Below are 50,433 nucleotides of genomic sequence, written 5' to 3'. Positions count from 1 at the left end.
AATAATTAAAAATGCCTGCCATATAATGCTTTTGTTTAAATTTATGTTTTGCACAATACCGATACTGATTGCTATTTACAGGTTTAAGTAAATCTTCTTTACTCCACGGAGAAGCTGCTTTGGCGATCAAAAAACTACGTGAAACCGGATAATCAGCCCACTCATGCCAGGGTTTTGTAGGTCCCACATAGTGTATAAACACGGTGTCATCATTGACTGGATTATCAACTTTGTCTTTTAATTCATAGTTAATACTATATCGGGTATTATATTTCTCCGAAATAAACTTCACTTTACCATTCAATAATACATTCAGTACATCTTGATCAAGGTGGGTGATTTTACTTACCCAATCTGGGTCACGCAACATTTCAATAGCTTTTGACGAAATGTTATTTAGATTCCACTCATCAATATTTATCAGTAAAAAACCAGCATTGAAATATCCAGAAGCTAACTGTGGTGTAGTTAATACCGAGGCTCGATTTTGCCACCATTCAATATCTCTTTCAGCTACAACTGCGGCAATTTCATTAGTAGAAAATTGATAATCTAAGAGTTCTTTAATACTACCCTTGCAAGCAATATCTGCATCAAGATATAGTATTTTTTCATGTTTATGATAGAAATAATCTGCAATTATAAATCGAAAATATGTTGCGTAAGTCCAGTTTTTCGTGCTTGGTAATGACTTCAGCTTATCACAATTGATAACATAAATATTAATTCTTGAATTATATTGTTTTGCTAAATCAGAAAAATATAATTTGTCTTTATCACTGATATAATCTGTGAAAACATGAAATTCACAAGAGATTTCTCTATTGTTTAATAGAATAGATGCGATGGCTACACCACATCCAAAAAGAAAATTTCTGTCAATACCAAATGCTATATCAAGAGTATTTTTAGATCTTATATTTTGATAATGAAAATTATACTCAAAAAGGATGATGTCACTATCATTGAGTTGAGACATATTTATTCTGTATCCAAAATTTTGGCAAAAATAAGTTACGGGTTACAACGATTTTCGAATCGTTCTTTCCCTGATTTTTGTGGCTTTTGCTTCTGCTTGCGACAGCAGTCCTTGTTCCTGCTTGAGAATGTCTTTAAGCGGGGCGGCAAAATACACCTTCATAAAGCGCCAGATATCCCGCTGAGTCAGGCCAATATTCATTGAAGAAAAATAAAGCCCTATAAGATCTTTATCGCGCCAACGACGTGGAACGCGCGTGCGAAGCTGCGCCCGGTGTAGGTCAATTACCGAAATTTTTAACTCCTCTTCCTTACCGGAAAAAGGCAAGTGCAGCAGGAAATGACAGATATAACAGTCACGATGGTTAATGCCCGCAGCATGCATATCGCGCACCATCGTCGCGACACGCTTAATAAGCATACGCTTTACGCGAACATCTGGTGGGTTGGTCACCCAGTCAGCACAGTAATCTTCCAGACTGATGGTTGGTGTCAGATCTTCGGTAATAATAAACGAGGTTCTGGTCAGCGGATTCATGCCTTTTTCGCCGAATGCCACCCCATACATAGTATCAACGCCGACATCCCGCAGTCGATGAATCGCATTCCATTCGCGGTCTGCGCCTAATACTGGCATCCGCAATGAGAGTAAATTTTTGATTATCTCTTTCAGGGTCGTGCCGCGATGCCATTTGAGAAAATAGCTTTTTCCCGCCATTTCAAAGCGCAGAGTACGGCGAGTTTCCAGTTCACGAAATACCTCACCCTGCAAGGTTTTAACTTCCTCAAAAGGATCTTTGCCGCGCCATAACGTGGCAAACGGCTCTTTAAGTTCAACCATCCAGACCACCCGTTATGATATCCGCCGCTTTCTCTGGCAGACTGTATAAATCTTGTGTATCAGCATAATGTCGCGCATTTTCCGCCCAAGCCTGGCGCAATGAAGATTGCGTTAACGCTTTGCGTAAAATCTCATTCAATGTTTCCTGGCGGAATGGCTCAGCAATAGCCTCGCCGCAATTAGCGTCGACAATATAATGCGCATAGCCACAAACGGCAGTTGTTAGTACCGGTAATCCTGCAGTAATCGCTTCCAGCAGCACAATTCCCGCCGCTTCCTGGTAGGCAGGATGCAGTAATAAATCCGCCGCCGCCATTAATTCCGAGACATCGTTGCGCCCCGAGAAGAAGTGAACATTACTGCGCACGCCGCGTTTTTCTGCCAGTGCCTCAAATTTTCGCGGTTTATCCTGCCCAACAACATATAGCAATGTGTTGTGGCGCAGCGAATCCGGTAACGAAGCAAGTGCTTCAATGGAACGATCGACACCTTTACGCGTGAAGTCTGAACCGACCTGCAACAATAAATATTGTTGTTCGGTTATTCCATTCTTCTTACGGAAGATTTCACGGCTATTGGCTGGCTGCTGGCTATATTTACGATCAGGATAAATCCCCGGTGGCAGAATATGAAAACGCTCCGCTTCAGTCTGATAATGTTTCTGGAAATCGGCGATTTGCTTATCTGTCAGCATCAGCAGCTGTGTCGGCTTGCCCTGTTCGAAGGTTGCCCGCTCAAAGGCGGCATAATGGCGATAACGTGACGTCAGGCGATAGAAAAAGCCTTTTTCCTGCGCTACTTTCTCGGCATAACAAACATCAGCGGCATAATAAACGTCCAGCCCCGGCATTTTGTTGAATCCAACGACTTTATCGACGGGATGTTCGCGTAAATGTTTTTGCACCCAGGCAAAATACTCCGCATTGCGCCCGTGATTGGTATGCGATTTAATCGGCACTTTGATCAGTTCAAATACATCAGGGCATTCGCCTTCCCACGACTGGGTATAAACCCGAACATGATGACCTCGGGCGGCGACTGTCTGAGCAATACGCATAAAATCGCGCTGCAAACCGCCAAAGGGAAAATATTTATATAAACAAAAAGCAACGATCATAACGACGTACCTGTCGTGGAGGAGGGCAGTAATTTATCGACAGCAGCAATGACATCTGCCGCCGGAATAACCGAAAGATACATCTCATTTCGGTCACGCTGATCGCGCGTTGGCATTTCCCGGTAATCTCCCGCCCAGAATTGAATCATGTTATTTGACCAGGGACGCCAGAAAATATGATCTGTTGCGCCAAACAGCGATATCAGCGGCGTATTAACTGCAGCGGCAATATGCGCCGGTGCGGAATCAACGCCAATAAACAGCTGCGCATGATCGATTAACGCACCAAGTTCCGGGAAGGTCACCTTTCCAGCCAGCGCCGTTACTGGTGGCGTCTGGCATCCCTGCGCAATTTCATTGACGCAGGCCAGATCGTCTTTATCTGGGCCGGACGTCAGAACGACTTCATAACCACGAGCATGTAAGGCATCAATCACAGCGGAAAACTTGGCGTTGTCCCAGCATTTGAAGATTTGCCGCGCCGTAGGTTGGATAACCACATAATTTTGTCCAACACCAGCGTGATCAAGTTCGCGACGCATACGTTTCCAGCTTGCAGGCGGGTAACTCATGGTTGTCTGCTTCACCAACGAATCAAGTCCCAATGGTGTCAGCACGGATAAGTTACTTTCCACCACATTTCCACCCTGCAACGGCACCAAATGGGTGAAACTTTTACGCCAAAAAGCAGACTGCCGATGATGATAATCCTGGGAAATTTTCACACGAGCATTTAATAAGCGAACCAGTATAGCAACCATCCATTGATCGGTAAGATTGACGATAAGGTCATACTTATTGGCACGTAATACCTTGATGAGATGAAAAAAGTTGGCAATTTTTTCTGAGGCTTTTGCTTTTTTATTTTTTATGCCGTAGAGCGCGTTAATCTCTGGATTTTCAGACAGGATCGGGATGGTGTCCTGATAAAGCAGCACATCGATTTTTGCGTCAGGGTAATTTTTTTTCAGAGAACTAATGACGGGAGTAGTTAATAACATATCCCCATGAAAACGCATCTTAATGAGCAAAATTCTTCGAAATGGCTTATCCACAAGTAACTCTTTTTGTTGAGATTATCCGATTAAGGTGAAGCAGAAAAAGCACGCTACCGCCCCAGGCTCAACAGCTACCTGAATACTGATACCGTACTGATATTGACGCGCTAGTGTATCACTTCTTTCGCGGCAATCCGACCCGAATGATTTTTAAGCACATTGTTGATTTTCAATAAAGAAATCAATCAAATAAAATCATTAGCAACCATATTCTTTCACTGTTGCTCTGCGATTCCTTCTTGCACGTACAGCAGAAATCAATGAATCGCATAAAAATACAAAAAAAGTATAGATGTTCAGCAAGAATTGGCGGGTAAATTGCTATTTAAGTCAAAAACGGGAAAAGTAATGGTAAAGCCACAGCTAAATACATAGAATCCCCAGCACATCCATAAGTCAGCTATTTACTATGCTCGAATTGCTTTACACCGCCCTTCTCTACCTTATTCAGCCGCTGATCTGGATACGGCTCTGGGTGCGCGGACGTAAGGCTCCGGCCTATCGAAAACGCTGGGGTGAACGTTACGGTTTTTACCGCCATCCGCTAAAACCAGGCGGCATTATGCTGCACTCCGTCTCCGTCGGTGAAACTCTGGCGGCGATCCCGTTGGTGCGCGCGCTGCGTCATCGTTATCCTGATTTACCGATTACCGTTACAACCATGACGCCAACCGGTTCGGAGCGCGTACAATCGGCTTTCGGGAAGGATGTTCAGCACGTTTATCTGCCGTATGACCTGCCCGATGCGCTCAACCGTTTCCTGAATAAAGTCGACCCCAAACTGGTGTTGATTATGGAAACCGAACTATGGCCTAACCTGATTGCGGCGCTACATAAGCGTAAAATTCCGCTGGTGATCGCTAACGCGCGACTCTCTGCCCGCTCAGCCGCAGGTTATGCCAAACTGGGTAAATTCGTCCGCCGCTTGCTGCGTCGTATTACGCTGATTGCTGCGCAAAATGAAGAAGATGGTGCACGTTTTGTGGCGCTGGGCGCAAAAAATAACCAGGTAACCGTTACCGGTAGCCTGAAATTCGATATTTCTGTAACTCCGCAGTTGGCTGCTAAAGCCGTGACGCTACGCCGCCAATGGGCACCACACCGCCCGGTATGGATTGCCACCAGCACTCACGAAGGTGAAGAGAGCGTGGTCATTGCCGCACATCAGGCATTGTTACAGCAATTCCCGAATTTATTGCTCATCCTGGTACCCCGTCATCCAGAACGCTTCCCGGATGCGATTAACCTTGTCCGCCAGGCTGGACTAAGCTATATCACACGCTCTTCAGGGGAAGTCCCCTCCACCAGCACGCAGGTTGTGGTTGGCGATACGATGGGCGAGTTGATGTTACTGTACGGCATTGCCGATCTCGCCTTTGTTGGCGGTTCACTGGTTGAACGTGGTGGGCATAATCCGCTGGAAGCTGCCGCACACGCTATTCCGGTATTGATGGGGCCGCATACTTTCAACTTTAAAGACATTTGCGCGCGGCTGGAGCAGGCAAGCGGGCTTATTACCGTTACCGATGCCACTACGCTTGCAAAAGAGGTTTCCTCTTTACTCACCGACGCCGTTTACCGTAGTTTCTATGGCCGTCATGCCGTTGAAGTACTGTATCAAAACCAGGGCGCGCTACAGCGTCTGCTTCAACTGCTGGAACCTTACCTGCCACCGAAAACGCATTGAGGTTGTTATGCAAAAACGGGCGATTTATCCGGGTACTTTCGATCCCATTACCAATGGTCATATCGATATCGTGACGCGCGCCACGCAGATGTTCGATCACGTTATTCTGGCGATTGCCGCCAGCCCCAGTAAAAAACCGATGTTTACCCTGGAAGAGCGTGTGGCACTGGCACAGCAGGCAACCGCGCATCTGGGGAACGTGGAAGTGGTCGGGTTTAGTGATTTGATGGCGAACTTCGCCCGTAATCAACACGCTACGGTGCTGATTCGTGGCCTGCGTGCGGTGGCGGATTTTGAATATGAAATGCAGCTGGCGCATATGAATCGCCACTTAATGCCGGAACTGGAAAGTGTGTTTCTGATGCCGTCGAAAGAGTGGTCGTTTATCTCTTCATCGTTGGTGAAAGAGGTGGCGCGCCATCAGGGCGATGTCACCCATTTCCTGCCGGAGAATGTCCATCAGGCGCTGATGGCAAAATTAGCGTAGCGTTTATGCCGGATGGTATGCCATCCGGCTCGCATGAATTACTTCTGGCACTGCCGACAATAAAACGTTGCCCGCTGCGCATGTTTAGTCGCCACAATCGGCGTACCGCACACCCGACACGGCTCACCTTTTCGCCCGTAAACCTGCAATTCCTGCGCGAAATAGCCCGGTTTACCATCACTTTGCAGAAAATCTTTCAGCGTTGTACCACCCTGCTCAATCGAACGCAGCAACACCGCTTTAATCACCCGAGCTAACAATTCACACTCTGCCAGCGACAGTGATGACGCCAGCCGATCCGGATGGATCCCCGCCGCAAACAGTGATTCGCTGGCATAGATATTCCCTACCCCTACCACCAGCTTGTTATCCATCAGCCACGGTTTAATCGCCGTTTTTTTCTTCGCGCACTTCTGATGCAGATACTCACCATTGAAATCGTCGCTAAGCGGCTCCGGTCCAAGATGGGCCAGCACATTATGCCCTTCCAGCTCTTTGGTCCACAGCCAGGCACCAAAGCGGCGCGGATCGGTGTAGCGCAGCACTTTACCGTTGCTCATCACCAAATCCACATGGTCATGCTTTTCAGGGGGAAGTTCTTCTGGAAGGATGCGCAGGCTGCCAGACATCCCCAAATGAATGATAATCCAGCCCTCAGGCAGCTCCAGCAGCAGATATTTAGCCCGCCGCTGCACGCTAAGCACTGGTTGATCGCTTAATCGGTAGATCTCTTCTGAAACCGGCCAGCGCAAGCGTCCGTTGCGCACCACCGCATGAAGAATGGTTGCACCAACGAGATGCGGTTCTATGCCGCGACGGCTGGTTTCAACTTCGGGTAATTCAGGCATAGCATCTCCAGGAATGAACAGATGCAATCAATATGGGGGCAAGCAGATAACAAAAAACCCCGCCGGAGCGAGGTTTTTCGTTACATCAAAGCGAGAATTATTTGATTTTCGCTTCTTTGTAGATCACGTGCTGACGAACAACTGGATCGAATTTTTTCAGTTCCAGTTTTTCCGGCTTAGTACGTTTGTTCTTCGTAGTGGTATAGAAGTGACCAGTACCAGCAGAAGAAACCAGCTTGATTTTCTCACGAATACCTTTAGCCATGATTTATTTCCTCTAAGTACTTAGTACTTTTCGCCACGGGCACGCAGTTCAGCCAGAACTGTATCGATGCCTTTTTTATCGATTACACGCATACCTTTAGCAGATACGCGCAGGGTGACAAAACGCTTCTCGCTCTCAACCCAGAAACGGTGAGAGTGCAGGTTCGGCAGGAAACGGCGTTTAGTCGCGTTCAGTGCGTGGGAACGGTTGTTACCGGTCACCGGACGCTTGCCAGTAACTTGGCAGACTCGGGACATGTCTATTCTCCAAAAATCAAATTAGCTCGAGCTTCGTATGGGGTATTGGCGCCTCGTCAGGCTTTACAGCCCGGTCATCGCAGTTCTATGTGAACTCTCGATTGCCAGGCCCAAATGCCAAACCCGAGATTCTCAAAGGTGGCGTAGTATACGCTGACTCAGCGATGTGCTCAAGTCCCGAACAGACAAAGATCCCGAAGGATCGCGCATAGCGGGTTAAATCCAGCCGCGTTCGGCAAAAGAAACATACTCTCCACGCCCAATCACGATATGGTCGAGCACGCGTAAATCCATGAACTGACAACTCTTTATTATCCGTTCAGTAATGAGTTTATCCGCTTTACTGGGTTCAGCACAACCCGAAGGGTGATTATGTGCAAGGATCAGCGCCGAGGCGTTTATTTTTATCGCTTCGCGGATAATTTCCCGAGGATGGACTTCAACATGGTTTAGCGTGCCGGAAAAAAGACGGCTATGCGTTATAACCCGGTGTTGTGAGTCGAGAAAGATCACCATAAAGATCTCCCGCTCCTCACCCGTGAGCTGGCTTTGTAAAAATTCCCGCGTCATCTCCGGGCTGAGTAAAGGGCTTTCTTCACGCATCCGCACGTTGTAGTAACGTCGCGCCAGTTCAGCAATCCCCTTTAACTGGGCAAATTTCGCTACGCCAATTCCATGAACACCACTAAATTGTTCATATTCAGAGGTTAACAAGCCATAAAGAGAGCCGAAATTCTCCAGCATCTCTTTTGCCAGGGTTAATACATCTTTACCGCGCGTTCCGGTACGCAGAAATAGCGCCAGCAGCTCGACATCCGTTAAGGCGCTAATACCAAACTTCAGCATTTTTTCGCGCGGCATCAACAGCTGTGCATTGTTTTTCACCTTCACCTCCTTTGTGGTGCTCGCATCCTGTCATAGCCGTTCCGTTAAATCGACGGCCAGTTTTCAATCCTGGAAAGAGCCTCGCAAAGTGAATCTCAGGTGAAGGCACGACAACAAAAGTATTGTGATAAAATCGCCAACTTCTGGTGTCACCCAACAGGAAAAATCATCATGAGCCTGGCCGGTAAAAAAATCGTTCTCGGCATTAGCGGCGGTATTGCTGCCTATAAAACCCCTGAACTGGTGCGTCGTTTGCGCGATCGCGGGGCCGACGTCCGCGTAGCCATGACCGAAGCGGCAAAAGCCTTTATCACCCCACTTAGCTTGCAGGCGGTTTCTGGTTATCCCGTTTCCGACAGTCTGCTTGACCCGGCAGCCGAAGCCGCTATGGGCCATATTGAGCTGGGTAAATGGGCTGATTTAGTGATTCTCGCCCCTGCCACGGCAGATTTGATTGCCCGTGTTGCTGCCGGAATGGCGAATGACCTGGTATCGACGATTTGTCTGGCTACACCTGCGCCTGTAGCCGTGCTCCCCGCCATGAACCAGCAGATGTACCGTGCCGCTGCCACGCAGCATAATTTAGAGGTGCTTGCTTCCCGTGGTTTGCTCATCTGGGGGCCAGACAGTGGCAGTCAGGCTTGTGGTGATATCGGTCCTGGACGAATGCTCGATCCGTTAACCATTGTGGATATGGCGGTGGCGCATTTTTCGCCCGTCAACGACCTGAAACATCTGAACATTATGATTACCGCCGGTCCGACGCGTGAACCGCTCGATCCGGTGCGTTATATCTCTAATCACAGCTCCGGCAAGATGGGTTTTGCTATCGCCGCCGCTGCTGCCCGTCGTGGCGCGAACGTCACGCTGGTATCAGGTCCAGTTTCACTACCGACGCCACCGTTTGTTAAACGTGTTGATGTGATGACCGCGCTGGAAATGGAAGCCGCCGTGAATGCTTCTGTACAGCAGCAAAATATTTTTATCGGTTGCGCCGCCGTGGCGGATTATCGCGCAGCTACCGTGGCCCCAGAAAAAATCAAAAAGCAGGCCACGCAGGGTGATGAATTAACAATAAAAATGGTTAAAAACCCCGATATCGTCGCAGGCGTTGCCGCACTAAAAGACCATCGACCCTACGTCGTTGGATTTGCCGCCGAAACAAATAATGTGGAAGAATACGCCCGGCAAAAACGTATCCGTAAAAACCTTGATCTGATCTGCGCGAACGATGTTTCCCAGCCAACTCAAGGATTTAACAGCGACAACAACGCATTACACCTTTTCTGGCAGGACGGAGATAAAGTCTTACCGCTTGAGCGCAAAGAGCTCCTTGGCCAATTATTACTCGACGAGATCGTGACCCGTTATGATGAAAAAAATCGACGTTAAGATTCTGGACCCGCGCGTTGGGAAGGAATTTCCGCTCCCGACTTATGCCACCTCTGGCTCTGCCGGACTTGACCTGCGTGCCTGTCTCGACGACGCCGTAGAACTGGCTCCGGGTGACACTACGCTGGTTCCGACCGGGCTGGCGATTCATATTGCCGATCCTTCACTGGCGGCAATGATGCTGCCGCGCTCCGGATTGGGACATAAGCACGGTATCGTGCTTGGTAACCTGGTAGGATTGATCGATTCCGACTATCAGGGCCAGTTGATGATTTCCGTGTGGAACCGTGGTCAGGACAGCTTCACCATTCAACCTGGCGAACGCATCGCCCAGATGATTTTTGTTCCGGTAGTACAGGCTGAATTTAATCTGGTGGAAGATTTCGACGCCACCGACCGCGGTGAAGGCGGCTTTGGTCACTCTGGTCGTCAGTAACACATACGCATCCGAATAACGTCATAACATAGCCGCAAACATTTCGTTTGCGGTCATAGCGTGGGTGCCGCCTGGCAAGTGCTTATTTTCAGGGGTATTTTGTAACATGGCAGAAAAACAAACTGCGAAAAGGAACCGTCGCGAGGAAATACTTCAGTCTCTGGCGCTGATGCTGGAATCCAGCGATGGAAGCCAACGTATCACGACGGCAAAACTGGCCGCCTCTGTCGGCGTTTCCGAAGCGGCACTGTATCGCCACTTCCCCAGTAAGACCCGCATGTTCGATAGCCTGATTGAGTTTATCGAAGATAGCCTGATTACTCGCATCAACCTGATTCTGAAAGATGAGAAAGACACCACAGCGCGCCTGCGTCTGATTGTGTTGCTGCTTCTCGGTTTTGGTGAGCGTAATCCTGGCCTGACCCGCATCCTCACTGGTCATGCGCTAATGTTTGAACAGGATCGCCTGCAAGGGCGCATCAACCAGCTGTTCGAGCGTATTGAAGCGCAGCTGCGCCAGGTATTGCGTGAAAAGAGAATGCGTGAGGGTGAAGGTTACACCACCGATGAAACCCTGCTGGCAAGCCAGATCCTGGCCTTCTGTGAAGGTATGCTGTCACGTTTTGTCCGCAGCGAATTTAAATACCGCCCGACGGATGATTTTGACGCCCGCTGGCCGCTAATTGCCGCGCAGTTGCAGTAATATGACGCCGGATGACTTTTCATCCGGCGAGTTTCTTTAAACGCCAAACTCTTCACGATAGGCCTTAACCGCCGCCAGATGTTCCGACATTTCCGGCTTCTCTTCCAGATAGGCAATCAGATCTTTCAGGGTGATGATAGAGATCACTTTGCAGTTGTAATCACGCTCAACTTCCTGAATCGCCGAAATCTCGCCGCGCCCGCGTTCCTGACGATCGAGCGAAATCAACACGCCAGCAAGCGTCGCGCCATTGGCCTGAATAATCTCCATCGACTCGCGAATCGCCGTTCCGGCGGTGATCACATCATCTACCAGCATTACGCGTCCTTGTAACGCGCTACCAACCAGATTGCCGCCTTCACCGTGGTCTTTTGCTTCTTTGCGGTTAAAGCAGTACGGCAGGTCCAGGTCGTGATGCTCCGCCAGTGCCACAGCGGTTGTGGTGGCAATCGGGATCCCTTTGTAAGCAGGGCCAAACAGCAGATCGAACTCAATGCCGGAATCCACCAACGCTTCAGCGTAAAAACGGCCTAACTGTGCCAGATCGCGCCCGGTATTAAACAGCCCGGCGTTGAAGAAATAGGGGCTTTTGCGCCCGGATTTCAGCGTAAACTCGCCAAACTTTAACACCTGCTTGCTAAGCGCAAATTCAATAAACTGGCGCTGATATGGTTTCATGCCTTCGCTCCTCATCTTACTTTTCTACAGACAAAAAAAAGGCGACTCATCAGTCGCCTTAAAAATCAGTTTGCCAGCGCCGCCTTCTGCGTCGCTACAATGGATTCGATTCCCCCTCGGGCCAGCGCCAACAAGGTGAGTAGCTCTTCATGGGTGAACGGCTCGCCTTCTGCCGTCCCCTGCACTTCAATGATGCGCCCGTCTTCGGTCATCACTACGTTCATGTCGGTCTCTGCGGCTGAGTCTTCAACGTATTCCAGATCGCAAATTGCTTCACCGTTTACAATACCGACAGAAACTGCGGCTACCATCCCTTTCATCGGGTTGGTTTTCAGCTTGCCGTTTTCCACCAGCTTCTGTAGCGCATCTGCCAGCGCCACGCAGGCACCCGTAATCGACGCGGTACGAGTGCCACCATCAGCCTGAAGCACGTCGCAGTCCAGCGTAATGGTGAACTCACCCAGCGCTTTCAAATCTACTGCCGCGCGAAGAGCACGGGCGATCAGACGCTGGATTTCCATTGTGCGTCCACCCTGCTTACCTTTCGCCGCTTCACGAGCGTTACGGGTGTGGGTAGAACGTGGCAGCATGCCGTACTCTGCGGTGATCCAGCCCTGGCCCTGACCTTTCAGGAAGCGCGGCACGCCTTCTTCAATAGAGGCGGTACACAATACTTTGGTATCGCCAAATTCGACCAGCACCGAGCCTTCTGCATGTTTTGTATAGTTACGAGTCAGGGTAACGGGACGCACCTGATTATTGCTACGGCCTGCTGGACGCATATTGAAATCTCCGGCTTGAAACAAATGTGGCTGCGCATTATACGGACTTCCGGCGGTTATTCCTATCCTGACAAGGCATCGATGGCTATAATCCTTCCACCTCTCCTTTTATAAACAGGAACGTCTATGATCCGCAGTATGACCGCCTACGCCCGGCGTGAAATCAAGGGTGAATGGGGGAGCGCAACCTGGGAAATGCGCTCGGTAAACCAGCGTTATCTGGAAACTTACTTTCGTCTGCCGGAGCAGTTCCGTAGCCTTGAACCTGTCGTTCGCGAGCGTATTCGTTCTCGCCTGACGCGCGGTAAAGTGGAATGTACCCTGCGCTATGAGCCAGATGTTAGCGCACAAGGTGAGCTGATCCTCAATGAAAAACTGGCTAAACAGCTGGTAACTGCCGCGAACTGGGTAAAAATGCAGAGTGACGAAGGGGAAATCAACCCGGTTGATATTCTACGCTGGCCGGGCGTGATGGCAGCCCAGGAGCAGGATCTCGACGCGATTGCCGCTGAAATTCTCGCGGCGTTGGATGGTACGCTGGACGACTTTATCGTCGCGCGCGAAACCGAAGGTCAGGCACTGAAAGCATTGATCGAGCAGCGTCTGGAAGGCGTCACCGCCGAAGTGGTCAAAGTCCGCGCCCATATGCCGGAAATTCTGCAATGGCAGCGTGAGCGTCTGGTCGCGAAGCTGGAAGATGCTCAGGTTCAGTTGGAAAACAACCGTCTGGAGCAGGAGTTGGTTCTGCTGGCACAACGAATTGACGTTGCCGAAGAGCTGGACCGCCTCGAAGCGCATGTTAAAGAGACGTACAACATTCTGAAGAAAAAAGAAGCGGTTGGTCGTCGTCTGGACTTTATGATGCAGGAGTTCAACCGTGAGTCGAACACTCTTGCGTCGAAATCTATCAATGCCGAAGTGACAAACTCCGCCATCGAGCTGAAAGTGTTGATTGAGCAGATGCGCGAGCAGATTCAGAATATCGAGTAAGCTATCAGCAACATTTAGGACGACGCATAAATCACACCAAGCCCGCAACCCAGCGGGCTTTTTTGTTATCATGGGCTATCATAAAGACGCAACAAAGCGCATGATTATGGTGTACACAAAGGTGTACCCAATGAGGTTTGGGTACATTGCTTTGGGTACACCCCCTATTCAAAGTTTGGATATTCGCAAAATGCCAAAACTAACAGACATGCAGATCCGCGCATGGATTAAGAGCGGAGAGCGATTCGAGGGGCGGGCAGACGGTAACGGTTTATACCTACGTTACCGTGAAGCCGACAAAACCCCCACATGGAGATTCCGCTATAAACTCGCAGGGAAGTCCCGCGCCATGCTAATTGGTTCGTATAGCGAGCTATCACTATCAAAGGCCAGAGAGACAGCCAAAGAGCTATCGGCTCGCGTTGCGCTGGGCTATGACGTTGCAGGAGAGAAGCAGAAGCGCAAAACCGAAGCACTGGCGAAGATGGAAGCAGAGAAGAACGCTATGCGCGTTTCAGAGCTTGCCGCTGAATACTTTGAGCGTCAGATCCTCCCGCGCTGGAAGCACCCCGATATACTCCGCCGCCGTATCGACAAAGATATAAACCCCTGCATTGGCAGCATGAAGGTAGAGGACGTGAAACCGCGCCATATCGATGACATGCTGAAAGGTATTGTTGACCGTGGAGCGTCGACCATAGCAACGGACGTGCTGAGATGGACGCGCCGCATATTCGACTACGGAATCAAACGGCACGCGCTAGAGATTAACCCCTGTTCAGCCTTTGAGGTGGCAGACGCCGGAGGGAAAGAAGTTGCCCGTGACCGCTGGTTAACCCGCGATGAGTTAATCCAGCTATTCAAAGCCATGCGCACGGCTAAGGGATTCAGTCGCCAGAACGAAATCACGTTCAAATTACTGTTAGCGTTATGCGTCCGCAAAATGGAATTATGCGCCGCACGATGGGAAGAGTTTGATTTAGATGGTGCGGTATGGCATTTGCCGGAAGAACGCAGCAAAAACGGAGACCCTATTGATATACCTCTACCTTCCCCAGCCGTCGAATGGCTGAGAGAGCTTAAAACGTTCTCATGCAACAGCGCATGGGTACTGCCAGCCAGAAAGATGCAAAACCGCATGATCCCCCATATTCAGGAAAGCACCCTGCCCGTAGCACTGGCTAAGGTTCGCGCCGAAATACCGGATGTGCCTAATTTCACGATTCACGACTTCCGACGCACGGCCCGCACCCATTTAGCAGCGCTGGGCGTTGATCCGGTAGTGGCGGAACGATGCCTCAATCATCGCATTAAGGGCGTAGAGGGGATTTATAACCGTCACCAATACTTTGACGAGCGACGGGCTGCGTTAACACAGTGGGCGGGCTTGCTGGTGGCTCTGGAGAAGGGCGAAGATTACAACGTGACGCCTCTCAGAAGGGCGAACTAACTGAATAGATTGAGTCTAGCCCGACGGGGCGAAAAGCGGGAAGCCTTACCGCCTGGCTCAATCACAAAATAAGGCGCAGCGTAAAAGGTGGCGTTATGAAACGGGCTAAATACGGCGATGTGATGGAATGGTTTTCACTGGACAGGTACGACTACGTGTTGGATCTAAGTGTCAACCATGTGGTAAGCGAGATGTTCATGATGAGTTATCACTCTGATAGTCTTGAGTTACGAAAAGATGAGGTTTTCTCAATTATTCCATTCCCCCTTATAACGGATGTTACCCTCTGGGATGAGGATTTGCCGGAGGGTAGTCTATCCTTTGATGACAGAGGAATTATGCCTCTACCTTTTTCGATGATTTGCGCTTTTGTTAACAGCTGCCTGAGTGATGGGCGTATGACGATAACGGATAATGGCAGAATTGAAGCAAGAGCAGACATAGAAAATTGCGATATATACAACCAGTCGATGCTATATGATACCGATGATCCAAGGTCAGAAGGTAAAACGGGGATATTTGTCGATATCGGGCTTGATTTGATGGACGATGACGAAATGATAGCTGGATTTAAAACATTGCTAAAAAGGTGGAGGGTTCAGACCGGTATACCTGAAAGTGCCGTCAAAGAAAAAAAGAGGTTCGGGGCGTCAACAATTGCCAAGATCCATCATTACCGGATAATCCCATATCTTGATATATCAAGATGGGCGAGGATTAACGGCATTATGGTGTCCAATGAGCTTTATGCGCGTCTACTGTTCCCTGAGCCACTACCTGACGGAACGGTTAAGGGTGGCGCTCACATCCGTGACACTGTGAAACCATTTGCAGAGTCTGTGAGAGATGTGCTTAGTCGAGTGGAATTAAAAAAATACTACGCAGATAACCCCCACATAAAAAACATGAGGTTTTCAGATTTTCTGAAATTGATAGATTTTCAATAATCTGAATCTATTCGGATTTTTAATATTTTGATTCTGTATAGATAAACACTGGTTTTTTATTCAGTATTCCCGTAACGATGCAGAAAGGAGTTACGGGACATATGACAGAACACCAATCACCACTTCCCACAAGCGGCTATATTCGCCGCTTCCGCCTGGCTCAAGCGCTGGGCGTCCATGTAGCAACCATTGATCGTTGGGTTCGAGATAAGCGACTGCCGCGCCCGGTAAAGCTGGGCGAGAAGATTACCGCCTTTGATGCGGTAGAGATTAACAACTGGCTGGCAGAACGTCGGGGAAAGGTGGCTTGATGAAAAAGAAAAACCGCCCATTACAGGCGGCTAACTCAGATATTCGCACGTCTGATATTACGCCGACCACCAGCCCGGTACAAGTACCTAGGCGTACCCCAAAGAAACACCGCGCCCGCGTCTATATGCTGCGTACTGGTATAGAGGGATGGACAGAAAACGATATTCTGCGTTATTGCCGCCTTTCGTCTGGAAGGAACTACGCCAGCGAGTTAGAGCGCAGGCTTGATATTCAGCTTGAGCGTATAGACGAAAAGAACCCCGACGGGATAGGGTCACATTTACGCTATCGCTTTACCGGGCGCGGTGACGTTCTAAAAGTTATTCGGCTTGTGAACCATAACGCCGACGCTGGCGGCTATCAGGGACTTTCTCAGCCTGAAATTGCCGACATTCTCAATCTATACCCGGACAATCTCACCGCCGCCTAACGGAGACTGAAAATGAACATCGAAAAAAGCAGATTAATTTCTGAGGCCGCCCCTCATCTGAACGCCTATCAGGGCACAATTAACGGTAATGAATTTGCCACAATTGTCCCGGTTATTCCTGGTCATATCGGTGGGCGTGAAACCAATATTGTTAGCGCCAAAGCGTTACACAAAGCGTTGGGCGTGGGAAAAGACTTCTCTACATGGATCACTGATCGCATCTCTGAATATGACTTCACCATTGGGCACGATTACTCAGTCCATAAAACAATTTCCCCAAATCTGGGGAAAAGCCCGAATGGCGTGGCTTACAGCAAGATTAAACAGTCTGGCAGACCCGGCAAAGACTATCTGTTAAGTGTCGGAATGGCGAAAGAACTGGCGATGGTCGAACGCACCGAACAGGGCCGCGCTATCCGCCGTTATTTCATCCAGTGCGAGGAAGAATTACAGCGTAGCGTGCCTGAAATCGCCGCCCGCTATCGTCGCCAGCTAAAAGCCCGTATCAGTGCCGCAAACAATTTTAAGCCAATGTGCGATGCGCTGAATATGGCCCGTGCCGAGCTGGGTAAAACGACGCAGCAGCGCCACTACAGCAACGAGAGCAACATGATCGCCCGTATCGTGCTGGGTGGCATGACGGCGAAGCAGTGGGCGCAGGCAAATGGCATTACTGGCGAACCACGGGACAGCATGAACGCAGCACAGCTTGAACACCTCGCCTATCTCGAAAGCACCAATATCACGTTAATTGATATGGGCATGGAATATGAGCAGCGCAAAGGAGAACTCACCCGCCTGTCGCAACGCTGGCTCGCTAAGCGTCTGGAGGTAAACCATGCGTAACCATAATCCGATGCCGGGAAGCCGTTACAAGGACAGTCACGGGGCTGTAGTGACCGTACAGCGCGTCGAGCATAACCGAGTGACCTTTTACCGCGAGGGCTATCAGTCGCCATGTGTTCAGCCTTTGGAGAGATTCGTTAATGAGTTCGTGGAGGTGCGCCGTGATACTGAATGAACCTGCCGCCCAGAAAGAAGCCTTTAATCTGGCTGGCATGTTGTCAAAAGTTGACATCTGCAACCTTACAAAACCTGATATTGATACCGCAGCGCCCGGAGTTCCGTTACCAGTACGCGAGGCGCTTACCCTCAACAAAAAGATGGTGAGCCGTGCACAGGGAAAACTCTTAAAGGGTTACGGTTTTATCTGGTATGACCACCTAGCAGAGAAAAGCTGTTATAGTCCAAGCGTTGCTGCAAAATCAGCAACCGGGATTGAGACCCCGAACACACTAAGGGCGACACAGACGCCGAAAGCGTCTTTTTTTGTGTCCGATCACCACGCACATCAAATCAGCGGCCTTGCCCGTACTGTATCTATGGTGGCGTCAGTGGGGCTATCTTCGGATAGGCCGGTTTCCTTTGTGTCCGGTAGTCTCAACCCCGCTGACGTCACCGCCAATCATGACATTGAGACGTCAGGCGGTGACTCCTTAAACACAAAGGAGGCTGCCATAATGGCTACTACCCCTACCCAAAAACCGCAATTTATCTGGATTATCGCAGCAGTTCGCCGCGATATGCCGACAATTACCGCCAAAATTCACCATATCGCCGCAGAGACTGAGCAGGAAGCCCGCCGCATTCTGGCGCGGGATCACGTTTGCTTTTTTGCCGGACGTATTCGCACAGGGGGCGCACATGCTTAATTACTTCCGTGTTGCAGGATGCGCCACCGCCCAGAGCGGCGAATTAGTCGAGTTCGTTTATATCGTTGACGCCCGCAGCGCGATCAGCGCCAAAGCTGAGGCGCTAAATCAGGCCAGAAATGAACGCCTTTCCCACATCCAGATTACCCGCGTTCGTGAGGTGGCGGCATGAGCATGTATGACGATTTAGTGTCCTGCAAATTTGATGGTTGTACACCTGATGATCTGAACGGAATTGAGAGCCGCGCCAGTGATGCCGTGGATGATTTAATGCTGGGCGTAAGTGCCATTGGTAGCCTCATGTTCTGGGCGGCTGGTAGCGATGGCTACCCGGAGGAAAGCGCTAAGGCTGATATGTACAGATTAGGCGCAATGCTGGGACATATCGGAGAAGTTGCGCGGGCGCTGAACGATAGCGCTGCAAACGCCGCATTCTTGCGCTCAATCAGTGAAAAAGAAGCCAAAGGGAGGGCGGGCAAATGAACATAAATACCATCTATCGCCACCCGGCAGATCTGGAAGCCGAATCGATGCTATCTCGTAAAGAAGCATGCCCGGATGATTTTACGCTGGCAGACCGAACAGCAGAACGCATGACCCGCGCCCGCAATGGGCTGGCTCACGTTATGACCGATTTATTACCACTCCTCGAAGTTGAGCAAGCAGCCATCGCGTATTGCTGGCTGAGTAAAGTCCTGATGATTGTCGATATAGCCAGAATTGATGCGGAGGGCAGCGCATGAGCAACGCACCGACCATTAAATCGGGAAATGCCGACTTATTACACGCCGAAGCCACACCGCACGGCGTCAATATCATGACCCGCAATGATGCCGGGGGATATGAGCAGGTTGCTCTTATCAGCTACGAGAGCGCCGTGAACGGCCTTGACGCCGGAGAGTACGACGATAAGCCAGATATCGGATACGCCATTCATTTTGCCGTTGCTGATGGCGGGGCGCGTGGCTGGTTCGACTTCACCGCGCAGCATAACGTCACTATGTGGCGCTGGCTGATTGCTGCGACGTTCATTTCTGAGATGAAGCGCGAAAACGGCACAACCACGGTAACTGAGTCTGACGGCACTTCATCGCAGGTGGCGATTTACTCCAATGGCACGGCGGGGATTGTGGTTTACCCGTTCGCGGAACGTCTGGCGATGGCTAACAACATGGAGGGCGCAATGGTTGAGCGCTACGGCATTGAGCAGGGAACAGCGAACGCCATTGTTTTTTATCAGGCCATGATCGACACGGAGCGCGGCGAGTTGACCCCGTTCGGGCGTGAAACGCTTGCTGAACTTCACAACAGCTTTATAGCTGAACTGGATGAAAACGGCTGGCCTGAAATGCCGCTGGCGCACTGAGGGGGTGACATGATTACTAAAAATTTCCGACTGAATGCGCTGGCGAATAAGTATGCATCGGCACTGTATAACCACATTACCTCCACCAGCGGCGGGGACTATTTCATGGTTGATGCGGACGGCCTCGCCGTCCGTGTGGAAATCGTCAATGGAGTAAAAGGCGTTCGCAGCCTGATCGATAGCTACACACTGGCAGCCATGAAAGTATCCTACCCGCAGTGGGAAACCGTGGGGGTCGAGCTTCTTGAGCGTTGCGTCACTAAGGACGGATTGACTGACGTCGGGCGCGAGATATGGCAAAGCATGGTTAAAGACATGGGCGCGACCGTGGCAGGGGGCAACCATGCGTAATATCGACCTTATCCGCGAAGTGACCAGTGCCGCCGCCGGGCGCTGGCCTTATGTGCTGGCTGGATTGTCTATCGACGTGCCTGATTCATCGCGCCGCCATTCTCCATGCCCTGCATGTGGTGGAAAAGACCGTTTCAGATTCGACGACAACGGGCGCGGTAGCTTTATCTGCAACCAGTGTGGCGCTGGTGACGGGCTGGATTTAATCAAGCGGGTTAACAACTGCGACACTACGGAGGCGGCACAGCTTGCCGCTGACGTGCTGGGTATTGATTACCGGGCAGCGGAAACCGACCCGGTGGCAGCGAGCCATAGAAGAGAGCAACTGGAAGCTGACCGCCAGCAGCGTGAGCAGGAGCGCCAGAAACAGGCAGCAGAGGATGCAGAGCAGCGAAGGGCTACGTTTGCCCGTCTGTATGCCGGAATGCGCCAGAGTGCCACACAGGGAGAATCTGATTACCTGCAATCAAAAGGGCTGACCGGGTTTAAATATCCGGTAATGCCGGATGGTTCGTTATTGCTGGAGCTGGTGGACGAATCCGGCGCAGTGGCAGCAGCGCAAACCATTACACCGCAGGGAGAGAAGCGACTCCTGACAGGTTCAGCAAAGCGCGGGGCATATCACGCCGTTAACGCACCGGAACAGCCGCAGGCGGTGATTATTGCCGAGGGGCTGGCAACCACTTTATCAGTCCACCTGATGCGCCCGGACGCGCTTACAGTGGCGGCAATTGACGCCGGGAACCTGATCCACGTTGCCGGAGTAATGCGCCGGAAACACCCGCAGTCGCAAATTATCATTGCCGCAGATAACGACCACCAGCAGGACGACCAGGCGAACACGGGCAAAGATGCCGCAGAGAAAGCCGCCTTATCCGTGGCTGGCTGGGTGGCGCTGCCGCCGACAGACTACAAAGCCGACTGGGACGACTACCGCCAGCAAAACGGGCTGGAAGTCGCTACGGCTGCGTTTAACGATTCGATGTACCAGATTCAAGGGGAAGCCGTGAAACCGCGATTGCAAGCCATTGAGGGCGGTAAAACTGACCATCCAGAGAAAGATCCACTAAAACCCCACATTGAGAGCCGCAAAGATGGCGTTTTCTGGGTAACGCCGAAGGTGGACAAGGAAAGCGGGGAGATCGTCAACGCTGAAAGCTGGTTATGTTCCCCGTTGGAGGTTATCGGCACGGGACGCGACGACAAAGATCAGTATCTTATTATCTCATGGCTGGCATTCGGTGCAGGCATACCGACAACAGCGGCTATCCCGCTGGCTGATATTGGCGAGCGTGAAGGCTGGCGCACCCTGAAAGCTGGTGGGGTTAACGTCACGACCAAAAGCAGTTTACGGGCGATCCTTGCCGACTGGCTACAGCGGAGCGGCTCGCGTGAATTGTGGCGCGTTGCTCATGCTACAGGCTGGCAGTGCGGGGCATACATCATGCCGGACGGGGAAATCATCGGCACACCTGAGCGGCCTGTTTTGTTCAGCGGGCGCAGTTCAGCCGCTGCCGGGTATACCGTAGCAGGAACGCCGGAAAGCTGGCGCAACAGTGTCGCGCGGCTGGCATACGGCAACTACGCGATGATGACAGGCATTGCCGCAGCACTGGCAGCGCCATTAATCGGGGTGGCAGAGCGTGACGGATTCGGGATTCATTTTTATGAGCAATCGAGCGCCGGGAAAACAACCACGCAGAACGTGGCTAGCAGTCTATACGGGAACCCTGATGCCTTGCGCCTGACGTGGTACGGGACGGCGCTGGGGCTGATAAACGAGGCCGCCGCCCACAATGACGGACTGATGCCGCTGGATGAAGTCGGACAGGGCGCAGACCCGATAAGCGTTTCTCAGTCTGCCTATGCCCTGTTTAACGGCGTGGGGAAATTGCAGGGCGCGAAAGAAGGCGGAAACCGGGATCTAAAACGCTGGCGTACCGTGGCAATCAGCACCGGGGAAATGGATTTAGAAACGTTCATTGCCACCGCAGGACGCAAGACAAAAGCGGGGCAACTGGTGCGCCTGCTGAATATCCCGTTAAGTAAGGCGGTGCGCTTTCATGAGCACCAGACAGGGAAAGACCATGCAGACGCATTAAAATCCGCGTGGCAGAGCAATCACGGCGCTGCCGGGCGGGAGTGGATCAGATGGCTTGCAGGCCACCAGCAGCAGGCCATTGATACCGTTCGTGACTGTGAAGCTCGCTGGCGCAGTCTTATTCCTGCCGACTATGGGGAACAGGTTCACCGTGTAGGGGCAAGGTTCGCCATTCTGGAGGCTGCTTTACTGCTGGGTGGCGTGGTTACTGGCTGGGATGATCAAACGTGCCGTGATGCGATACAGCACAGCTACAATGCGTGGTTGCGTGAGTTCGGCACGGGGAACAAAGAGCACCAGCAGATTATTGAGCAGACGGAGGCGTTTTTGAATGCCTATGGGCTGAGTCGATTCGCGCCGCTGGGTTATGACCCGCGCGATTTACCCATCCGTGATTTAGCCGGGTACAGGAAGAAGGGGAACCACGACGGCGACCCGATAATTTTCTACACCTTCCCGGCAGCGTTTGAGCAGGAGATTGCAAAGGGCTTCAATACCAAACAGTTTGCCGAAGTTCTAAAGAATGCAGGAATGCTTACACCACCAACGAGCGGGCGAGGCTATCAGGGGCGAGTAAGGGAGGATGGGCGACAGATTCGCGTCTATGTACTCAATTTCATGGCGGAGGAAAGCAGCCAGCCAGAAAAATAATATTTCTTCACATGCGTAGTTTTAGTGTTGTCTCGGTTGTCTTTGTTGTCTCAATTTGTAATTGAGATTGATTTATAAGGATTTTATTTTAATTTCTGAGACAACACCGAGACAACATTTAGCCATTTTGAGACAACAGGGCGAAAGTGTGTTTTTAGTCTGGCAGGCAGTGAGACAACATTTATGCCGGGTGAGACAACACGAAATTGCAAATGTTGTCTCAGCAAAACCCAGACGTGGCGCGGCCTGTAGAGCCGTGAGACAACAAAGACAACAGAGACAACACTATTTTTGCTTACTATGAAAAAAAATCGGCAGGTGTCCCACATTAAGAAATCGTCATTAGCAAAACTAATAATCCAGTGAGGGGAAAATGACAGCACAAATTTCAGCATACGGGCGGCTGGTGGCAGATCCCCAGACCCGCACCACAACGAACGGTAACAACATGGCTATGGCGCGGCTGGCGGTGTCGCTCCCCTGTAATGCGGCAGAGGCGGGAGAGTCAACCTTCTGGCTGGGCGTTATTGCTTTTGGGAAGCAGGCCGATGCGCTGGCGAAGCACCAGAAAGGCGACCTTGTTAGCGTGGCGGGCAATATGCAGGTTAACCAGTGGACAGGGCAGGACGGTGGCATACAGACCGGGTATCAGGTGATTGCAGACAGTGTGATCAGCGCCAGAACGGTACGCCCCGGCGGGAAGGCAGGACAGCAGGGACAGGCAACGGACGCGCTGAGACGTGTGCAGCAGCCATCCCGTGATGAATACGACCAACGCCCACCATTCGACGATGAAACGCCATTCTGAGAGGGAAGATATGAGTACGCACCCCATCATTATTGAGTTCGGCAGCTATCGCTGGCCCAGACATCTTGCAATACATGAAGCAGGTCATGCGATAGCCGCATGGTTTTTCGGCATACAGGAGGTAGAAATTGCGTTATCGGGTAATAACCGAGTGGCAAAAACCTACCTTAGCGGCGATGTTGATGAATGTGGAGCTGTCGCGGTATGGCACGCCAACTATCCACGGAATGTGGCTGAGGTTAAGTCTTACACCCTCTCGAATGATGACACCAGGTTACGTCTGATAGACCAGGTATGCCGGGCTATGGTTATCTCTCTGGCTGGTATCGTCGCGCAATCACGCTATACGGGGGATGATATTAACGCACTGATGGAAACGTCCGGGAAAGCAGACATGAAAAATGTTCGTGATTTATCAGAGGTATACCGGGTGGCTGGTGGGGAGGATGCTAATTTTTGCTAAGGTTTTAGTACGCAACTCAGGTACGCAATCTCACCAGATACGAAACCGATTCGCAGTTGCGTACCAGCCTGTAAGGCGCATTATCGCTGGGTTTCTACAGTCGAACGCAGTACGCAAAGTGGAAAATCCTCCGAATACGAAACCCGAGCATTGCGCAGTAAATTGCGAATTGCGCAGTTAACAAAATATCTCCGCAAAACGAAACGGATATCAATGCGCAAACCATCCTCACCCCCCGCGCAGTTACTGGCTTTATTGATGTGAAATTGCAAAATTGGTGCGCAATTTACAGTAAAATACGTATATTATTTCGTATTCAATTTGCGCACCGTTCGCAGTTAATGCGCAGTAATTCGCAGGAGGCCAGCCAGTGAGAGACAGAACGCGCAGCTATACCACCGACCTGCCCCGTATAGGGTTGCCATTCCTTGCGAACATGCGTAGCAGGCTGGCGGATGCTGAACCGGGTACGCAGCTTTATACCCAGACCGAAAGCGGAACGTTGTATGCCTTCCGGCAAGCCGACAGCTACGCCATGACAATCAACGGCGTGACGCGGGCTATTCGCACCACAACCACGAAGGCCGGGTATGGCGTCCGGGAATGGTACGCTTGCCCCCACTGTATGAAGCGAGTTGCAAAGCTGTATATCGGCAAGAAAGACATTGGCTGCCGGGCGTGCTGGAAACTTCACTATAAAAGCCAGAGTGCCGACATACTGGACAGGATGCGCATGAAGATACGCCAGCAGCGATGCGCGATATGGGGCAGCAATGACCTTGCCAATAATCTGTTTAATGACATTCGCATGTTCCCAAAACCAAAGGGGATGCGCTGGGCTACGTTTGACAGGAAGCGGGCAGAGTTATCAGCCATGGAGATGGCTTACTGGCAGGCATTCAGCCCGGTAGTGGACAGAATCACGGGCGTTATTGAGCGTAAAGCAGGAAAAGCAGCCAGAGGCATTGGCCTGACTCTATAAAAGCAAAACGCCCGCACGGGGCGTCAGAGAACGGGATAGACTTCTGCGACAATTTGCATTCGCCGCCAATATAGCAAGCCGTCCACATCAAGCAATAAACTATCACCGGGAGGGGGAGGCCAAATCTCTGCAATCCTGAGCCTTAAGGACTGCCCGCCCCATCGTTTTTTCATACCCGCGAAAAATGAAATTTAATCCGGGCGTGTTTCATCCTTCCAGAGGGTATGACGTATGACACCACGCGAAATAGCCTTATTGACCATCGCCAAACTTGAGCATGGAGGCCACCAGCTTACACAGGCAGATCAACGGGAGATAGAACGCTCAGTTAATGCCGATATAGCCCGGCGCGACAGGTTCCGCGAAATGATGCGAGCACCTGCCTACCAGTGGAAGAAGCCAGCGCCGCGCAGGTAGATACGGGATTATTCCGCATGTAACTTATGCGTATTAAGCAAATTTCCTTTATTCACCTTTACAGAATTGTGAGTACGTCAGTATCGTTATCCTTCCGATTCGCATTTATTCAGGATTTGCATGTACCAGCTAAAGATAACCATCCGAGACAGCAAACCACCTATATGGCGGCGTGTGCTGGTTCCAGAGCAAATCCCCTTTAGTGAACTTCACGCGGTGATCCAGTTGGCTTTTGGCTGGAATGACGAACACCTGTATATGTTCGAGAAAGGGCGTAAAGGTGATCCCGGTAGCGAGTATCGCGTATGGGGTGAGGATGAAAGCATGGGTAATGCGGCAATCACACCACTATGGGCAGCGCTCCAGAATGATGGTGACAAGCTGGTTTACACGTATGACTTTGGCGACTGGTGGGATTGCGTCATTGTGCTGGAGAAGCAAACACACGATACGAGCAATCAGCCCATTAGCTGCCTGCGTGGGAAAGGCACCACCCCGGTGGAAAACTCAGGCGGCTTGCATGGTTACAATGAATTGCTATTACAGGCCAGAGAGTCTGATAATCCTGAGCAGGCCGAGATCCACAATTTCCTGATGCTGGATATTGAGCGCCGGGTTTACGACCTGAGCAGCATCAACGACAGATTGCAGGCTCTTAACTGACCCGCATATATTCGCCTGATATTGCGTTATCAGCGCCGCCAGTATCGCGCATAACAGCGCACTGACCGGGCAAACCGTAGCGCACGACCGTTGCGTTAGTCTCACCGCCGCGCCGTATCTGGCGCGATTCATACACTGTCACCCGCTCAAGCAGTCCACCAGCAACCATGCTTTCCAGTGTGCGCCGGGTTGATTCGAGCTGGTGACGCTTATCGAACGACACCATGCCATGAAGCAGGTAGGCCACACCCGACACATCGAACGGCGGCGCACCAATCTCACCAGTCACCCATTCGAGGTTATCCGGTTCAAAGTAGCTAAGTATCTCTTTTTTGCGGCTGGTCATTCTCATAGCTGGCAGGTTCCTTATTGTGGGATAGCACTATCATACAATAAGGCGCAAAAGATAAGAGGCCAGAACAGCAAGCATGAGAGCATAAAACGAGCAGCCAAAGACAGCGCCTCAAAATACCGTGTACACAAGGGTGTACCCACTGAGAAAACGCATTACAAGAAACACAGCAACCACGGGCGTTTAAAGCCACTACTCAATAAACAGATTCAGACTCGTAACACCAATTCTGACTTTTCAGCCTTCACAAATGCCGCCCACTCAAACAGAGCGGCATTTTTCTTCCCCGCAACTTCAATTCTGTTTTGCGTGCCTGCTCCAGATTTTGCGATGTTTTTTTGCCCAGCACACTGAGAACGTGAGATACTCACAACTGTATATAAATACAGTTACAGATTTACTTTCTTTGCAATCGATATCACATGGAGTGGGCAATGAACGAACATCATCAACCTTTTGAAGAGATAAAACTGATTAATGCAAACGGAGCAGAACAATGGTCAGCAAGACAACTTGGGAAACTACTGGGTTATTCAGAGTATCGTCACTTTATACCTGTATTAACGCGCGCCAAAGAGGCCTATGAGAACAGTGGTCACACAATTGATGACCATTTCGAGGAGATCCTCGATATGGTCAAAATTGGCTCAAATGCCAAAAGAGCATTAAAAGACATCGTACTCTCCCGCTATGCCTGTTACCTGGTAGTACAAAACGGCGACCCCGCGAAACCGGTCATTGCGGCAGGGCAGACTTATTTTACTATCCAGACCCGACGGCAGGAGCTTGCTGACGATGAAGCATTTAAGCAACTTCGTGAAGACGAAAAGCGTCTGTTTCTGAGAAATGAGTTGAAAGAACATAACAAACAATTGGTTGAGGCAGCACAGCAAGCTGGGGTAGCGACAGCTACTGATTTCGCCATATTTCAGAATCATGGTTACCAGGGGCTGTATGGTGGATTAGATCAGAAAGCCATCCACCAACTGAAGGGGCTGAAAAAGAGTCAGAAGATCCTGGATCATATGGGTTCAACAGAACTGGCGGCTAATCTCTTTCGAGCTACCCAAACAGAAGAAAAACTCAAGCGGGATAGCGTGAATTCAAAACAGCAAGCTAATACCACACACTTTGACGTGGGTAGCAAGGTGAGGCAAACCATTCAGGAACTTGGCGGAACCATGCCTGAGGAGTTGCCGACCCCGCAGGTCAGCATCAAGCAGTTGGAAAACAGTGTAAAAATTACAGAGAAGAAATAGCAGAAACGAAAAACTCTTTTTGTTGATTGAGACACCCGATGCGTAAGCCAAGGTCCAGGTGCAGTGAACACAATGGCTAAACATTGCACCTTTCTTTTCCCCCCTCAGTTTTAACCTATTTTTTCTTATGCATTTTCTCAGACAAGAAGTCAGAAGAATGCATCTACGCTACAGAAAATAGCGATTTCACATAACTAAAAGTTATCAATTTCCTCTCACCTTAAAAAATATCAATCGTGACAATGCGCACAAATCGCTACCCTGCCAGACAGATTTTTAGGGAGAGAACCATGCTGTTACACATTTTGTATTTGGTTGGCATTACTGCCGAAGCCATGACGGGGGCGCTGGCGGCCGGGCGACGGCGCATGGATACATTTGGCGTAATTATTATTGCAACCGCCACCGCAATTGGCGGAGGGTCAGTGCGCGATATTCTGCTGGGCCACTATCCGCTCGGCTGGGTCAAACACCCGGAATATGTGATTATCGTCGCTACCGCCGCAGTACTCACCACTATCGTTGCTCCTGTAATGCCTTACCTGCGCAAAGTGTTTCTGGTGCTCGATGCGCTCGGACTGGTGGTCTTTTCTATCATCGGCGCACAGGTTGCACTGGATATGGGGCACGGCCCAATTATTGCCGTTGTCGCGGCGGTAACCACCGGTGTATTTGGCGGCGTTTTGCGCGATATGTTCTGTAAACGCATTCCGCTGGTCTTTCAAAAAGAGTTGTATGCCGGTGTCTCATTTGCCTCCGCCGTGCTGTACATCGCGCTGCAACACTATGTTTCTAACCATGATGTGGTGATTATCTCCACCCTGGTATTCGGCTTTTTTGCTCGTTTACTGGCGCTACGTCTTAAGCTGGGATTACCGGTCTTTTACTACAGCCACGAAGGTCACTAAGGTTCAAAACCTGTGATCTGCTGGGCAGCCAGCCAACTGCCCAGCTTCTTGATTTGCGCATTTTCCTTCCATTCAATAACCTGTCTGGCGCGCCCAGATCCAGTCCCCGGCAGCTGCTGCCAGAACTGCTCCGTGCTAAATAAAAGTTGCGACCAGGACCGTTCATCACTGGCATTAAGCGCCGCCCGGGTTAGCGGTATTCCCATTGCCATCACCCAGCGAGTAAAAGGCTGGTTACGAGCCAGATTAAACTGATGCCATAACTGCGCACTTTTACTTTTCGCGATCCCCGGCGTGTTCTGTAATTGCTCTGGCGTTAATAAAAGCCAGGAAAAGATATGCTCAAAGCGATGAGTCTGATGCAGCGCGCGCCAACCGGCCTCACCAATGCCATCCAGCCCCAGAACCTGTTTTGACCCCAGCCAGACTAAGCGTGAAATGAACTGTTCCTGACAAACATCAGAAGCAAAGTAGCAGGTCAACGAGTTAAAGCGGTTTTCTGGTGGTGTCGGTTTTGTACGTTCTGCACCGCGCCAGACCACATCATCAATGCGAGGAATACCCTGACCGGCAAGGCTGACGAGGATCTGATCACCAGGCGCAATATCCCACTCCTGCCAGCGCCTGACGGAACCAATATTCACCCGCTGGACTTTTTTATCATCCAGCATGACAGGTGCGAGTGACGCAACCACCGATATTTTACCGCTCTTACCCACCGCAAACTGAATCGCCTTCACTTCGGCAACCTGAGCTACAGGTTGATATTTCCAGGCCACCAGCCACTCCGCCTGGCCCGGTAGCCAATGACGGGATTCGGGTTCCTTAGCCCCTCGCACAACCACGCCATCGGTGACGAAGGGTAATTTCGCTTTCCACCACTCATTGCGTACGCGCGCAACCTCATCAGCATTTTTAACCGCACGGGTATACCTCTGCGTTAGAGTAAAACCTGCGGTAGCCAGCTCCTTTAAACGATCGGTCATTAACTGCGGTCCATCCGGCCATGCCCAGACAAAAACAGCCAGTGAGTTTAGCGTGTCGCTATTCCCCTGGCGCATCATCAGGCCAGCAACTTTTGCGCGGGCATTTATTCCCCCCATTTGTTGTTGGATATGCCCCTCGCGCTGGAGAAATATTTCCCCCTGAAGCGTACTGTTGGCTAAAGGCCCGCTAACGGTTTGCGGCACAGCGGAAATTAAGCTAACTTTCTGCGTCCAGTCCTCGCCTTTCAGGCCATTACCGCGACTGATTGCTTTGTTCAGTTTCCCGTCCCGATAAACCAGGGTTACCGCAACGCCATCAACTTTTGGCTGCACCCAAAGATCGCTACGTTCTCGCATCCACAGACTTAATGCGTTTTTATCCGCCATTTTGCGTACACCCGTATGGGCAACCGGATGCATAACCGCACCATTTAAAGGCGGCATCATCACGTCGCGGGGCTCGCTCACAAAGCAGCGTTGCCACTGCGTAAGACGGGCGCTTAACTGATCGTAAACACCGTCTTCCACCTCACTTTTTCCTTCCTTCCAGTAGTCATCGTCCCACTGTTTTGTTTGCTGTTGCAGGCGGGAAATTTCTTCCTGTGCTCTGGCTGGCGACCAGGCCGGACAGACCGCCCACACAGATGATTGCCAGCACAAGATACTTATTAATATCGCCATCCATACTTTCATCTTCACCTCCGCTGTAGTCAGGCTGGCAGATATACAACGTGGTGAAGGCAAAGCCGAGTGGCAAAAACGAAGTCTGCGAGGACGCTTCCTGAGAATCGTCTTTATTGCAGTAAATCACAGGCAAATGCGGAAACAGCTACGCAAAACGCAACAACTTTGCGCAAAAAGTGTGAGCAAGGGCTACGTCACATGGCCGCGCCGTGTATAATAAGCTCGTATGTAGGCTTTATTTCGCTAATCACATACGAAAGATACTCATGGCTCAAGGCACGCTTTATATTGTTTCTGCCCCCAGTGGCGCGGGTAAATCCAGCCTGATTCAGGCTTTATTAAAAACCCAACCGTTGTATGACACCCAGGTTTCTGTTTCACACACCACACGCCAACCGCGTCCTGGTGAAGTCCACGGTGAACATTATTTCTTTGTTAATCATGATGAATTTAAAGAAATGATTAGCAGAGATGCGTTCCTCGAACACGCAGAAGTTTTTGGTAATTACTATGGCACTTCGCGTGAGGCCATTGAGCAAGTACTGGCGACCGGTGTCGATGTTTTTCTCGATATCGACTGGCAGGGCGCGCAGCAAATTCGCCAGAAGATGCCGCACGCGCGGAGTATCTTTATTTTACCGCCGTCCAAAATTGAACTGGACCGCCGTCTACGCGGTCGCGGTCAGGACAGCGAAGAGGTCATTGCAAAGCGTATGGCGCAAGCTGTTGCAGAAATGAGCCATTACGCCGAATATGATTATCTGATTGTGAATGATGACTTCGATACCGCGTTGACCGATTTGAAGACCATTATTCGCGCCGAACGTCTGCGCATGAGCCGCCAAAAGCAGCGTCATGACGCTTTAATCAGCAAATTGTTGGCAGACTGAACCTGATTTCAGTATCATGCCCAGTCATTTCTTCACCTGTGGAGCTTTTTAAGTATGGCACGCGTAACTGTTCAGGACGCTGTAGAGAAAATTGGTAACCGTTTTGACCTGATACTGGTCGCCGCGCGTCGCGCTCGTCAGATGCAGGTAGGCGGAAAGGATCCGCTGGTACCGGAAGAAAACGATAAAACCACTGTAATCGCGCTGCGCGAAATCGAAGAAGGTCTGATCAACAACCAGATCCTCGACGTTCGCGAACGCCAGGAACAGCAAGAGCAGGAAGCCGCTGAATTACAAGCCGTTACCGCTATTGCTGAAGGTCGTCGTTAATCACAAAGCGGGTCGCCCTTGTATCTGTTTGAAAGCCTGAATCAACTGATTCAAACCTACCTGCCGGAAGACCAAATCAAGCGTCTGCGGCAGGCGTATCTCGTTGCACGTGATGCTCACGAGGGGCAAACACGTTCAAGCGGTGAACCCTATATCACGCACCCGGTAGCGGTTGCCTGCATTCTGGCCGAGATGAAACTCGACTATGAAACGCTGATGGCGGCGCTGCTGCATGACGTGATTGAAGATACTCCCGCCACCTACCAGGATATGGAACAGCTTTTTGGTAAAAGCGTCGCCGAGCTGGTAGAGGGGGTGTCGAAACTTGATAAACTCAAGTTCCGCGATAAGAAAGAGGCGCAGGCCGAAAACTTTCGCAAGATGATTATGGCGATGGTGCAGGATATCCGCGTCATCCTCATCAAACTTGCCGACCGTACCCACAACATGCGCACGCTGGGCTCACTTCGCCCGGACAAACGTCGCCGCATCGCCCGTGAAACTCTCGAAATTTACAGCCCGCTGGCGCACCGTTTAGGTATCCACCACATTAAAACCGAACTCGAAGAGCTGGGTTTTGAGGCGCTGTATCCCAACCGTTATCGCGTAATCAAAGAAGTGGTGAAAGCCGCGCGCGGCAACCGTAAAGAGATGATCCAAAAAATCCTCTCGGAAATCGAAGGGCGTTTGCAGGAAGCGGGAATTCCCTGCCGCGTCAGTGGTCGCGAGAAGCATCTTTATTCGATTTACTGCAAAATGGTGCTCAAAGAGCAGCGTTTTCACTCAATCATGGACATCTACGCTTTCCGCGTGATCGTCAATGATTCCGACACCTGTTATCGCGTGCTCGGGCAAATGCATAGCCTGTACAAGCCGCGTCCGGGTCGCGTGAAAGACTACATCGCCATTCCAAAAGCGAACGGCTATCAGTCTTTGCACACCTCGATGATCGGCCCGCACGGTGTGCCGGTTGAGGTCCAGATCCGTACCGAAGATATGGATCAGATGGCGGAGATGGGTGTTGCCGCGCACTGGGCTTATAAAGAGCACGGCGAAACCAGCACCACCGCGCAAATCCGCGCCCAGCGCTGGATGCAAAGCCTGCTGGAGCTGCAACAGAGCGCCGGTAGTTCGTTTGAATTTATCGAGAGCGTTAAATCCGATCTCTTCCCGGATGAGATTTACGTTTTCACACCGGAAGGGCGAATTGTCGAGCTGCCTGCCGGTGCAACGCCCGTCGACTTCGCTTATGCAGTGCATACCGATATCGGTCATGCCTGCGTGGGCGCACGCGTTGACCGCCAACCTTACCCGCTGTCGCAGCCGCTTACCAGCGGTCAAACCGTTGAAATCATTACCGCACCGGGCGCTCGCCCGAATGCCGCGTGGCTGAACTTTGTCGTTAGCTCAAAAGCGCGCGCCAAAATTCGTCAGTTGCTGAAAAACCTCAAGCGTGATGATTCTGTAAGCCTAGGCCGTCGTCTGCTCAACCATGCTTTGGGTGGTAGCCGTAAGCTGAATGAAATCCCGCAGGAAAATATTCAGCGCGAGCTGGATCGCATGAAGCTGGCAACGCTTGACGATCTGCTGGCAGAAATCGGACTTGGTAACGCAATGAGCGTGGTGGTCGCGAAAAATCTGCAACATGGGGACGCCTCCATTCCACCGGCAACCCAAAGCCACGGACATCTGCCCATTAAAGGTGCCGATGGCGTGCTGATCACCTTTGCGAAATGCTGCCGCCCTATTCCTGGCGACCCGATTATCGCCCACGTCAGCCCCGGTAAAGGTCTGGTGATCCACCATGAATCCTGCCGTAATATCCGTGGCTACCAGAAAGAGCCAGAGAAGTTTATGGCTGTGGAATGGGATAAAGAGACGGCGCAGGAGTTCATCACCGAAATCAAGGTGGAGATGTTCAATCATCAGGGCGCGCTGGCAAACCTGACGGCGGCAATTAACACCACGACTTCGAATATTCAAAGTTTGAATACGGAAGAGAAAGATGGTCGCGTCTACAGCGCCTTTATTCGTCTGACCGCTCGTGACCGTGTGCATCTGGCGAATATCATGCGCAAAATCCGCGTGATGCCAGACGTGATTAAAGTCACCCGAAACCGAAATTAATGTTTTATGAACCCAACACGTTATGCACGCATCTGCGAAATGCTCGCCAGGCGGCAGCCTGATCTGACCGTCTGCATGGAGCAGGTCCACAAACCTCATAACGTTTCTGCGATTATTCGTACCGCAGATGCCGTTGGCGTACATGAAGTTCACGCCGTCTGGCCTGGTAGCCGCATGCGCACCATGGCTTCGGCAGCGGCGGGTAGTAACAGCTGGGTACAGGTGAAAACACACCGCACCATTGGCGATGCCGTCGCTCATCTCAAAGGCCAGGGCATGCAGATTCTGGCAACCCATCTTTCTGATAATGCTGTCGATTTCCGCGAAATTGATTACACTCGCCCGACCTGCATTTTGATGGGACAGGAGAAAACGGGCATCACGCAGGAAGCATTGGCCCTGGCGGATCAGGACATCATCATTCCGATGATCGGCATGGTGCAGTCGCTGAATGTTTCCGTTGCCTCAGCCCTCATTCTTTACGAAGCCCAGCGTCAGCGGCAAAATGCAGGCATGTACCTGCGTGAAAACAGCATGTTGCCGGAAGCAGAGCAACAACGCCTGTTGTTTGAAGGCGGCTATCCGGTGCTGGCGAAAGTCGCAAAACGCAAAGGCCTGCCTTATCCCCACGTCAATCAGCAAGGCGAGATCGAAGCTGATGCCGACTGGTGGGCTACTATGCAGGCTGCAGGGTAAGTGCCATGAAAGGTCGCCTGTTAGATGCTGTCCCACTCAGTTCCCTAACGGGCGTTGGCGCAGCACTTAGTAACAAACTGGCGAAAATCAACCTGCATACCGTGCAGGATCTACTCTTACACCTTCCCCTGCGCTACGAAGATCGCACCCATCTCTATCCCATCGGAGAACTACTGCCGGGCGTTTATGCCACGGTGGAAGGCGAAGTGCTGAACTGCAATATCTCCTTCGGCGGTCGGCGGATGATGACCTGCCAGATCAGCGACGGTTCCGGCATCCTCACCATGCGCTTTTTCAATTTCAGCGCGGCAATGAAAAATAGCCTGCCGACGGGCCGCCGTGTACTGGCTTATGGCGAAGCAAAGCGCGGTAAATATGGTGCGGAGATGATCCACCCGGAATACCGCGTGCAGGGCGATCTCAGCACGCTAGAATTACAGGAAACGCTCACGCCGGTTTATCCAACAACGGAAGGCGTAAAGCAGGCCACGCTGCGTAAATTAACCGACCAGGCGCTGGATCTGCTCGACACCTGCGCCATTGAAGAACTCCTGCCGCCGGAACTGTCACAAGGAATGATGACGCTACCGGAAGCGTTGCGCACTTTGCACCGCCCGCCACCGACGCTACAGCTTAGCGATCTGGAAACCGGGCAGCATCCGGCGCAACGTCGTCTGATTCTGGAAGAACTGCTGGCGCACAACCTCAGCATGTTAGCCTTACGTGCCGGAGCACAGCGTTTTCATGCCCAGCCGCTGAGCGCCAATGACACGCTGAAAAATAAACTCCTCGCCTCCTTACCGTTCAAGCCAACGGGCGCACAGGCACGCGTAGTGGCGGAGATCGAGCATGATATGGCGCTGGATGTGCCGATGATGCGCCTGGTACAGGGCGATGTAGGTTCCGGTAAAACGCTGGTCGCCGCCCTCGCCGCGCTGCGTGCGATTGCCCACGGCAAACAGGTGGCACTGATGGCACCAACCGAATTACTCGCCGAGCAGCACGCCAATAACTTCCGCAACTGGTTTGCACCGCTCGGTATCGAAGTGGGCTGGCTCGCCGGTAAGCAGAAAGGCAAAGCGCGACTGTCTCAGCAGGAAGCCATCGCCAGCGGTCAGGTGCAGATGATTGTCGGTACACACGCCATCTTCCAGGAACAGGTGCAGTTTAACGGCCTGGCGCTGGTGATTATCGACGAACAGCATCGTTTTGGCGTGCATCAGCGTCTGGCATTGTGGGAGAAAGGCCAGCAGCAGGGCTTCCATCCGCATCAGTTGATCATGACCGCCACGCCGATCCCCCGCACGCTGGCAATGACGGCGTATGCCGATCTCGATACCTCGGTGATAGATGAGCTGCCGCCAGGCCGCACGCCAGTGACTACGGTCACTATTCCTGATACCCGCCGTACCGACATCATTGACCGCGTGCGCCACGCCTGCATAACTGAAGGTCGTCAGGCGTACTGGGTTTGTACGTTGATTGAAGAGTCAGAGTTACTGGAAGCGCAGGCGGCGAAAGCTACCTGGGAAGAGTTGAAACTGGCGCTACCAGAATTGAATGTTGGCCTGGTACACGGGCGGATGAAACCAGCCGAGAAACAGGCGGTGATGGCGTCGTTTAAACAAGGTGAGCTACATCTGCTGGTTGCCACTACCGTTATTGAAGTCGGTGTTGATGTGCCTAACGCCAGCCTGATGATTATCGAAAACCCTGAGCGTCTGGGTCTGGCGCAGTTACACCAGCTGCGCGGGCGCGTAGGTCGTGGCGCGGTGGCTTCTCACTGCGTGCTGCTCTACAAAACGCCGCTTTCTAAAACGGCGCAAATTCGCCTGCAAGTGCTGCGCGACAGTAACGACGGTTTTGTGATTGCGCAAAAAGATCTGGAGATTCGCGGCCCTGGCGAATTGTTAGGCACACGTCAGACGGGTAATGCTGAATTTAAAGTGGCGGATTTACTGCGCGATCAGGCGATGATCCCGGAAGTTCAGCGCCTGGCGCGACATATTCACGAACGTTACCCACAACAGGCAAAAGCCTTGATAGAACGCTGGATGCCGGAGACAGAACGTTACTCGAATGCGTAAAAGGCGGCGGTGAGAAGACCGCCGCTTCATCGGTTAACCGGCAAAAATCGGCAACATTAAATACAGCTTAATCACCAGCGCATTGACGATATCGATAAAGAACGCACCGACCATCGGCACCACCAAAAACGCCATGTGCGACGGGCCAAAGCGTTCAGTGATCGCCTGCATGTTGGCGATTGCCGTTGGCGTTGCACCGAGGCCAAAACCACAGTGACCCGCAGCCAGCACTGCCGCATCGTAGTTTTTGCCCATCATGCGCCAGGTAACGAAGATGGCATACAACGCCATGAAGATAGTCTGTACCACCAGAATCGCCAGCATCGGCAGCGCCAGCGAAGCCAGCTCCCACAGTTTCAGCCCCATCAACGCCATCGCCAGGAACAACGACAAGCTTACGTTACCCAGCACGGATACCGCACGCTCAAAGACGCGGTAAAAGCCCATTATTGACAGACCGTTGCTCAGAATCACGCCAACAAACAGTACACAGACGAAGGTCGGCAGTTCAAAAGCAGTGCCAGCCAAAAGTTGCGCAACAATTTTCCCCACCGTCAGGCAGATAGCAATCAGCGCGATAGTTTCAATCAGCACCAACGAGGTGATCATGCGTCCCACATCCGGCTTTTCAAACGCCGTCGGGACTTCCTGGTCATCCGGAATACCGTTCGGCGTGGTGGAGTGTTTCACCAGATAGCGCGCCACCGGACCGCCAATCAAGCCGCCCAGCACCAGACCGAACGTTGCACAGGCCATCGCCACTTCCGTCGCATTGGTGAAGCCATAACGTTCAATGAACAATTTACTCCACGCAGCGCCCGTACCGTGACCGCCGGAAAGCGTAATAGAACCGGCCAACAGCCCCATCAGCGGATCAAGCCCTAACAGGCTAGCCATACCAATGCCAATGGCATTTTGCATCACCAACAGACCAACAACCACAATCAAGAAGATGCCAACCACACGCCCACCGGCACGCAAACTGGCAATGTTGGCGTTCAGGCCAATGGTGGCGAAGAAAGCCAGCATTAACGGATCGCGCAGGGACATATCAAAGTTGACTTCCCAGCCCATGCTTTTTTTCAGTACTAGTAGCGCCAGCGCCACCAACAAACCACCCGCAACAGGTTCCGGTATGGTGTATTTCTTCAAAAAGGAGACGGAATGGACCAACTTACGCCCGAGCAGCAACGTCAGCGTTGCGGCAACAAGCGTTGCTAAAGTATCGAGATGAAACATAGTTACTCCTTTGTATCCGCATCACTCTTTCATACTCGTCATACTTCATCGCGCAGTGGCAACTTCATGAACTATGACGGGTATCGAGTTATGCTTTCCTGGGTCAAATTCTCAGCTGTTAATGAACAAATGGCATGGATTTTAAGCAGAAAAATACCAAAAGTTATATAAAAAAGTGCATTTATCTCATTTAAATATTTAGATGAGGATGTGGCAAACGTTTGCTTTTCTCTTTCGGTCAGCTAAAATGCCCGCTTTGCTACCACGGGATTGTTTTCGATGTCTGTTTCCACCCTCGAGTCAGAAAATGCGCAACCGGTTGCGCAGACTCAAAACAGCGAACTGATTTACCGTCTTGAAGATCGTCCGCCGCTTCCTCAAACCCTGTTTGCCGCCTGTCAGCATCTGCTGGCGATGTTCGTTGCGGTGATCACGCCAGCGCTATTAATCTGCCAGGCGCTGGGTTTACCGGCACAAGACACGCAACACATTATTAGTATGTCGCTGTTTGCCTCCGGTGTGGCATCGATTATTCAAATTAAGGCCTGGGGTCCGGTTGGCTCCGGGCTGTTGTCTATTCAGGGCACCAGCTTCAACTTTGTTGCCCCGCTGATTATGGGCGGTACCGCGCTGAAAACCGGTGGTGCTGATGTTCCTACCATGATGGCGGCTTTGTTCGGCACGTTGATGCTGGCAAGTTGCACCGAGATGGTGATCTCCCGCGTTCTGCATCTGGCGCGCCGCATTATTACGCCGCTGGTTTCTGGCGTTGTGGTGATGATTATCGGCCTGTCGCTAATTCAGGTGGGGCTGACCTCCATTGGCGGCGGTTACGCAGCCATGAGCGATAACACCTTCGGCGCACCGAAAAATCTGCTGCTGGCAGGCGTGGTTTTAGCCTTAATTATCCTGCTTAACCGTCAACGTAACCCTTACTTACGCGTGGCCTCACTGGTAATTGCGATGGCGGCCGGATATGCGCTGGCGTGGTTTATGGGCATGTTGCCAGAAAGCAACGAACCGATGACGCAAGAACTGATTATGGTGCCAACGCCGCTCTATTACGGTCTTGGCATTGAATGGAGTCTGCTGCTGCCGCTGATGCTGGTCTTTATGATCACTTCGCTGGAAACCATTGGCGATATCACGGCGACCTCTGACGTTTCCGAACAGCCAGTGTCCGGTCCGCTGTACATGAAACGCCTGAAAGGCGGCGTGCTGGCAAACGGCCTGAACTCGTTTGTTTCGGCGGTGTTTAACACCTTCCCGAACTCCTGCTTCGGGCAAAACAACGGAGTGATCCAGTTGACTGGTGTTGCCAGCCGCTATGTCGGTTTTGTCGTCGCGCTGATGTTGATCGTGCTGGGTCTGTTCCCGGCAGTGAGCGGTTTTGTACAACACATTCCAGAACCGGTTCTGGGCGGCGCAACGCTTGTAATGTTTGGCACCATCGCCGCCTCCGGTGTGCGTATCGTTTCTTGTGAGCCGCTGAACCGTCGGGCGATTCTGATTATCGCGCTGTCGCTGGCGGTTGGTCTGGGCGTGTCTCAGCAGCCGCTGATTTTGCAGTTTGCCCCTGAATGGCTGAAAAACCTGCTCTCCTCCGGGATCGCCGCGGGCGGTATTACTGCCATCGTGCTGAATCTGATTTTCCCACCAGAAAAACAGTAATTCACTGGCGGCGGTAAGATAATTACCGCCGCAGTCTCACCTCTTTCACCATTCCCGCCTTGAGGATTGCGCGTAAATCGTGCATAACTCCCTTATGTGCATTTCACGGGATGGAAGACCATGAAATTTATTGGGAAGCTGCTTCTCTACATTCTCATCGCTCTGTTAGTGGTGATCGCTGGCCTCTATTTTCTTCTGCAAACCCGCTGGGGAGCAGAACATATCAGCGCATGGGTTTCCGAGAATAGCGACTATCATCTGGCCTTCGGGGCGATGGATCACCGTTTTTCCGCGCCATCTCATATCGTGCTGGAGAATGTCACGTTTGGTCGTGATGGTCAGCCCGCGCCCCTGGTGGCAAAAAGTGTCGACATTGCGCTAAGCAGTCGCCAACTGACCGAACCACGCCATGTCGATACCATCCTGCTGGAAAACGGGACGCTGAATCTCACCGACCAGACCGCGCCGCTACCGTTCAAAGCCGATCGTCTGCAACTGCGTGATATGGCGTTTAATAGCCCGAATAGCGAATGGAAACTGAGCGCGCAGCGGGTAAATGGCGGCGTGGTTCCGTGGTCACCAGAAGCCGGTAAAGTGCTGGGTACGAAGGCGCAGATTCAGTTTAGTGCCGGATCGCTTTCGCTCAATGATGTTCCTGCCACCAATGTACTGATTGAAGGCAGTATTGATAACGATCGCGTTACGCTGACTAACCTGGGTGCCGACATCGCCCACGGGACATTAACCGGAAACGCGCAGCGTAACGCCGACGGCAGCTGGCAAGTGGAAAATCTGCGCATGGCGGATATCCGTCTACAAAGCGAAAAATCGCTAACCGACTTCTTTGCGCCATTACGCTCTGTCCCGTCGTTGCAGATTGGTCGCTTGGAAGTCATCGATGCTCGTCTGCAAGGTCCGGACTGGGCGGTGACCGACCTCGATCTCAGCTTGCGCAACATGACCTTCAGTAAAGATGACTGGCAGACACAGGAAGGCAAACTGTCGATGAACGCCAGCGAGTTCATTTATGGTTCGCTGCATTTATTTGACCCGATTATAAACGCGGAATTTTCCCCGCAGGGCGTAGCGCTGCGCCAGTTCACCAGCCGCTGGGAAGGGGGTATGGTCAGAACGTCAGGGAACTGGCTGCGTGACGGTAAAACGTTGATCCTTGATGATGCGGCAATTGCCGGGCTGGAATATACCTTGCCGAAAAACTGGCAACAGTTGTGGATGGAAACGACACCCGGTTGGTTAAACAGCCTGCAACTGAAGAGATTTAGCGCCAGCCGCAATCTGATCATTGATATCGACCCTGACTTCCCGTGGCAGCTCACCGCGCTCGATGGTTACGGTGCCAACCTGACGCTGGTTACCGATCATAAATGGGGCGTCTGGAGTGGCTCGGCGAATCTGAATGCCGCCGCCGCGACATTCAATCGTGTTGATGTTCGTCGCCCGTCGCTGGCGCTGACCGCCAACAGCAGCACGGTGAATATCAGCGAACTGAGTGCATTTACTGAAAAAGGCATTCTGGAAGCCACCGCAAGTGTTTCACAAACGCCACAACGTCAGACCCATATCAGCCTGAATGGACGCGGTGTGCCGGTGAATATTTTGCAACAATGGGGATGGCCCGAATTACCGTTGACTGGCGACGGCAATATTCAGCTTACCGCCAGTGGAGATATTCAGGCCAATGCCCCGCTGAAACCTACGGTTAGCGGGCAATTGCATGCCGTGAACGCCGCAAAGCAGCAAGTGACTCAAACCATGAATGCGGGCGTCGTTTCCAGCGGTGAAGTTACATCGACGGAGCCGGTGCGGTAAACATCAATCTCGCCGGGTACGACTCAGACGTACCCGGCATTCCGTCAATAGATTACAACGTAATTGTCAGCGCATTCCCTTGAGGCGTCACCACCAGCCCCTGCTCACTTTCAGCCTGCGAACCGCCTTGCAGACCATTTACTTTCACAACATTGCGCAAGCACAGCGTCCAGTTCTTCGCCTCGCCCGCACCAGTCACAGTAATCGTGTTGCCAGTACGTGCTGCTTTTAAAGTAAAGATCACCGATCCGTCAGCAGCGGGCACTTCACAGACGGCTTCATGCCCGTCTTGCAGATTAAAGAGGTGGAATGCCGTGCCTTCGTGCCACACGTAATCGGGACGTTGATCGTTGTTGCCCAGCGCCAGTAGAGTGTTATCACGCACATAAACGGGCAGACTCAGGAAGCCGTGCTGCTGTTTATGCCAGCGACTACCGTCGAGTTCATCGTTGTGCCACAGGTGTGTCCAGCGACCTTCCGGCAGGTAGAACTGCACATCGCCCGCTTCAGTGAACACCGGCGCAACCATCACGTTGTCGCCTAACATGTATTGACGGTCAAGGTAATCACAAGCCGGATCGTCCGGGAACTCCATCATCATGGCCCGCATCATCGTCGTACCCCGCGCGTTCGCACGCGCAGCTTCACGATACAGATACGGCATCATGCGGCATTTCAGTTGCGTGAAGAAGCGCACCACATCACAGGACTCATCATCGTAGGCCCACGGCACACGATAAGATTTGCTACCGTGTAAACGGCTATGGCTGGAGAGCAAACCAAACGCGCACCAGCGTTTGTAAACGTGCGCCGGAGCGGTATTTTCAAAGCCGCCGATATCGTGGCTCCAGAAGCCAAAACCTGAAAGGCCAATAGACAAACCACCGCGCAGGCTTTCCGCCATTGATTCGTAGTTAGCGTAACAATCGCCACCCCAGTGTACCGGGAATTTCTGCGCACCGACGGAGGCCGAGCGGGCAAACAAGACAGCTTCTTCCTCACCAACGGTGTCCTTGAGCACGTTCCACACCAGTTCGTTGTAGATGTACGCATAATGGTTATGCATTTTCTGCGGATCGGAACCGTCAAACCACTGAACATCAGTTGGGATACGTTCGCCAAAGTCGGTCTTAAAGCAATCAACGCCCATCGCGACCAGACCTTTCAGTTTGTCGGCGTACCATTTGCAGGCATCCGGATTGGTAAAGTCATAAATCGCCAGACCTGGCTGCCATTTATCCCACTGCCATAGCGAACCGTCCGGGCGTTTGAGTAAATAGCCTTTCTCTTGTAACTCTTTAAAGACGGGGGATTTTTGACCGATATAGGGGTTAATCCAGACGCAGATTTTCAGCCCTTTCGCTTTCAGGCGGCGGATCATCCCTTCCGGGTCAGGGAAAGTCAGCGGGTCCCACTCAAAATCGCACCACTGGAAGGCTTTCATCCAGAAACAGTCAAAGTGGAAAACATGCAGCGGCAGATTGCGTTCCGCCATACCATCGATAAAGCTGTTTACCGTCGCTTCGTCGTAGTTGGTGGTAAATGAAGTGGTTAGCCACAGGCCGAAGGACCACGGGGGCGGCAGCGCCGGACGACCAGTAAAGCGGGTATAACGATCAAGTACCGCTTTCGGCGTCGGGCCGTCGATAACAAAGTATTCGAGATATTCACTCTCAACGCTGAACTGCACTTTGGAGACTTTCTCCGATCCCACTTCAAAAGAGACACACTGGGGATGATTGACCAGTACCCCATAACCACGGTTAGTCATGTAGAACGGGATATTTTTATACGCCTGTTCAGTACTTGTGCCGCCGTCCCGGTTCCAGGTCTCTACCGTCTGGCCATTGCGCACCAGGGCAGTAAAGCGCTCTCCCAGACCGTAAACTGTTTCGCCAACGCCAAGATCAAGCCGCTCAAACATATAATTGCGTTGATTATTCGTGTCCTGCACGTAGCCATTATTTTTCACCTGACTACCGGTAATACGTTCGCCGTTGCGCAGAAAATCCAGTGACCAGAACTCACCTTTGCTGACACGCGCGCTTAAGTTGCCACTTTTAAACTCAGCATAACGTTCTGTGTTTTCGATTGTGACCTTCACGTCCTGCAAAATATTGAGCGGATAATGAGGACCGTTATTCAGCGCCCCCTGAAAATGCTCAATCCGCACACCGACAATACCTTCCTGTGGGGAGAAAAAGCGCAGCGTAAATAAAGGCGTATCAAGCTGCCAGGTACGTTCACGCACATCACGGGGGGCAGCATAGACCACCATTTCATTATCCTGCTGTTCAACCTCGAATACCTGAAGCGGGTGAATCAAATTGAGGCCAGGTTGAATCAACCAGTTTCCATCGCTAATTTTCATTGCCGTTCCTTAGTTCTGCACTTCTTGAGAGGTGAATTGTTGCTGGCAACGGCGTTTACCCTGAGCCAGCTGTTCCATAACGGTTTTCAGATTGTGCGTCGTGAGTGAGTAGTAGCGTTTAGCGATAATCGCGCTCAGCAAATAACAGATCGCCGGAACAATCGTGAATAGCGCAATAATGATGCTAATCGTGGCGCTGTTCTGCGCTTTTTCTGCCGCATCATATCCGCCATAAGCCAGCATCCAGCCGATAAGAGCGCCGCCGAAGGCCAACCCCAGTTTGAGCACAAATAGCGTGCCAGCAAAACTGATCCCGGTCAGGCGTTTACCATTGCACCACTCGCCGTAGTCGACGGTATCGAACATCATTACCCACTGGATAGGTGTCACCAGTTGATGCAACACACCAATCACGAAGATGAAGACAAACATAGTGATGCTGGCCTGCATGGGAACAAAGAACATCGCGAGGCTAATCACTGCCAGCAGGGCGTTCGTCCACCAGAAGATAGTGACTTTACATTTCCAGTCGGTCAGAGGTTTTGCCAGTGCGGAACCAATCAGGTTACCCACGCAATAAGTGGTGAGAAAAGCGACAAACACTTCCGGCGTGCCCAAAATCCATGTGACGTAATACATCATCGCCCCACCGCGTACGCACACCGCCAGGATATTGAAAATGGTTAGTAAACCGACAATCCGCCACTGGTCGTTTTGCCAGATATCATGTAAATCTTCCCGCATAGACGTTGTTGTAGGTGGTGCTTCAACGCGTTCTTTAGTGGTGAAGAAACAAAATGCCAGCATCATGAATGCCACCACGGAAAGGACCACGATACCGCCCTAGAAACCGAGTGGTTTATTATCACCGCCAATTAAATTAACCAGTGGCATCATCAGAACAGTAGAAAGCATGCCTCCCGCGGTCGCCAGCACAAAACGCCAGGATTGCAGCGAGATACGCTGAGTCGGGTCATTGGTGATTACACCACCCAATGCGCAGTAAGGGATATTGACGACGGTATAAAGTAAGGTAAGTTAGGGTGTAAGTAATTGCTGCATAGATCATTTTGCCGTTCATACTGAGATCTGGCGTGCTATAGGCCAGTACACAGACGATCCCGAATGGCAGTGCGCCAAACAGTACCCACGGACGAAATTTACCCCAGCGAGAGCGCGTTCGATCGGCCAACAACCCCATGCAAGGATCGGAAATCGCATCCAGTGCACGAGCGACCAAAAACATGGTTCCGACAAATCCGGCAGGAATGCCAAAAATATCGGTATAAAAGAACATCATATATAACATTACGTTATCGAAAATAATGTGGCTGGCGGCGTCTCCCATGCCATAACCAATTTTCTCTTTAACGGACAACACTTCACTCCTCATCTGCTTTTCCTTGATGCTATAGGGGTGCTGAGACCGATAACGCATTTTGTAAACCATCCCTGTGAGAGCGAATATTCCGATATCTGGTTATTAATTTATGATTCTTGTTTTATGTGATCGTGGTAGCGTTAATTCCGCTCATATATCATTGTAAAATATGGGTTTTATATAAATTATAATGCTTTCGTGATAATACGCTGCGTTTATTAGGCGGAAAAAACTGATCTGGGGGATGTAGAAACTCAAGGAAGTAGCTATAATGCGCCCCGCCTCCATGTAGCAATCGAGGCGCGGAAGATCGTCGTCTCCGGTGAGGCGGCTGGACTTCAAATCCAGTTGGGGCCGCCAGCGGTCCCGGGCAGGTTCGACTCCTGTGATCTTCCGCCAGTTTACCTCTTCTGAACTCTCCCAATGTCAATAAATCTCTTCTAATCCCTTGTATATCAGTATTTATTTGTATCCTGAGGTCAACCTACTTCACCCCGTATCAAGTTTCTTTTGGGGGTACTTTAGGGGGTGTTATTTCCTATTGAAATACAAGCACCCCCATAATAGGAAAAATGTGATACATAACAACGGCTTTTAACAATATCTTTGTTATACAAGGGGTGTATTGGGGGTATCAGGTTAGTTACTGGCAGAAATCCCCCTCAGGAACATGAATTCATCAAAAGCCGGAGGATGTCATGGCATTAACCGATATCAAAGTGAAAACCGCAAAACCCAAAGACAAACCCTATAAGCTTGCTGATGGCGGCGGTATGTATCTACTGATTAACACTAATGGTTCTAAATACTGGCGCATGAAGTACCGCTTTGCTGGTAAAGAAAAGATGCTTTCTATTGGCGTATACCCCGATGTAACGCTAGCCGATGCTCGCGAGAAACGAAGTGAAGCCAGGAAACTCCTCGCTGCTGGAGGCGATCCAGGGGAGGCAAAAAAGGAAGAAAAAATCGCGCAGCAAATGAGTCTGAAAAATACGTTCGAGGCTATTGCTCGCGAATGGCACCAGTTAAAAGCTGATCGGTGGTCATTACGCTATCGTGATGAAATCATTGATACCTTTGAAAAAGACATTTTTCCCTACATTGGCAAGCGCCCTATTGCCGAAATCAAACCAATGGAGTTACTGGAAGCACTGCGTAAAATGGAAAAACGTGGAGCTCTGGAGAAAATGCGCAAGGTCCGCCAGCGCTGTGGTGAGGTGTTCCGCTATGCAATTGTTACTGGCCGGGCAGACTATAACCCAGCCCCCGATCTTGCCAGTGCTTTAGCTACACCGAAAAAAGTACATTTTCCCTTTCTTACTGCTAATGAACTTCCCCACTTCCTCAACGATCTGGCGGGTTATACCGGAAGTATAATCACTAAGACAGCTACTCAGATCATTATGTTAACCGGCGTACGAACACAAGAACTGCGTTTTGCACGCTGGGAAGATATCGATTTTGAGACAAAATTGTGGGAGATCCCGGCAGAAGTAATGAAGATGAAGCGACCTCATATTGTGCCGCTCTCTGAGCAGGTCATTATGCTATTTAAGCAGCTTGAACCAATCTCAAAACATCATCCCCTAGTCTTTATCGGTAGAAATGATCCCCGCAAACCAATTAGTAAGGAAAGCATTAACCAAGTAATTGAATTACTTGGATATAAGGGAAGACTCACAGGGCACGGTTTCAGACACACCATGAGTACAATTCTGCATGAACAAGGCTTTAATTCCGCCTGGATTGAAATGCAGTTAGCTCATGTGGATAAAAATTCCATCAGGGGTACCTATAATCATGCCCTGTATCTCGATGGCCGCCGTGAAATGATGCAATGGTACGCTGATTACATTGATTCACTCTCCAGCCGGGAAAGTTAAGTCAGAAATACTTTTCCCTGATGTTTTCCTCAATTAAGTATTTTATCCTCTGGCCTACAAGGCTGGAGGATTTTTGTTATTATATTATTTTTTTGCGTCTTCAAACTTATTACAAAAACATAATTAAAAACAAATTGACATTTTTAAATTGGCAATTACAAAATACAGCCTTGCAGTTATTTCGATACCTTTAGCAAAGGAAAAGTTGATTCAGATATAATTTAGCATTTCAATCATCTGACATCATTATAAAAAATGAGATTCACATAAAGATAAAATTATTGTTCTCAAGGAAAGCATGAAGGGGCTTCGTAAGCAATATTCATTCGGTGCCAAGACAGGACTTGATACACAGAATCTCAACTTTTATGCTCTCAGACTATATCATCACATGTTTTACAGGCTCAGAAAATGAACGATAGATTATGCTTTGAAGTGCACGATAACAAGGGTTATTTCGTATTTCCGGATACCTGGTTTGGCCCATTGCTGGGGGAGTTTGAAGAAGTGCTTGATGCATACGACGCTGATGAAATCAGCGAGACGAGTTACATCAACAAACTCCGACGCCTTGCTCAACGGGAGCCGGACTTTATTGATATACACGCTCATCTGGCATATGCATTTCTGGAACAGAATGCCCCGCGTAAGGCACTGAACGCCGCTCTTAAAGGACTGGCGGCAGGTAATCGTATCATCCCGGAAAGTTTCTGTGGTGAAATAATCTGGATGCATCCCGAAAACCGGCCTTATCTGCGCGCGCTTTATGCAGCAATTCTCGCAAATGTGCACTTACAGCGCCATCAGGATGCGGTTATGCTCACTGATAAAATACTGGCATACAATCCTGAAGATAATCAGGGGGCTCGCTGGTTGTTGGGTTCAGAGCTGTTACGCACCGGCGATCATGAGCGAGCCTTCAGTGTACTGAAAGAGCATGCTGATGAATTTTCACCTTACTGGTATGAACTCGGTCTCCTGCATTTTCTGAACGGGGAACATGTTAAGGCCGCCACAGCTTTTCGCCATGGCTTTGCCACAAACACTTACATCGCAGAAATGCTGTGCGGAAATCTGCATCCATTTCCACTTGCTGTGTGGCATGACTTCTCCGGCTCTCTGGATACGGCAGAAGATTACTATGCAACATACTCACCATTATGGGGACAATATCCGGAAGCATTGCTGTTTGTAAACTGGCTCTATAACCATTCCTCCGTGCTGCATGAACGATCAGAAATCATTAAATGCGCCGAAATGCTGATTCAGGAAGATGATTTCGAAATATGCGAAAGTATTTTAAGACAGCAGGAGCACCTGTGGAAAAGAATTGACAAGACACTTTCTGAGGAAATTGTACAGAAATGCAGAAATATGAACGGTGAATATATCTGGCCCTGGATATTGCCCTTTTCCGCAGCAGGGATGAAACATTCAAGCATCCAGTATCAGTAGATATTGCATTAGTGTAACTTTAAAACAAGTAATAATTTATTATCCAATAATAACACTGTGTTCCTTCCCCAAGTGATTACCCTGCCAGCGGGTAATCCCCTCCTCTGGCGTTTTCGGTTGAACTGGTATCCCCGTCCAACACAGGCAGCCATTATAAACAGTAAAAAATTGTATTCGCTGTTATGAAATCAATAGTCCTGACGTACTGTTGAATGTGCTTGTGTTCTGAACCTCGTACAACCAGTACATTTGATATCGAATTATAAACAAAACATTGCATCCAACTTTTTTAATATGGACAATAGTTGTCCATACGGTGGTTTTATATTCGATAAATCAATGGATTTCATTGAGTCACAGGACTGGTAATGGATGAAAATGCTTTAAGGTTTGCCTCATACTGGCGCAACTCGCTTGCAGATGCTGAGTCAGGAAAGGGCTGTTTTGAACGGAAAGACGCCCAAAATTTCACTCACTGGCATGGGATAGCGGCGGGACGTCTTGACGAAGCGATTGTCAATAAATTTTTTAAGGGAGAAAAAGACGATGTCGAAACTGTCAATGTCATCTTACGCCCAAAAGTTTATTTCCAGTTACTGCAGCATGGTAAGGACCGTTCCGCAGGCACGCCTGATATTGTTACACCGATAGTGACGCCAGCCTTGCTAAGCCGTGAGGGTTTTTTATATCCGACGCCAGCGACCTCCATTCCCAGAGACCTGCTTGAACCTTTGCCAAAAGGAGCATTTTCGATTGGTGAGATTGGGCAGTATGACAAATACAAGACGACCCATACTGATCCTACCCACGTAATGTGGACACGGCCCTAAGCGAGATTATGGTTTTCAAATTGTTCCGGGCTGAGACCGCCACAGGCACTGTGACGACGCCAGCGATTGTAATCACACTCGATATAATTAAACACCGTTGCCCGCATTATTTCCCGGCTGCTAAAGCGTTCCCCGTGGATACATTCCACCTTCAGCGAATGAAAGAAGCTTTCCACACAGGCATTGTCATAACAGTAGCCTTTCGCACTCATACTGCCACGCAGGTTGTGTTGCTTCAGCATTGCCTGATAATCCCCTGAACAGTATTGACCACCACGGTCCGTATGAACAATGACGCTTTCCGGGCGTCTTCTCCGCCACAACGCCATTTGCAGTGCATCACAGGCCAGTTGTGCTGTCATTCGCGGTGACATCGACCAGCCAATGACGGCGCGTGACCTCAGGTCGATGACTACTGCGAGATACAACCAGCCCTCATCGGTACGCAAGTACGTGATGTCACCCGCCCACTTCTGGTTTCGGGCCACTGGCGCTGAAGTCCTGCTCCAGCAGATTCTCCAATACGGGCAGGCCATGTGCACGGTAGCTGACCGGGCTGAACTTCCGGCTGGCTTTCGCCCGCAGCCCCTGACGACGCAGGCTGGCGGCAATGGTTTTAATATTGAACTCCGGCAGTTCGTCAGCAAGGCGGGGAGCACCGTATCGCTGCTTTGCCTCAAAGAATGCCTTATGGACAGCGGCATCGCAGGTGAGCCGAAACTGTTGGCGCAGGCTCATCTGGTGACGACGCCTGAGCCAGACATACCAGCCGCTGCGGGCAACCCGAAGTACACGACACATCGCTTTGATGCTGAACTCTGCCCGATGATTTTCGATAAAGACATACTTCATTTCAGGCGCTTCGCGAAGTATGTCGCGGCCTTTTGGAGGATGGACAGTTCCTCAGCCTGCTCCGCCAGTTGTCGTTTAAGGCGGACATTTTCAGCGGCCAGTTCGCTTTCGCGCTCTGACGAACTCATTTGTTGCTGCTGTTTACTGCGCCAGGCATAAAGCTGAGATTCATACAGGCTGAGTTCACGGGCTGCGGCGGCCACACCGATGCGTTCAGCGAGTTTCAGGGCTTCGTTATGAAATTCAGGCGTATGTTGTTTACGGGGCTTCTTGCTGATTGATACTGGTTTTGTCATGAGTCACCTCTGGTTGAGAGTTTACTCACTTAGTCCTGTGTCCACTATTGGTGGGTAAGATCACCCTCCATTAAAACTAAAACGGGCGCTTTCTGATATATCATCTGTAAGCGCAGTAATACCATTAGTAGCACCTCTCGGCGGCGCATTGATTATTGAATATTATAACTGGAATGTTATATTTCTTGTTATGATGCTGTTCAGTATTATAATAATGTTATTATCACCAAAGATAACTCATGCAAATGA

48 protein-coding genes, 1 tRNA gene and 4 pseudogenes are annotated in these 50,433 nt (G+C 50.8%); 37 read left to right on the top strand and 16 right to left on the bottom strand.

The features are described from left to right. The 4 genes from waaO to rfaQ all read right to left on the bottom strand — a co-directional run. A partial coding sequence (gene waaO / locus ACUU1M_RS03630) for a lipopolysaccharide 3-alpha-galactosyltransferase (protein ID WP_449144642.1) occupies window positions 1–979 on the bottom strand: 979 nt, incomplete at its 3' end. 42 nt (window positions 980–1,021) lie between these two features. Next, window positions 1,022–1,819, bottom strand: coding sequence for a lipopolysaccharide core heptose(I) kinase RfaP (rfaP, locus tag ACUU1M_RS03625; RefSeq protein ID WP_001385945.1), 798 nt, complete (start codon window positions 1,817–1,819; stop codon window positions 1,022–1,024). Then, on the bottom strand, window positions 1,812–2,936 hold the full coding sequence (locus tag ACUU1M_RS03620) for a glycosyltransferase family 4 protein (protein ID WP_000634234.1): 1,125 nt from the start codon (window positions 2,934–2,936) through the stop codon (window positions 1,812–1,814). The genes rfaP and ACUU1M_RS03620 overlap by 8 nt, the downstream gene beginning before the upstream one ends. Further along, window positions 2,933–3,991, bottom strand: coding sequence for a lipopolysaccharide core heptosyltransferase RfaQ (gene rfaQ, locus ACUU1M_RS03615; RefSeq protein ID WP_000360402.1), 1,059 nt, complete (start codon window positions 3,989–3,991; stop codon window positions 2,933–2,935). Before rfaQ ends, ACUU1M_RS03620 begins: the two co-directional genes overlap by 4 nt. Window positions 3,992–4,403: 412 nt before the next feature. On the opposite strand from rfaQ, the gene waaA reads away from it, so the two are divergent. Further along, complete coding sequence (gene waaA / locus ACUU1M_RS03610) at window positions 4,404–5,681, top strand: lipid IV(A) 3-deoxy-D-manno-octulosonic acid transferase (RefSeq protein ID WP_000891565.1); 1,278 nt, start codon at window positions 4,404–4,406, stop codon at window positions 5,679–5,681. 7 nt (window positions 5,682–5,688) lie between these two features. Continuing rightward, complete coding sequence (coaD, locus tag ACUU1M_RS03605) at window positions 5,689–6,168, top strand: pantetheine-phosphate adenylyltransferase (RefSeq protein WP_001171866.1); 480 nt, start codon at window positions 5,689–5,691, stop codon at window positions 6,166–6,168. A 38-nt stretch (window positions 6,169–6,206) separates the two neighbouring features. Here coaD and mutM read toward each other — a convergent pair whose 3' ends face one another. The 4 genes from mutM to radC all read right to left on the bottom strand — a co-directional run bounded on the left by mutM (window position 6,207) and on the right by radC (window position 8,423). Beyond that, complete coding sequence (gene mutM / locus ACUU1M_RS03600) at window positions 6,207–7,016, bottom strand: bifunctional DNA-formamidopyrimidine glycosylase/DNA-(apurinic or apyrimidinic site) lyase (RefSeq protein ID WP_001114533.1); 810 nt, start codon at window positions 7,014–7,016, stop codon at window positions 6,207–6,209. A gap of 97 nt (window positions 7,017–7,113) precedes the next feature. Then, window positions 7,114–7,281: a 50S ribosomal protein L33 gene (gene rpmG / locus ACUU1M_RS03595; protein ID WP_001051798.1), complete on the bottom strand. Its 168-nt coding sequence runs from the start codon at window positions 7,279–7,281 to the stop codon at window positions 7,114–7,116. Window positions 7,282–7,301: 20 nt separating this feature from the next. Next, on the bottom strand, window positions 7,302–7,538 hold the full coding sequence (gene rpmB, locus ACUU1M_RS03590) for a 50S ribosomal protein L28 (protein WP_000091955.1): 237 nt from the start codon (window positions 7,536–7,538) through the stop codon (window positions 7,302–7,304). Window positions 7,539–7,754: 216 nt separating this feature from the next. Further along, window positions 7,755–8,423, bottom strand: coding sequence for a RadC family protein (radC, locus tag ACUU1M_RS03585; RefSeq protein WP_001297375.1), 669 nt, complete (start codon window positions 8,421–8,423; stop codon window positions 7,755–7,757). A gap of 171 nt (window positions 8,424–8,594) precedes the next feature. Here radC and coaBC point away from each other — a divergent pair, with 171 nt between their 5' ends. From coaBC to slmA, 3 genes are all read left to right on the top strand, one after another. Beyond that, window positions 8,595–9,815, top strand: a complete 1,221-nt coding sequence (gene coaBC / locus ACUU1M_RS03580; RefSeq protein ID WP_000050104.1) for a bifunctional phosphopantothenoylcysteine decarboxylase/phosphopantothenate--cysteine ligase CoaBC — start codon at window positions 8,595–8,597, stop codon at window positions 9,813–9,815. Further along, window positions 9,793–10,251: a dUTP diphosphatase gene (gene dut, locus ACUU1M_RS03575; RefSeq protein WP_000976070.1), complete on the top strand. Its 459-nt coding sequence runs from the start codon at window positions 9,793–9,795 to the stop codon at window positions 10,249–10,251. Before coaBC ends, dut begins: the two co-directional genes overlap by 23 nt. Before the next feature lie 106 nt (window positions 10,252–10,357). Beyond that, window positions 10,358–10,954: a nucleoid occlusion factor SlmA gene (gene slmA, locus ACUU1M_RS03570; RefSeq protein WP_000818601.1), complete on the top strand. Its 597-nt coding sequence runs from the start codon at window positions 10,358–10,360 to the stop codon at window positions 10,952–10,954. Window positions 10,955–10,990: 36 nt separating this feature from the next. Here slmA and pyrE read toward each other — a convergent pair whose 3' ends face one another. Continuing rightward, window positions 10,991–11,632: an orotate phosphoribosyltransferase gene (pyrE, locus tag ACUU1M_RS03565; RefSeq protein WP_000806188.1), complete on the bottom strand. Its 642-nt coding sequence runs from the start codon at window positions 11,630–11,632 to the stop codon at window positions 10,991–10,993. Between the two features lie 65 nt (window positions 11,633–11,697). Then, on the bottom strand, window positions 11,698–12,414 hold the full coding sequence (rph, locus tag ACUU1M_RS03560) for a ribonuclease PH (protein ID WP_001247089.1): 717 nt from the start codon (window positions 12,412–12,414) through the stop codon (window positions 11,698–11,700). A gap of 126 nt (window positions 12,415–12,540) precedes the next feature. Between rph and ACUU1M_RS03555 the strand changes: the two genes are divergently transcribed. The 19 genes from ACUU1M_RS03555 to ACUU1M_RS03465 all read left to right on the top strand — a co-directional run bounded on the left by ACUU1M_RS03555 (window position 12,541) and on the right by ACUU1M_RS03465 (window position 26,057). Beyond that, entirely contained in the window at window positions 12,541–13,404 is an 864-nt protein-coding gene (locus tag ACUU1M_RS03555) for a YicC/YloC family endoribonuclease (protein WP_000621336.1), read from the top strand. A 190-nt stretch (window positions 13,405–13,594) separates the two neighbouring features. Next, window positions 13,595–14,854 (top strand): tyrosine-type recombinase/integrase, encoded by a 1,260-nt coding sequence (locus tag ACUU1M_RS03550; protein WP_005077685.1) that lies wholly within the window; start codon window positions 13,595–13,597, stop codon window positions 14,852–14,854. Between the two features lie 95 nt (window positions 14,855–14,949). Further along, entirely contained in the window at window positions 14,950–15,801 is an 852-nt protein-coding gene (locus tag ACUU1M_RS03545; protein ID WP_000816645.1) for a DUF6387 family protein, read from the top strand. 101 nt (window positions 15,802–15,902) lie between these two features. Further along, window positions 15,903–16,112 (top strand): helix-turn-helix transcriptional regulator, encoded by a 210-nt coding sequence (locus tag ACUU1M_RS03540; RefSeq protein ID WP_000134807.1) that lies wholly within the window; start codon window positions 15,903–15,905, stop codon window positions 16,110–16,112. Continuing rightward, on the top strand, window positions 16,112–16,543 hold the full coding sequence (locus ACUU1M_RS03535; RefSeq protein ID WP_000728895.1) for a hypothetical protein: 432 nt from the start codon (window positions 16,112–16,114) through the stop codon (window positions 16,541–16,543). Before ACUU1M_RS03540 ends, ACUU1M_RS03535 begins: the two co-directional genes overlap by 1 nt. A gap of 12 nt (window positions 16,544–16,555) precedes the next feature. Then, window positions 16,556–17,389: an antA/AntB antirepressor family protein gene (locus ACUU1M_RS03530; RefSeq protein WP_001019381.1), complete on the top strand. Its 834-nt coding sequence runs from the start codon at window positions 16,556–16,558 to the stop codon at window positions 17,387–17,389. Beyond that, a complete protein-coding gene (locus ACUU1M_RS03525) occupies window positions 17,382–17,564 on the top strand; it encodes a DUF4222 domain-containing protein (protein ID WP_001244025.1) in 183 nt (60 codons plus the stop codon). The genes ACUU1M_RS03530 and ACUU1M_RS03525 overlap by 8 nt, the downstream gene beginning before the upstream one ends. Next, window positions 17,551–18,255: a host cell division inhibitor Icd-like protein gene (locus ACUU1M_RS03520; protein ID WP_000602543.1), complete on the top strand. Its 705-nt coding sequence runs from the start codon at window positions 17,551–17,553 to the stop codon at window positions 18,253–18,255. The genes ACUU1M_RS03525 and ACUU1M_RS03520 overlap by 14 nt, the downstream gene beginning before the upstream one ends. Continuing rightward, complete coding sequence (locus ACUU1M_RS03515; protein ID WP_000935907.1) at window positions 18,248–18,427, top strand: hypothetical protein; 180 nt, start codon at window positions 18,248–18,250, stop codon at window positions 18,425–18,427. Before ACUU1M_RS03520 ends, ACUU1M_RS03515 begins: the two co-directional genes overlap by 8 nt. Then, a complete protein-coding gene (locus tag ACUU1M_RS03510; RefSeq protein WP_000063191.1) occupies window positions 18,424–18,738 on the top strand; it encodes a hypothetical protein in 315 nt (104 codons plus the stop codon). The genes ACUU1M_RS03515 and ACUU1M_RS03510 overlap by 4 nt, the downstream gene beginning before the upstream one ends. Then, on the top strand, window positions 18,735–18,998 hold the full coding sequence (locus ACUU1M_RS03505) for a hypothetical protein (protein WP_001024840.1): 264 nt from the start codon (window positions 18,735–18,737) through the stop codon (window positions 18,996–18,998). The genes ACUU1M_RS03510 and ACUU1M_RS03505 overlap by 4 nt, the downstream gene beginning before the upstream one ends. Next, on the top strand, window positions 18,995–19,621 hold the full coding sequence (locus ACUU1M_RS03500) for a hypothetical protein (RefSeq protein WP_000063605.1): 627 nt from the start codon (window positions 18,995–18,997) through the stop codon (window positions 19,619–19,621). Before ACUU1M_RS03505 ends, ACUU1M_RS03500 begins: the two co-directional genes overlap by 4 nt. Before the next feature lie 9 nt (window positions 19,622–19,630). Beyond that, on the top strand, window positions 19,631–19,972 hold the full coding sequence (locus ACUU1M_RS03495) for a hypothetical protein (RefSeq protein ID WP_000628968.1): 342 nt from the start codon (window positions 19,631–19,633) through the stop codon (window positions 19,970–19,972). Further along, window positions 19,965–22,724, top strand: a complete 2,760-nt coding sequence (locus ACUU1M_RS03490; protein WP_001244100.1) for a TOPRIM and DUF927 domain-containing protein — start codon at window positions 19,965–19,967, stop codon at window positions 22,722–22,724. Before ACUU1M_RS03495 ends, ACUU1M_RS03490 begins: the two co-directional genes overlap by 8 nt. A 373-nt stretch (window positions 22,725–23,097) precedes the next feature. Continuing rightward, on the top strand, window positions 23,098–23,532 hold the full coding sequence (locus ACUU1M_RS03485) for a single-stranded DNA-binding protein (protein ID WP_152028855.1): 435 nt from the start codon (window positions 23,098–23,100) through the stop codon (window positions 23,530–23,532). Window positions 23,533–23,542: 10 nt separating this feature from the next. Then, window positions 23,543–23,995: a hypothetical protein gene (locus ACUU1M_RS03480; RefSeq protein ID WP_000103646.1), complete on the top strand. Its 453-nt coding sequence runs from the start codon at window positions 23,543–23,545 to the stop codon at window positions 23,993–23,995. A gap of 370 nt (window positions 23,996–24,365) precedes the next feature. Beyond that, window positions 24,366–24,977: a hypothetical protein gene (locus tag ACUU1M_RS03475; RefSeq protein ID WP_001205652.1), complete on the top strand. Its 612-nt coding sequence runs from the start codon at window positions 24,366–24,368 to the stop codon at window positions 24,975–24,977. Between the two features lie 231 nt (window positions 24,978–25,208). After that, window positions 25,209–25,394 carry a hypothetical protein gene (locus ACUU1M_RS03470; RefSeq protein WP_000188903.1) on the top strand — a complete coding sequence of 62 codons (186 nt, stop codon included), beginning with the start codon at window positions 25,209–25,211 and terminating at the stop codon, window positions 25,392–25,394. A 120-nt stretch (window positions 25,395–25,514) separates the two neighbouring features. After that, window positions 25,515–26,057, top strand: a complete 543-nt coding sequence (locus tag ACUU1M_RS03465; RefSeq protein WP_000284447.1) for a plasmid pRiA4b ORF-3 family protein — start codon at window positions 25,515–25,517, stop codon at window positions 26,055–26,057. Here the strand turns inward: ACUU1M_RS03465 and ACUU1M_RS03460 are convergent. Continuing rightward, window positions 26,050–26,409 (bottom strand): hypothetical protein, encoded by a 360-nt coding sequence (locus ACUU1M_RS03460; protein ID WP_001243001.1) that lies wholly within the window; start codon window positions 26,407–26,409, stop codon window positions 26,050–26,052. The genes ACUU1M_RS03465 and ACUU1M_RS03460 overlap by 8 nt on opposite strands. Before the next feature lie 434 nt (window positions 26,410–26,843). On the opposite strand from ACUU1M_RS03460, the gene dinD reads away from it, so the two are divergent. Continuing rightward, a complete protein-coding gene (dinD, locus tag ACUU1M_RS03455; protein ID WP_005077666.1) occupies window positions 26,844–27,668 on the top strand; it encodes a DNA damage-inducible protein D in 825 nt (274 codons plus the stop codon). 290 nt (window positions 27,669–27,958) lie between these two features. Then, window positions 27,959–28,576, top strand: a complete 618-nt coding sequence (locus ACUU1M_RS03450; RefSeq protein ID WP_000924289.1) for a trimeric intracellular cation channel family protein — start codon at window positions 27,959–27,961, stop codon at window positions 28,574–28,576. Here the strand turns inward: ACUU1M_RS03450 and ligB are convergent. Next, window positions 28,573–30,255 carry an NAD-dependent DNA ligase LigB gene (gene ligB / locus ACUU1M_RS03445; protein WP_024260820.1) on the bottom strand — a complete coding sequence of 561 codons (1,683 nt, stop codon included), beginning with the start codon at window positions 30,253–30,255 and terminating at the stop codon, window positions 28,573–28,575. The two genes, ACUU1M_RS03450 and ligB, sit on opposite strands and share 4 nt — an antisense overlap. Before the next feature lie 257 nt (window positions 30,256–30,512). Here ligB and gmk point away from each other — a divergent pair, with 257 nt between their 5' ends. Genes gmk through recG form a run of 5 tightly spaced genes read left to right on the top strand, consistent with a single transcriptional unit; the run spans window position 30,513 to window position 36,376 of the window. Then, on the top strand, window positions 30,513–31,136 hold the full coding sequence (gene gmk, locus ACUU1M_RS03440; RefSeq protein ID WP_001295237.1) for a guanylate kinase: 624 nt from the start codon (window positions 30,513–30,515) through the stop codon (window positions 31,134–31,136). A gap of 54 nt (window positions 31,137–31,190) precedes the next feature. Then, a complete protein-coding gene (rpoZ, locus tag ACUU1M_RS03435) occupies window positions 31,191–31,466 on the top strand; it encodes a DNA-directed RNA polymerase subunit omega (protein ID WP_000135051.1) in 276 nt (91 codons plus the stop codon). An 18-nt stretch (window positions 31,467–31,484) separates the two neighbouring features. Continuing rightward, on the top strand, window positions 31,485–33,593 hold the full coding sequence (gene spoT / locus ACUU1M_RS03430; RefSeq protein ID WP_000280488.1) for a bifunctional GTP diphosphokinase/guanosine-3',5'-bis pyrophosphate 3'-pyrophosphohydrolase: 2,109 nt from the start codon (window positions 31,485–31,487) through the stop codon (window positions 33,591–33,593). A 6-nt stretch (window positions 33,594–33,599) separates the two neighbouring features. After that, window positions 33,600–34,289: a tRNA (guanosine(18)-2'-O)-methyltransferase TrmH gene (trmH, locus tag ACUU1M_RS03425; RefSeq protein WP_001070177.1), complete on the top strand. Its 690-nt coding sequence runs from the start codon at window positions 33,600–33,602 to the stop codon at window positions 34,287–34,289. 5 nt (window positions 34,290–34,294) lie between these two features. Then, window positions 34,295–36,376, top strand: coding sequence for an ATP-dependent DNA helicase RecG (gene recG, locus ACUU1M_RS03420; protein WP_449144641.1), 2,082 nt, complete (start codon window positions 34,295–34,297; stop codon window positions 36,374–36,376). A gap of 33 nt (window positions 36,377–36,409) precedes the next feature. Here recG and gltS read toward each other — a convergent pair whose 3' ends face one another. Next, window positions 36,410–37,615 carry a sodium/glutamate symporter gene (gltS, locus tag ACUU1M_RS03415; protein WP_000468833.1) on the bottom strand — a complete coding sequence of 402 codons (1,206 nt, stop codon included), beginning with the start codon at window positions 37,613–37,615 and terminating at the stop codon, window positions 36,410–36,412. 279 nt (window positions 37,616–37,894) lie between these two features. Here gltS and xanP point away from each other — a divergent pair, with 279 nt between their 5' ends. Together xanP and ACUU1M_RS03405 are read left to right on the top strand one after the other, a co-directional pair. Further along, complete coding sequence (gene xanP, locus ACUU1M_RS03410; protein ID WP_005081695.1) at window positions 37,895–39,286, top strand: xanthine/proton symporter XanP; 1,392 nt, start codon at window positions 37,895–37,897, stop codon at window positions 39,284–39,286. 120 nt (window positions 39,287–39,406) lie between these two features. Next, window positions 39,407–41,116: an AsmA family protein gene (locus tag ACUU1M_RS03405; protein ID WP_025766511.1), complete on the top strand. Its 1,710-nt coding sequence runs from the start codon at window positions 39,407–39,409 to the stop codon at window positions 41,114–41,116. Between the two features lie 52 nt (window positions 41,117–41,168). Here the strand turns inward: ACUU1M_RS03405 and yicI are convergent, their stop codons facing one another. Further along, complete coding sequence (gene yicI / locus ACUU1M_RS03400) at window positions 41,169–43,487, bottom strand: alpha-xylosidase (protein ID WP_000702917.1); 2,319 nt, start codon at window positions 43,485–43,487, stop codon at window positions 41,169–41,171. Between the two features lie 9 nt (window positions 43,488–43,496). Next, window positions 43,497–44,880, bottom strand: a pseudogene (locus ACUU1M_RS03395) (glycoside-pentoside-hexuronide family transporter). A 292-nt stretch (window positions 44,881–45,172) separates the two neighbouring features. Between ACUU1M_RS03395 and ACUU1M_RS03390 the strand changes: the two are divergent. The 4 genes and pseudogenes from ACUU1M_RS03390 to ACUU1M_RS03375 form a co-directional block, all read left to right on the top strand. Then, window positions 45,173–45,267 (top strand) — tRNA-Sec (locus ACUU1M_RS03390). Window positions 45,268–45,538: 271 nt separating this feature from the next. Beyond that, window positions 45,539–46,751, top strand: a pseudogene (locus ACUU1M_RS03385) (tyrosine-type recombinase/integrase). 411 nt (window positions 46,752–47,162) lie between these two features. Beyond that, a complete protein-coding gene (locus ACUU1M_RS03380; protein WP_000999840.1) occupies window positions 47,163–48,206 on the top strand; it encodes a tetratricopeptide repeat protein in 1,044 nt (347 codons plus the stop codon). Window positions 48,207–48,574: 368 nt separating this feature from the next. Further along, window positions 48,575–49,003 (top strand): annotated as a pseudogene (locus tag ACUU1M_RS03375) (DNA helicase); the annotation flags it as partial. A gap of 29 nt (window positions 49,004–49,032) precedes the next feature. On the opposite strand, the pseudogene ACUU1M_RS03370 reads toward ACUU1M_RS03375, so the two are convergent. Continuing rightward, window positions 49,033–50,184, bottom strand: a pseudogene (locus tag ACUU1M_RS03370) (IS3 family transposase). Between the last annotated feature and the right edge of the window lie 249 nt (window positions 50,185–50,433).

The sequence above is a fragment of the Shigella sp. SIG6 genome (assembly GCF_053555815.1).
The sequence above is the reverse complement of the archived record's forward strand: the minus strand, read 5'-3'. Positions and strand labels throughout refer to the sequence as shown.

Excerpts from the sequence above, each read along its gene's own strand:
- ACUU1M_RS03470 (WP_000188903.1), top strand. The coding sequence starts at position 25,209 with ATGACACCACGCGAAATAGCCTTATTGACCATCGCCAAACTTGAGCAT.
- ACUU1M_RS03510 (WP_000063191.1), top strand. The coding sequence starts at position 18,424 with ATGAGCATGTATGACGATTTAGTGTCCTGCAAATTTGATGGTTGTACA.
- ACUU1M_RS03555 (WP_000621336.1), top strand. The coding sequence starts at position 12,541 with ATGATCCGCAGTATGACCGCCTACGCCCGGCGTGAAATCAAGGGTGAA.
- ACUU1M_RS03460 (WP_001243001.1), bottom strand. The coding sequence starts at position 26,409 with ATGAGAATGACCAGCCGCAAAAAAGAGATACTTAGCTACTTTGAACCG.
- ACUU1M_RS03620 (WP_000634234.1), bottom strand. The coding sequence starts at position 2,936 with ATGATCGTTGCTTTTTGTTTATATAAATATTTTCCCTTTGGCGGTTTG.
- recG (WP_449144641.1), top strand. The coding sequence starts at position 34,295 with ATGAAAGGTCGCCTGTTAGATGCTGTCCCACTCAGTTCCCTAACGGGC.
- ACUU1M_RS03380 (WP_000999840.1), top strand. The coding sequence starts at position 47,163 with ATGAACGATAGATTATGCTTTGAAGTGCACGATAACAAGGGTTATTTC.
- ACUU1M_RS03490 (WP_001244100.1), top strand. The coding sequence starts at position 19,965 with ATGCGTAATATCGACCTTATCCGCGAAGTGACCAGTGCCGCCGCCGGG.
- ACUU1M_RS03405 (WP_025766511.1), top strand. The coding sequence starts at position 39,407 with ATGAAATTTATTGGGAAGCTGCTTCTCTACATTCTCATCGCTCTGTTA.
- ligB (WP_024260820.1), bottom strand. The coding sequence starts at position 30,255 with ATGAAAGTATGGATGGCGATATTAATAAGTATCTTGTGCTGGCAATCA.
- ACUU1M_RS03485 (WP_152028855.1), top strand. The coding sequence starts at position 23,098 with ATGACAGCACAAATTTCAGCATACGGGCGGCTGGTGGCAGATCCCCAG.
- dut (WP_000976070.1), top strand. The coding sequence starts at position 9,793 with ATGATGAAAAAAATCGACGTTAAGATTCTGGACCCGCGCGTTGGGAAG.
- ACUU1M_RS03540 (WP_000134807.1), top strand. The coding sequence starts at position 15,903 with ATGACAGAACACCAATCACCACTTCCCACAAGCGGCTATATTCGCCGC.
- dinD (WP_005077666.1), top strand. The coding sequence starts at position 26,844 with ATGAACGAACATCATCAACCTTTTGAAGAGATAAAACTGATTAATGCA.
- ACUU1M_RS03505 (WP_001024840.1), top strand. The coding sequence starts at position 18,735 with ATGAACATAAATACCATCTATCGCCACCCGGCAGATCTGGAAGCCGAA.
- xanP (WP_005081695.1), top strand. The coding sequence starts at position 37,895 with ATGTCTGTTTCCACCCTCGAGTCAGAAAATGCGCAACCGGTTGCGCAG.
- rfaP (WP_001385945.1), bottom strand. The coding sequence starts at position 1,819 with ATGGTTGAACTTAAAGAGCCGTTTGCCACGTTATGGCGCGGCAAAGAT.
- rpmG (WP_001051798.1), bottom strand. The coding sequence starts at position 7,281 with ATGGCTAAAGGTATTCGTGAGAAAATCAAGCTGGTTTCTTCTGCTGGT.
- ACUU1M_RS03500 (WP_000063605.1), top strand. The coding sequence starts at position 18,995 with ATGAGCAACGCACCGACCATTAAATCGGGAAATGCCGACTTATTACAC.
- ACUU1M_RS03535 (WP_000728895.1), top strand. The coding sequence starts at position 16,112 with ATGAAAAAGAAAAACCGCCCATTACAGGCGGCTAACTCAGATATTCGC.
- ACUU1M_RS03515 (WP_000935907.1), top strand. The coding sequence starts at position 18,248 with ATGCTTAATTACTTCCGTGTTGCAGGATGCGCCACCGCCCAGAGCGGC.
- slmA (WP_000818601.1), top strand. The coding sequence starts at position 10,358 with ATGGCAGAAAAACAAACTGCGAAAAGGAACCGTCGCGAGGAAATACTT.
- rph (WP_001247089.1), bottom strand. The coding sequence starts at position 12,414 with ATGCGTCCAGCAGGCCGTAGCAATAATCAGGTGCGTCCCGTTACCCTG.
- ACUU1M_RS03545 (WP_000816645.1), top strand. The coding sequence starts at position 14,950 with ATGAAACGGGCTAAATACGGCGATGTGATGGAATGGTTTTCACTGGAC.
- rpoZ (WP_000135051.1), top strand. The coding sequence starts at position 31,191 with ATGGCACGCGTAACTGTTCAGGACGCTGTAGAGAAAATTGGTAACCGT.
- waaA (WP_000891565.1), top strand. The coding sequence starts at position 4,404 with ATGCTCGAATTGCTTTACACCGCCCTTCTCTACCTTATTCAGCCGCTG.
- ACUU1M_RS03465 (WP_000284447.1), top strand. The coding sequence starts at position 25,515 with ATGTACCAGCTAAAGATAACCATCCGAGACAGCAAACCACCTATATGG.
- coaBC (WP_000050104.1), top strand. The coding sequence starts at position 8,595 with ATGAGCCTGGCCGGTAAAAAAATCGTTCTCGGCATTAGCGGCGGTATT.
- ACUU1M_RS03480 (WP_000103646.1), top strand. The coding sequence starts at position 23,543 with ATGAGTACGCACCCCATCATTATTGAGTTCGGCAGCTATCGCTGGCCC.
- gmk (WP_001295237.1), top strand. The coding sequence starts at position 30,513 with ATGGCTCAAGGCACGCTTTATATTGTTTCTGCCCCCAGTGGCGCGGGT.
- mutM (WP_001114533.1), bottom strand. The coding sequence starts at position 7,016 with ATGCCTGAATTACCCGAAGTTGAAACCAGCCGTCGCGGCATAGAACCG.
- coaD (WP_001171866.1), top strand. The coding sequence starts at position 5,689 with ATGCAAAAACGGGCGATTTATCCGGGTACTTTCGATCCCATTACCAAT.
- ACUU1M_RS03450 (WP_000924289.1), top strand. The coding sequence starts at position 27,959 with ATGCTGTTACACATTTTGTATTTGGTTGGCATTACTGCCGAAGCCATG.
- pyrE (WP_000806188.1), bottom strand. The coding sequence starts at position 11,632 with ATGAAACCATATCAGCGCCAGTTTATTGAATTTGCGCTTAGCAAGCAG.
- ACUU1M_RS03525 (WP_001244025.1), top strand. The coding sequence starts at position 17,382 with ATGCGTAACCATAATCCGATGCCGGGAAGCCGTTACAAGGACAGTCAC.
- trmH (WP_001070177.1), top strand. The coding sequence starts at position 33,600 with ATGAACCCAACACGTTATGCACGCATCTGCGAAATGCTCGCCAGGCGG.
- ACUU1M_RS03550 (WP_005077685.1), top strand. The coding sequence starts at position 13,595 with ATGCCAAAACTAACAGACATGCAGATCCGCGCATGGATTAAGAGCGGA.
- ACUU1M_RS03495 (WP_000628968.1), top strand. The coding sequence starts at position 19,631 with ATGATTACTAAAAATTTCCGACTGAATGCGCTGGCGAATAAGTATGCA.
- gltS (WP_000468833.1), bottom strand. The coding sequence starts at position 37,615 with ATGTTTCATCTCGATACTTTAGCAACGCTTGTTGCCGCAACGCTGACG.
- yicI (WP_000702917.1), bottom strand. The coding sequence starts at position 43,487 with ATGAAAATTAGCGATGGAAACTGGTTGATTCAACCTGGCCTCAATTTG.
- rpmB (WP_000091955.1), bottom strand. The coding sequence starts at position 7,538 with ATGTCCCGAGTCTGCCAAGTTACTGGCAAGCGTCCGGTGACCGGTAAC.
- ACUU1M_RS03530 (WP_001019381.1), top strand. The coding sequence starts at position 16,556 with ATGAACATCGAAAAAAGCAGATTAATTTCTGAGGCCGCCCCTCATCTG.